Raw genomic sequence first — 57,671 nt, 5'->3', positions numbered from 1 at the left:
TCGAGCATCTGGTCACGGTTCGTTTCCGCAGACTCATCTTCCTGGAAAGCAAAAGCAGCAGCCATCCCCTGTGGAATGGTCTTGCTTGGAATAACCGTAATCCGGCGCTCATCTTCAAGCAATTCACGAGCCTGCTCGGCAGCCAGTACAATGTTAGAATTGTTCGGGAGTATAAATACCTGCTCCGCAGCAATTGAACGAATGGCTTTCACAAAATCCTCCGTACTTGGATTCATCGTCTGTCCACCAGACAGAACAACATCGACGCCAAGACTTTGGAAGATCTCTGCAATACCGTCACCGGAGGATACCGCAATAAAACCGTAGGGTGCCATCTCATCTGCAGGAAGGACAGCCTTTTCCATACTGCGTGCTGCCTCAGGTGGAATCTCTGCAAACAATTCGGGTGATGGAGCACTGTCCATGCCTGCTGACAGCAGATCCCGGTGCTGTTCACGCATATTGAGAATATGAATCTGGGTAATCTCACCATAGTGTAGCGCCAGGTTTAATACATCGCCCGGTGTCTTGGAATGGACATGAACTTTGATGACTTCATCATCGGCAATGATGATAATCGAATCCCCATTAACTGACAACGCTTTACGGAATGCTTCGTCATCGAATGCCACTCCTGCGTTCTCTCCAAGCTCACGGTTAATGAAAAATTCCATATCATACAGGAATTCAATGTCTTCCGTTTCCAGTCTCGCCTGAGCAGACAATGGCATCTCCGGCGCAATCACCTGCTGTTGTGCAGGCTTCTTGACATCCACTTCTACCGGTGCAGCCGGTTTCAAAGCAGATGCTGCCACGGATGGGGTTACTTCTTTGTTCAGCGAAGTACGATTCACTCCGTCACTTTGCAGCAATACTTCCATAAAGCCCTCGTAGATATATACAAGCCCCTGACCACCTGAATCCACAACACCAACCTGTTTCAGTACAGGCAGTAATTCCGGAGTCATTGCCAGTGCTTCTTTTGCTTTTAACAAAACTTCATTCATTAATTCAGTAATATCATTCGTCCGTCTTGCGTAGTAGTTGGCATGTTTGGCCGCTTCCTTGGCTACGGTAAGAATGGTCCCTTCAACGGGCTTTACGACTGCTTTGTAAGCTGCGTCAACACCGTTCTGCAGGGCTGCTGCAAATTGGAGCGTATTCAGTTCCTCATAGGGAGCAGCTGAACGACTAAATCCACGGAACAATTGCGACAGAATAACTCCTGAATTCCCCCGTGCGCCCATAAGCAGGCCTTTCGATAGAATACCGGCAGCTTCTCCGATGGAGGCAGAACTTTTTCTTTTAATCTCTGCAACTCCTGCACTCATTGTCAAATTCATGTTCGTTCCCGTATCACCATCCGGCACAGGGAAAACATTCAGGGAATTGACGTGCTCTGCATGCTGTCCAAGTTGTTCCGCTCCGGCAAGTACCATTGCGGTGAAATCTGTTCCATTTAAAGAACGTATACTCAAGTGAGAATTCCCCTTCCTAGCTTGATACACGAACACCTTGCACCAAGATGTGTCTGGTCTGTTCATGCGCTAACGCGGACTGCGTTATTCTTCGTCCATACCTTGTCCGGCACAGGCATACAATACAACATGTCAGCCGGATTAACGGTCTGGGCGGCCGGGCTACCAATATCCTGCACTCTCTGCACCCCTAACTTCGGGGCATACGGATATGCACCGGTATCAAGAGCCGGCATGAATGCCGCATGGAGACTGGTGCCAATGATGGAATGCCGCAGCTCACAGCGTTGCCAAAAAGCAGACCACCGACCTCTAGGTACGGTTTATTCTCCGACTTCCTCGCGGCAACAGCCTGTTCACCACTGTATTATGGACTACTCAACATTGTACTATATTAGACAGGAGAAATAAATAAAGTTTTTGGATCAGTTGACGAAGCTTTTTTAATTATGATATTATATTCAAGTATTGTTTTATGCAGGTTAAGTAATGGAAATGATCCGGTTCATGCCGGCTTAAACAACGCCATTAGCTACTGAAAACTGATCTTTATGATCAGGAAGAACAATTTAGTCCTTATGGAATGACTTTTCGTTTCTGAAGGCAACTGGTTATTTTAGGATAGGAGGTGTAATCTATGTCTCGCAAATGTTATGTGACAGGTAAGAAACCGGGCACCGGTAACCACGTATCCCACGCTAACAACCGTAACCGTCGTACTTGGGGCGTAAACGTTCAGAAGGTCCGCATTCTCGTTGACGGCAAACCAAAACGTGTATACGTAAGCACCCGTGCACTGAAAGCCGGTAAAGTGACTCGCGTATAATCACGCAAAGCTACTATAAATCGGGTAAGCAAAAAGCACCTTGTTCCTTGCAGGTGCTTTTTTGGTATTCAAAAAAGGATTCTTGAATACGCTCATTAACATGTGAATGGCCGCCGCATGGCGCTTCGCAGGTACGAATTCCAGATAAGCCTGAGCCAAAGCGGCGGTATTCCCTGTTACCTTATCAATCGGATCAGTGCTTTTGAAACGTATTAAGAATCGCCTTTACAAACCCTCCCAAAAACTTCGGCAGTTTGAATGTGTAAAATTTCATAATTCACCCTCCCCATCATGCTCATGCGTCCGCCGTATCCTATGCTTCAGGCCTTCTTTACCTCAAACACGACAAAAAAGGCTACATGAGAAACCTGCTCATGTAACCATATTTATGCGGAACCTTCGATCCCTATTCCACAATGACAAGCCCGAAGATCAGGTCATTTACGTTTGGGCAGGAATATATTGATAGACAGCGATCATGAAAACACTCAATACATAATACAGTATGCTGAATATGACAAAAGTAACCCGATGTCCCGTACGATCAAATTTGCGGAAATACATAATAACAACGCCCACCCCGATTAATGACGTAATGGCATTAAACGGGGATTGAATAACCGCAAACAAAGCAAGCACAAGTCCCGTCACGAGACTCGCAGCCATCGTCCACAGTGTCTCCTTGAGGGTCATAGATCAGCCTCCGTAGCTACTGCGAATTTCAGTAATCGCGGCAGCACGATCCTCACGGCCAAATACGGCACTCCCAGCAACGAGTACATCCGCTCCAGCTTCCACCACAAGCGGGGCTGTATCGGCTGCAATTCCGCCATCTACTTCGATATGTACATCATGACGTCCTTTTTCATTCAGCCAAGTGCGAATTTGCTTAATTTTGTTCATGGTGCCCGAGATGAAAGCTTGTCCGCCAAAACCTGGATTTACAGTCATGACCAGTACCATATCTACATCGTCCAGCACTTCCTGAATAGCACTCGCCGGCGTTCCCGGATTAAGGGCAACACCCGCCTTCACTCCCTGTTCCTTGATCAAGTGAATAACCCGGTGCAGATGCACGCAAGCTTCAGCATGGACGGTAATAACCGCTGCACCCGCTTTGGCAAATTCCTCAACATAACGCTCCGGATTCTCAATCATCAAATGCACATCGAGCGGCAAGCTTGTATGTGGAGCGATTGCCTTCACAATCGCAGGTCCAAGCGTAATATTAGGGACGAAATGGCCGTCCATAACGTCAACATGAATCCAGTCTCCTCCTGCAGCTTGAGCTTCTGCAACTTCCGCACCAAGGCGGGCAAAATCAGCTGATAATATCGATGGGGCAATTTTAATCATGTTAATACCTCCGCTTCTTATCTTTCATTTCGGTCAGGAATAGCACATAGTGCTGATATCGGCTTTCGGAGATCAGACCTTCCTCCTTGGCCGCAAGCACACGACAGCTTGGTTCATGTGTATGGGTACAACCTCGGAATTTGCACTGATCTGCAAACTGGGCGAATTCCCGGAAACAAGTGGAGAGTTCCTCCACACCGATCTCCAGAAAGTCCAGTTGGCTGAATCCTGGCGTATCCGCAACAAATCCGCCATTATCCAACGGAATAAGCTCCACGTGCCTGGTGGTGTGTTTCCCTCGTCCTAGCCGCATGCTGATCGCATTTGTCTCCAGCGTCAGGCCCGGCATCAATGCATTTAACATCGAAGACTTGCCTACACCGGATTGTCCGGAGAATACGCTGATCTTACCAGCCAGACGATCTCTGAGCAATTCACTGCCTTCACCGGTACGTGAACTTGTGGAGATCACTTCATAACCAACCTGTTCATACAATGCTTTTACTTCAGCAACAGTGTCTTTGGCTGGATCAGCCAAATCCAGTTTGGTCAACACAATGAGTGCATCCAGCCCCGCCTGCTCGATGTGAACAAGGAACTTGTCCAACAGGTTCAGGTTCATATCCGGTTCCTTCACAGAGAACACGAGAACAGCCAAACTTACATTGGCTACAGGAGGACGGATAAGTTCCGTCTCACGCTTCCGAATTTCATCAACCGTTCCTTCTCCGTTCTCAGTCAACATGTAGCTAACGCGATCACCTACAAGTGGTGATGTTCCCCGTTTTCTGAAGATACCTCTGGCTCGACATTGAACGGCGGAACCTTCAACCGAAGGAACCCCGTTGTCTTCCACTGGCATGACATAATAGTAACCGCTTAGCGCTTTAACGATGATACCTTCTGGCATAGCTCCGACGCCCTCCTTTAGATGGTGGTACATTTACTCCAGACGCCAGCATAAGCCGCCCTTATGGACGGCTTGATGCGTTAATGACTTCCTTTTTCTTCTCTTTTTCCTTGCCGTGCCCCTTACCATTATTCATGGCAGAAGTGTCCTCATCTACGCTGTCACCCTCACCGTCTGCCGGTGTGGACTCAGGTTCACCTTCCTGATTGGGATCAACGCTGCCTTCATCAACGCTACCTTCACCTGGATCAGGCTCATTTTCTGGCGACGTCTCAGTGCTTTGTTCCGGGTCAATGGAAGGTACATTCACTGTTCCGTTTTTGGCTTCAATGTAGGAGACAAGATACGTATCCAGGAACTGTCCATCACGATATACGGACACAGCCCCATTTTCATTTGGAGCGAGCACAAGTGGAATGGTCAAGGTCTGGGTTGAGTTCACGGTGCGTGTTCCCCATTCCTGATTCTTGCCGCGTGCGTCTTCATATGTGATACGGATTTTACTTTTTTTGCCCTCTTCTTTGGGTGATACATTGATATTAAAAGGATATTCCAGCGCTTCGGGCGGATACCCTGTACTAATAAAGATTGTAATCTTATCGCCAGGACGTACGTCTGCGCCCGCTTCCACAGGCCATTGCTGCGTCACTTTGCCCTTTTCCACCGTATAACTTGATTCTTCCTGCACCTGAGCAAGCACAAGTCCAGCAGATTTTAGTTTTTCTTCGGCTTCACTGCGGGTATGATTTTTCAGATCAGGCATTTTGACCGTTTCAGTGCCTTTACTTACAGTCAACTCAATCTGGACTGTCACAGGATCGAATTCCTCATTCACACCCGGCGTCTGGGAAATAACAGAACCTGAAGCCACATCATTGGAGAAGTCATCTTTCCGCTGAATCTGATCTTCCTTAATGCCAAGCGCAGTCAACTTCTTGACAGCCTCATCATAGGTTTCTTGTTTGACATCAATCATCTTCAAAAGTTCTTTTTTTGCACCAACACTGATCTGGACCTCAGAACCTTCTTTGACAACATCGCCTTCTTTTTTGCTCTGTTCATAGACGATACCGGGTTCGACACCTTCCTGGTACAGACGGATGACCTCATCACTGACGACGAGTCCTTTCTCCTCAAGCATTTCCCGAGCTTTCTCTTCCGTCTGAGTGATCACGTTAGGCACAGTTACTTCAGGTACAACCAGCATACCCTTGACATACCATACAACGCCCACCATGGCGATTAGAATAAGAACGGTTAATGAAATGAGTAGTGCTGGTTTCTTCCAGCTCTTGGATTTCGCCTTACCCTTGCCAGTTTCTTCGTCAGACTCCATCACTGGCACCGCACCCGTGGATGTAACTCCGCGCGGTTCAGGCTTGATCGCTGGCATTACGCGAGTCTGGTCTATATCATCCTCATCCGGAAAATCAATCTTCGTTTCATTACGTCTCTCCGGCATCAGGCAAGTTTCCAGATCGGTCTGCATTTCTTTGGCCGACTGATAACGTTCCTGCGGATTTTTACGCATGGATTTTAAGATGACATTTTCCACACTTTGCGGAATCAATGGATTGAATTTGCGTGGTTCATCGAACTCTTCTTGCAAATGCTTCAATGCCACACTGATTGGACTTTCACCCAGAAACGGAAGTTGCCCAGTCAACATTTGGTAGAGTACGATCCCAAGAGAATATAAGTCCGATTTTTCACCAGTAACGATGCCTTTGGCATGCTCCGGTGAGAAGTAATGTACAGAACCAACTACAGAACCCGTCTGTGTAATCGTTGTTGATGTCACGGCACGGGCAATCCCGAAATCCGTTACTTTCACACGGCCATTCCGGCCAATTAATATATTGTGGGGTTTGATATCCCGATGAATGATTTGATTATGATGTGCATGATCAAGAGCATCTGCAATCTGGGAAGCGATTCGCACCGATTCGTCCACCTGCAGAGGGGCACGTTCTTTGATAATTTCATTCAGGTTTTTGCCTTCCACGTACTCCATGACAATATAATGAACGTCATCTTCCTGCCCCACGTCATAAATGCTAACTACATTCGGATGAGACAGCGATGCTGCGGATTGTGCTTCCCTGCGGAAACGGCGAATAAACTCTTCGTCATGCACAAACTGTTGTCTAAGGACTTTGATCGCTACATTCCGGTTCAACAGAAGATCCTGGGCTTTGTACACAAGAGCCATGCCGCCGCCACCGACACGCTCAATCACTTCATAGCGTCCGCCTAGCTGGTGCCCAATCATGACTCACACCCCGTTTCCGTATCCACGGAACCTTCCCTCTGCAACTCAAACAAAGCAAGCGTGATGTTGTCGTCTCCCCCAGCAAGTAAAGCCAACTGAAGCAGTCGGTCTGCCCGATCTTCCAATGCCAGTTCCAGATTGCCAGCAACCTGAATAATCTGCTCATTGCTGACCAGGTTACTGAGACCATCACTGCACAGGAGAAGAACTTCGCCTTCCTCCAGCTTGACGGTATCCAGGTCTACCTTCACCTCGGCATCTGTTCCAAGCGCACGAGTCAGCACGTTGCGACGTGGATGATGGGACACATCCTCTTTGCTGATCTGACCATTTTTGAACAATTCATTCACCAGTGTATGGTCCTCAGTTAGCTGGATCACAGCTTTATTCGCAATTTTGTAGGCTCTGCTATCACCAATGTGTCCAATAACACCTTCCGTATCGTTCAATAATGCCGCAACCACCGTTGTTCCCATGTTGTGATACTTGTCATCTGTGGAAGCCGTGCGGAAGATAACTTCGTTGGCATGCAAAATAGCATCGCTGAGAGCCGCAGACAGAGACGCATGTGACAGACCTGGTTCCAGTGTTCCCAGATCTTGTACCAGCGTCTCTACTGCCAAGCGGCTTGCCGTATCCCCTGCAAGATGTCCACCCATGCCATCGGCAACAATACCCAGAATATATCCTGTATCGAGATTACGAATCCAGGCTGAATCTTCATTCACCGAACGCACTCGTCCGATATGGCTCACATGAACTGTTTTGATCAAAACGTTCTCACCTCAACTCCATATGCTTTGCACGAAGCTGACCGCAAGCGGCAGCAATATCATGTCCCTGTTCACGACGAATGGTTACATTAACACCCTGTTCCGAGAGAATCTTCTGAAAATTGAAAATGTCGCTTCTCGATGTTCTTACGTATTTGCGTTCAGGTACATGGTTAACCGGAATCAGATTCACGTGGCACAACATGTTCTTAAGCACACTTGCCAGTTCTGCTGCATGCTCCGGCTGATCGTTTACTCCACCAATAAGTGCATACTCAAACGTAATTCTCCGACCTGTTTTGGCCAGATAATAACGAAGGGACTCCATCACGTCTTCAAAAGGAAAACGGCGGTTAACCGGCATCAATTTCGAACGCAGTGCATCATTTGGTGCATGGATCGAAATGGCGAGGTTAATCTGTGTATCTTCATCCGCAAACTTGTAGATGTTTGGAACGATTCCACTCGTGGATACCGTGATGTGACGCTGACCGATGTTCAGCCCTTTCTCATGAATCATAATGCGCAAGAAAGTCATCGTAGCTTCATAGTTTTCGAAAGGTTCGCCAGAACCCATGATCACAATGCTGCTGACACGCTCGCCGCGTTCATCCAAAATTTTCTGAGCCTGCACAACCTGAGCAACAATCTCCCCAGCTGTAAGGTTACGCTTGAGTCCACCTAGTGTGGATGCACAGAACGTACAACCAATACGACAACCAACCTGTGTGGTTACACAAATGCTGTTCCCGTAGTTATGCTTCATAATTACTGTCTCAATGGCATGATCATCATGAAGACCAAAGAGGAATTTAACCGTTCCATCCTTGGATTCAAACTTGGTAATTTCCTTAAGCGTTACGAATTCAAATTGCTCTGTCAGTTTTTCACGCAATGGCTTGGACAGATTCGTCATTTCACTGAAATCATTCACGCGTTTTACATAAATCCAGTCAAAGATTTGGCCACCGCGAAACGCCGGCTCCCCATTCTCAACAGCCCATTGCTGCAGTTGCTCCAGAGAATAATCATATATAAAAGGTTTCATTTTGTTGTCAACACCTATTCCTTCTTTTCTTTTCGTTTGGCTTCCTTCTTTTCGTTCCATTCGTCCTATTCTATCACAAAGACCACGTTACATCCATGTATACCCTTGATAGCTGTACTTCATGCATTATAACACCTCAATGCCGCCATCGCACCCTGTCATCACATTCTCTGACAATTATATCGAAGTCCCATCACAAAGAAATCCGCCGAAGTTCCCCTCGGCGGTCATGCTTCCGTGCTCTATTAAACTGTTATTCCGCTGTTTTTGTCAACCGTGCGATGAAAAATCCGTCGCTGTGAGCGTATTGCGGCAAAATCTGAACGCCTCCGTTCACAACCTTCAAGTTCATTGTCTCCGATTCGGACCAAACGGACGTTTCCACAGGACGATATTCCGGATGTCGATTCAAGAAATCTGCAACCATATCCTCATTCTCAGCAGGCTCAATCGTACACGTGCTATACACCAGAATACCACCTGGTTTTAACAACGGCGCAACCTGATCAAGCAGTTCACGCTGCAAGCCTGCGATATCTTCGATATCTTCTACGGTTTTGGTCCATTTCACATCAGGCTTGCGGCGAATAACACCCAGACCTGAACATGGTGCATCCAGCAAAATGCGGTCAAACGACGCTTCCGGGTACCGTTCATTGAGATCAAGAGCATCTCCAGTTACAGCATCGATACAGCTCAGACCGAGACGCTCCGCCTGATCCAGAATCAGCTGGCGCTTGTGAGCATGTACATCATTCGCGACAATACGACCGCGATCCTGCATTTTCTCAGCCATGTGAGCTGTTTTACCACCTGGAGCTGCGCAGCAATCCAATACAAGTTGGTCTACTTCTGGCGCAACGGCTTCAGCGACAAGCATGGAACTTTCGTCCTGTACAGAGAACAACCCGTCCCGATACCAGGACGTTAGAGCCATGTTTCCGCCACTACGTACAAGAATTCCATCGGAACTCAGCTGAGAAGCTTCAACGACTGCACCTGTACTGGTCATCTCATGCATCAGTTTCTCCCGTGTGGTCATTGTTGTGTTGACCCGGACACTCACCGCTGGCGGCTCATTATTCGCACGACAGATCGCTTCCGCCGTCTCCTCGCCGTACTGGGCAATCCAGCGTTCAACCATCCATATCGGGTGGGAATGCTCCAGTGAAATACGTTCGGCAGCGGGCAGATGTTCTGGAATACGAAGTTCATCCCGATTACGGATCATATTGCGCAGCACACCATTCACCATACCCGAGATTCCCTGATGGCCCAGTTTCTTCGCCAAATTAACCGCTTCGCTCACCACGGCATGCTCCGGAATACGATCCAGGTATATCATCTGGTATACGCTAATTCGCAGCAGGCTACGAACCCATGGTTGCAGTTTGGATACTCCTTTGGCGACGTAACGTTCCAGAAAATAATCAAGTGTATTTAATCTGGCGATTGTTCCATACACCAATTCGGTAGCTAGTCCAGCATCTGCGGGGCTTAAATCTGCCTCTTTCAGACGACGGTTCAACTCCAGATTACTGTATGCTCCATCTTGCTCAACAGCACTCAGTACTTTGACTGCCAATGCACGAGCAGATGTTTTGGGTTTCTGGGAGCGAGATGCACCACCCGATTTACCCGAGTTCGGACGACGGTTTCCTTCACGCCCGGATGAATTCCCAGTAGCTTTCTGGCCTTTTCCTGACAAACGACTTGGTGTGTTACCACTCATCGCAGCACCGTTCCAGGTTTCAGTGTACCACCACGGGCAAAGTCAGCGGCCTGCATCACCTTTTTGCCTGCAGGCTGCACTTCAGTCAACCACAGAGACCCATTGCCTGTGCAGACTTCAATCCCTGCCTTGTTCAATTGCAGCACCGTTCCCGGCTCTGCTTGTCCAGCATCCGAAGAAGTTTCTAGGTCCACCTGATCTGGGTTAGCCGCAGCCCAGACTTTAAAGACCTGATCATCCCACATCGTAAATGCACCGGAGAACGGCACAAGACCACGAATCTGATTGAACAGTTCACGTGAAGTACGACTCCAGTCCATTTTCTCGTCATCCCGAGTCAGATTGCGAGCATACGAAGCCTCGGCATCATCCTGAGGGACAGCCGTTGTCTCGCCTGCAATCAATCGTGGCATTTCAGCCTGAAGCAGTTTGGAACCAGCCTCACTTAATTTATCAAACATCGATCCGGATGTGTCTTCATCCGTAATTGGCAGTTCCACACGCGAGATCATATCTCCGGTATCCAGGCCTTCAGCCATATACATCAATGTGACTCCTGTCACAGATTCACCGTTTATAATGGAACGTTGGATCGGGGCTCCTCCGCGATATTTTGGTAAAAGAGAGCCGTGCACGTTCACACAACCGCGAACAGGCATATCCAGCACAGCTTTGGGCAGAATCTGTCCAAATGCCGCGGTCACGATCAGATCAGGCTTCCATTCAGCCAAGCGGGCTACCGCTTCCGGATCACGCAATTTAACAGGTTGAAACACCGGCAGACCGTGGCGTTCTGCCGCAGCCTTAACCGGTGTTGGCGTAAGTACTTTTTTGCGTCCCTGTGGTTTATCAGGCTGAGTCACCACACCCACCACATTGTATCCCTCTGCCATCAGCATATCGAGAGAAGGAACTGCAAATTCAGGTGTTCCCATAAAAACAATATTCAAATCGATCACTCCTTAATTACGACGCGGTCCCGTTTGATCGGCTGCAATTTCGTACACTTTCTCGGCGACATCCGTAAAGAGTACGCCATCCAGATGATCAATCTCATGCTGGAATGCACGGGACAGCAAGCCACTACCCGTAATAATCAACTCTTTGCCTTCACGATCCAGACCTTTAACCGTAACGGTCTCGAAACGGCGAACATCACCATTAATTCCAGGGATACTCAGACAACCTTCCGGTCCGAATTGTTCTCCCTCACTTGCAATGATCTCCGGGTTAATCATCTTGATTAGCCCTTGCTCATCACCTGCGTCGATAACAATCAGACGTTTTAAAATACCAACCTGCGGCGCAGCAAGACCTACACCTTCCGCATCGTACATGGTATCAGCCATATCATCCAGCAATTTTTGTACGTTTGGTGTAATTTTAGTTACTTCTTTGGCTCTCTTGTGGAGCACCTCATCTGGTTCTTGCACGATAATGCGAATCGACATGTTGTAAGCACCTTCCTAATCCTCATCATAATTTCAGGACGATATCTGTATTTTTGGGGTATTCATTTTAATCTATGTTTATACCGCTTGTTTACATCCGCATGGCTGCAAAATGCTTACATTAACATTTGCGGGTCTACATCCAGACTAATAAGTAATTTTTGCGCCTGAACATCATCGTCCATGCGCCGGGCCGTCGCCAGAGCTAGTCCTATGGCGTCTACATCCCCCCGCCATTTTATCATACATTGGAATCTGTATCTATTCTTGATCCGAGGAATCGGGGACGCTACCGGCCCCAGTACATCAAAGGCATCATTGCTGAATCGATCCAGACTGCCGAGCCATCCGGCTGCATTGGCCTTCTCTTTCAGTATTCGCGTATAGTTCTCGGCAAGACGAATCAATACCGGAAGCTGCTCATGCGAAAAGGTCACCAGAATCAGGCGACAGTATGGCGGATATTGCAAATTGCGACGGTGCAGCAGTTCCTCACGTACAAACGACACGTAGTCATGCTGACTCGCATGGCCAATGGAGTAGTGTTCCGGCGTATAGGACTGAACAAACACCTCACCAGGTAATTGGTGCCGACCAGCTCGGCCAGCTACCTGTGTTAATAACTGAAACGTTTTTTCCGCAGCACGGAAATCAGGCAAATTCAATGCTGAATCCGCTGTTATCACGCCAACCAGGGTTACATCCGGGAAATCAAGTCCCTTCGCAACCATCTGGGTACCCAGCAATACATCCGCCTTTTTCTCACGAAACTGTTTCAGAAGCTTCTCGTGAGCCCCTTTTTCCGTTGTTGTATCCACGTCCATCCGAATGACCCGAATACCAGGAAAGAGCTTGGCAAGCTCTTCCTCGACCCGCTGTGTACCTGTACCAAAATATCGAATATGCTCACTCCCGCAATCAGGACATACTTCCGGTGCCGCTTCCGCATATCCACAATAGTGACAACGAAGATTGTTCGAGCGCTGATGGTACGTCAATGAAATATCACATTCGGGACAACCTGCCACATATCCACAACTTCGGCACATGACAAAGGTCGAATATCCACGGCGATTCAGCAGAAGCACCGTCTGTTCACCACGCTCCAAGCGCTCTTCCAACCCTTTATGCAAAGCCCTGCTGAACATGGAACGGTTGCCATCCTTCAGCTCTTCACGCATATCAACGATCCGCACTTCAGGCAGCTTGTTACCCAGTGCCCGTGTTGGCATCTCCAGCAAGAGTGGTGCAAAATCGTCGTTACTTTGCGAGCGCGCCGCATAATAACTTTCCAGCGAAGGTGTCGCTGAACCCAGAACAACCACGGCCTGGTGCTGCTGTGCTCTTTTTACCGCTACATCACGGGCATGATATTTTGGCGTTTCCTCCTGTTTGTAGGAAGTCTCGTGTTCCTCATCCATAATGATCAGCCCAAGCCGACTGAATGGAGCAAATACCGCTGAGCGCGCCCCAATCGCAACCTTCACCTGACCCTCACGAATCTTGCGCCATTCATCATAACGCTCACCGCCAGACAGACGACTGTGCATGACCGCAACCTGATCGCCAAACCGCCCTTTAAAACGTTCAACCATCTGTGGTGTGAGTGCAATCTCGGGCACCAGTACGATAGCCTGCCGATCCTGTTCAATGCATTGTTGAATGGTTTGAAGATAGACTTCCGTCTTGCCACTTCCCGTAACACCATGTAGCAAAAATACCCCGTGGCGTTGTTCCTGCAATCGGCCATTGATATTGTCGTAGACAAGTTTCTGCTCATCGGTCAGAACCAGCGGTTCAGTTGCTTTGAACTTCCTGCCCTGATAAGGGTCACGAAAGACCTCAACGTCCTCGGTAACGATCAATCCTTTTTCCTCAAGCCCCTTAATCGTTGCGGCCGATACCTGCAGTGTAGATAACACTTCTTTCATCGGCATGGGCAGCAGTTCTTTCATTTCCAGCAAAAAAGCCAGAATCTCCTTCTGTCGCTGTGCTTTCGCCGGGAATGAAGCAAGTGCTTCCTGAGCAGCAGCCATATCTACAGCCAGATCAACGGACTTCATCGTTTTTTTATTTAACTTGTCCTTGATGGCCTGACTCTCCAGCAGTACACCACCAAGCAATAATTTTTTAATTAGTGCAGCATGATTGGGATATTTTCGACTTAGTTGTTGCAGTGGTACCTGACCCCGACTTTTGACAAAACGGATGATATCCTGCTGCACCTTCTCGGTCGTAGACTCTTCTCCCCAAACAAATAACACCTCATCATCCGGTTGTGCATCCGCCATCTGTCCATCAAGTGCATCTCCCAGCGAGATGTATCGCTCTGCTTTACCTTTCAATGCCGTCGGCACCATGACCTGCAATGACAAAATCCGGTTACTGGCATAACGCCCACTCATCCATTCGGCCAGTTCAACCAAATCCTTTGATAATGGGGGAACAATGTCCAGCAACTCCTGAATCTGCTTGAGCCTGAATGTTTCCTCTCCGGTACGCGGCACAAGATCAATCACGAATCCCTGCACCGTCCGATGACCAAAAGGTACACCCACCCGGCTGCCAATCTCGATCCATTCCCTCATCGATTCAGGCACCAGGTAATCAAACGGCCGGTCTGTTTCCTTCACGGGAACATCGACTATGACCTTGGCAATCTCCATATCCTAATTCCTCCCGGCAATGCGCTCCGCCGCAATCCGGAGCAACCGATGAGCCACATCGTCCTTGGCCATCACTTGAAGCTCCTCCACCAAACCTTCCCGGTCATAGATATGTACCGCGTTGGTGTCTGTTCCAAATCCTGCACCCGTGCGGGTTACGTCATTGGCTACGATCAGATCACAGTTTTTCCGTTCCAATTTCTCACGTGCATACATCTCAACGGACTGAGTCTCCGCAGCAAAACCAATCAAAAACTGATGGGTTTTCTGTTTACCCAGCGTTTCAAGAATATCTATATTTTTAACAAGTTCGAGCGACAACGTGTCGCCTTTCTTCTTGATCTTCTCGGTGTAAACTTCCTTTAGGCGATAATCGGCAACTGCCGCCGCCTTAACCACGATATCTGCATCATCCCACTCGCGTGTTACAGCTTCATACATATCCTGTGCAGACTGTACAGGGATCAACTCAACGTTCTCCGGTGGCTTGGCTTGGGTATTGCCCATAACCAATTTCACATCGGCACCCAGATCACGTGCAGCTGCGGCTATTGCAAATCCCATTTTGCCAGACGAATCGTTCGTAATGTATCGTACTGGGTCAATACGCTCAATCGTACCTCCAGCCGTAACAACAACCTTCTTGCCTTGTAACAATGAAGCTTGTCCCTGCCGACTACGGTCTGCAGAATCACGCTGTTCAAAGAAACGTTCCACCACATCCACAATGCTCTCCGGTTCTTCCAGACGTCCCTTGCCTACATATCCACAAGCAAGCAGACCCTCACCCGGTTCAATCATCATGGCGCCCCGTTCAACAAGCAGGTTCATATTATGCTTTACAGCTGGATGATCATACATATGTACATTCATCGCTGGAGCAATCATAACAGGGGCTGTCGTGGCAAGAAGAGTCGTTGAGAGCATATCATCTGCCATGCCATGCGCCATCTTGGCAATTACATTGGCTGTAGCCGGAGCAACCAGAACAAGATCAGCCAGATCGGCCAGATGAATATGAGATACGACAGCTGGTTCACGCTCATCAAATGTATCGGTATATACGGTGTTTCGGGTCAACGTTTGCAGCGTTAATTCGGTAATAAACTGTGTAGCGGAAGCTGTCATGATCACATGAACATCGGCACCCTTTTGCACCAGTCTGCTGCATAATGTTGCTGCTTTGTATGCGGCTATGCCGCCTGTCACACCAAGCACGATTTTTTTACCGTTCAACATGTTTATTTCCCCCGATATTTATACGACGTCTAAACAATGAGTTCATTGAAATATGCTTATTCGTAAAAAAATAACAACCTCGCGGTTGTCAATTAATCCGGCTTGCGCCGTATGCAGTTGAAGAGCAGCCACAGGGGCTTACTCTTCTTCTTCGTCCTGTCCTTTGATGACAACGAGCAGGTCTCCATAGATTTCTTCCAGTGCAACGCCCACTTGTTTATGGGATCTGGCACCTCTTAAATCCGATTTTTCACCTTCACGTAGCTGTCTAGCCCGGCGGGAAGCAGCAACAACAAGGGAATACTTGCTGTCGACTTTGTTCATCATTTCATCAATAGAAGGATACAGCATATTAACAAACACCTCTTCGCATTAGTATAATCGCAAGTTGCCGCCTGACAGAACTGATGTGGCATGTCTTCACATCCGGGCATTCCGAGAAGGAGTGCTTCAGTACATGATATGACAACTGCCCCACTTATATCGCATTCTGCAGCGGCAAAAGGGATTATTTATTGATCTTACAATGTTCGGCGATTATGATGCTTTCTATTCTCTTGCACGCCAAATCAATTTCATCATTAACAACAGCGTAATCATACTGCTCCAGCAGACTGATCTCATCAACCGCCACGGACATCCGGTGATCAATGGTAGCCTGGCTTTCGGTACCACGGCCCTGAATGCGATCTTTCAGCTCGTCCAATGAAGGAGGAAGCAGGAAAACAAAGATCCCTTCCGGGAATTTCTCTTTCACTTTTAACGCGCCTTGAACCTCAATCTCCAGAATGATGTCGCGGCCTTCGTTAATCGTTTTCTCCACAAAATCACGCGGTGTTCCGTAATAATTACCAACATACTCCGCATGTTCCAACAATTGATCTTCAGCAATCATGTTCTGGAACTCTTCATGACTTCTGAAGAAATAGTTCACACCATGTTCTTCACCGAGACGAGGCTGACGGGTCGTCGCCGATACGGAATAGATCAATTCCGGCACCCGTTTGCGCAAAGCGCTGCATACAGTACCCTTTCCGACCCCAGATGGGCCGGACAACACTACCAGTAATCCCTTAGACATATTACACTCCATTTTATTCGTCGTTATCATCATCTTTCGAAGAAAGACGATGGGCGACCGTCTCAGGCTGAACTGCAGACAGAATGACATGATCGCTATCCGTAATAATTACGGCACGAGTACGTCTTCCGTACGTTGCATCAATCAGCATGTGACGATCTCTTGCCTCTTGTATAATTCTCTTGATCGGCGCCGATTCCGGACTCACGATGGATATAATCCGGTTCGCCGATACGATGTTACCGAATCCAATGTTAATGAGTTTGATTGCCATAATCAGGTTCTTCCCCCTATACATGCGACTCTTTTGCCGAAATTTGGCCGCTCATTCGATATTCGCAGCTTGCTCACGAATCTTCTCCAGCTCCGCCTTCATCTCGACAACACGATTCACCAGAGCCAAATGGTTGGCTTTAGATCCAATCGTATTGACTTCCCGATTCATCTCTTGAATTAGAAAGTCCAACTTACGACCTACGGGCTCATCACTCTTCAGCAGTTCCCTGCTCTGTCCAAAATGACTCTGTAGACGCGTAAGCTCCTCTTCTATGTTAGAACGATCGGCAAACATTGCAATTTCCATACCCAATTTATGCTCATCAAAAGGGAAAGAGCCTTCTTCCTGCATTTCCGTAAGCCTTTGTCTTAGCTTGTTGCGATAATCACTTACCACAGTCGGTGCAAGATCAAGCATCTCGGTATGCAGTGACTCCAGACGGGTAATACGCCGTTCCAGATCACTGGCCAGATGAAGACCCTCGCGAGCGCGCATCTGTTCAAGGCTGGACAGAGCCTCTTTCAATCCTTCCTGCAGCACTCGCTCCCATTCGTCCTTCTGCTCTTCGGGAATGGAACTTGTCCCATCCGAATGAACCATAACGTCCGGCAGCCCAAGCATATCCACAATACTTGGTTTGCCCTGCATTCCATATTGGGTCTCCAGTTGCTCTGCAGCCTGCAGATAGGCCCTGACCGTCTGTTCATTCAGAACAGCGGGAAGAGCCTGGTCTTCCTCTTTTTCTTTCACTACATAAACATCAATCCGCCCACGTTTCAAACGATTCTGTACGATTTTCCTCAAACCGTCTTCATAATACGTCCACTCTCTTGGCAGACGCATCATCACTTCGCAATAACGATGATTAACAGATTTGATCTCTAATTGTACCTTATAGCCGCCAAAATGAAAGGCGGATTGACCGTATCCGGTCATACTGAATGACATCGGCATCACATCCGTTTTACTATTGTAATTGATTATTAGGGTTGAAACAAGTAGGACATTGATGCTCGGACTTCTCCCATACGTATTGAGTCAGTTCGGCCGTCATGCCGTAGAACATAAACGGTGTCATAAGATAGATCCCTTTGAAATGTGCTGTTGCTACGTCCAGCAGTTCTTTGGCAATTTTCACTCCCATCGCACGGCCTTCTTCGCCTTCCAGACCTGCCATACGGGAACGAACTTCATCCGAGAGCTGAATTCCGGGAACCTCGTTGTGCAGATACTCTGCATTCCGTCCACTCGCCAGCGGCATTACACCTACAAAAATGGGCACATCCAGATGTTTGGTCGCTTCGTGCATTGCTACAATCAACTCTGGATCATAGATCGGTTGTGTCATGATGTAATCAGCGCCAGAGGCAATTTTCTTCTCCAGACGTTGTACAGCTTTCTCCAGATATTTCACATTAGGATTAAATGCTGCTCCAATTACAAAACCAGCTCTTTGCTTCAGCGGTTTACCTGAGAAAGCCACTCCATCGTTCAACTGTTTGATCATGCGTATGATTTCAAAAGAAGTCAGATCGTATACCGAGCTTGAACCCGGCAGATCACCAAATCTTGCAGGATCTCCTGTCACAGCGAGTACATGATTAATGCCCAGAGCATCAAAACCCATCATGTGGGACTGTGTTCCAATTAGGTTCCGGTCACGGCAGGCAATGTGCACAAGTGGACGAAGGCCCGTGCGATCCTGAACGAGGTGACCCAGTGCCATGTTGCTCATGCGTGTAACCGCGAGTGAATTATCGGCCAGTGTCAGGGCATCGGCTCCGGCTGCTTTCAGTGTCTCGGCACCCTTCATGAACTTGGCAATGTCCAAGTCACGCGGCGGGTCAAGTTCAACAATAACCGTGTGACGCTGCTTGACCAGATCAACAATCGTAGGCTGACCTCCACGTCCGGAACGCTCATCCACATGTTCATGCAGCACAATACGCGGTTTGGATTCTGACGGATCAGGCTCCAAAATAGGCGAAGGTATATAGTCAGCAAGCGCCTCTTTCATTGCGGTAATATGATCAGGTGTCGTACCACAGCAACCGCCGATAATACGAGCGCCCAGTTCGGCAAATTGCACTGCCGTCTGACCAAAGTACTCCGGAGTTGCACCATAACGGAACTCACCATCGACATAATCTGCTGCACCCGCATTCGGATAAACAGACATTGGAATACCAATACGTCCGGAGACGGTTTCCATGGCACGCATAATCCCGTTTGGACCGGAGCGACAGTTAAAACCGATCACGTCCGCACCCTGCTCCCGCATGATCCGGAAGGCTTCAGGCATTGTATATCCGTCCAGTGTGTGTCCTACATCCTCTACCGCAAATTGTCCAATCACGGGCAGATCACTTAGCTTGCGCGTTTGCAAAAGGGCAATATCCATTTCCTCGATATCATAGAAGGTCTCAAGCAGAATGCCATCCACGCCTTCATCAAGCAATGCAAAGATCTGTTGTTGATAAAAGCGTTTCAGTTCACTCGTTGACACGTTCGTCCGCTTGCCACCTCGAATGGAACCAACTGCACCAAGCACATAACCGGTATCTCCAGCTACCTCTTTGGCAATGCGTACGCCGGAACGGTTCACGTCCTCCACCTTGGACTCCAGACCGAACTTGGACAACTTGTCGTAATTGGCAGAATAAGTATTGGTTTCAAATATTTCTGTACCCGCGTCCCGATAACGGCGATGTACTTCTGCCACCACTTCAGGTGAAATCAAGTTTAACTCTTCATATGAAATCCCTACCGGGAATCCCATTTGGTACAGAAACGTTCCCATGGCCCCATCTCCAATGAGAACTCGTTCCTGCATAGCTTTCCGCAAATCCGCCTTCATCCCTTTTCCCCCCGCCTAGCTGTGATCATTTTCATACTAATGTAACACAAAAAACGCTAAAAAACGAAGAAAAACACAGGTTTTTGATGCAAGATAAAAAAGAGGCCCGCAGGCCCCTTTGGTTAAACCTTCCACTTTTTTATGAAGTGATTCCCTTAAAAACAACTTCAGCAGGGCCAGTCATGTACACATGATTGTCAGCTTCATTCCACTCAATGTGGAGATCTCCACCTTTGAGGCTGATGACTGCTGTACGATCTGTATGTCCATTCAGGACAGAGGATACCAGTGTTGCACAAGCTCCGGTCCCACAAGCAAGTGTTGGACCAGCTCCGCGTTCCCATACACGCATGTCCACATATCCACGGTCACGAACTGTTGCGAATTCAACATTGATTTTTTTCGGAAACATGGGATGTACTTCAAGAAGTGGGCCCCAGGTCGTGAGGTCAAAATTCACAGCATCATCAACATAGATAACCGCATGTGGGTTACCCATGGATACAGCAGTGAATTTGAACGCATGTCCATTCGCTTCAATGTAGTGATCAACCACTGGATTCGCATCCACCGTTGTAGGTACTTGAAGGCCATTCAAGATCGGCTCACCCATATCCACACGAACCGTCTCCACTTTACCATCACGAATGTTGAGACTCACAGGTTGTACCCCTGCACCAATCGTTTCAATGGTAATCTGCTCTTGGCTAACATGACCGTGATCGTATACATATTTGGATACACAGCGAATGGCATTACCGCACTGTTCTGCTTCCGAACCGTCCGAATTCATGATACGCATCTGAAAGTCCGCCTTTTCCGAGGGCAGTATATAAACCAGGCCGTCCGCACCGATGCCGAAGAAACGGTTGCACCATTTCACAGCCAGTTCTGCTGCATCTGCCGGAAGCTCCTTTTCACCAAATACAATGATAAAATCGTTACCAAGTCCATGCATTTTCGTAAATTCCATAATCTTGCCCACTCCTTTTGGCAGTCTGCTGCCAAAGCTATATTCTTGCTCTTCTACAGGATTACCATAGAAATTCATATTCAACATCTACACAAAAAAGCTATCCTGCAAAATGCCAAAGCTTCCGCTTCGAATCATTTTGAGGATAGCATAACGAAATGGGTAAGGAAAAGGTATTGATTTTATGCCGAAAACTTTGTACTTTTCGGTACGAAGCGGCCAGAACCACCCATACGGCGGCGGTTACGACGCCCACCCCAGACGCTGCCTGCGCCCATAAGGAACGTTGGAATGCCCGCAGCAACGATACAGATCGCCCATTCACGCAAACCAAGCGGTACGGTTTTGAATATCGGCTGCAACGGTTCAACGTACATGACAACCAGCATCAGTACAACCGATGAAATAACAGCAAGAACCAGATATTTGTTCTGTAAAGGATTCCGGTGGAAGATGGACCGCGAACTACGGCAATCAAAGACATGAATAAGCTGTGCCAAAACGAGTGTAGCAAAAGCCACAGACTGTGCCTTGATCAGTTGACCCGGATTATCCGGTGCAGCCTGAAGGGTAAGCCAGAAGGCTCCGAGTGTACATAATCCAATTAATACACCCCGGCTGACGATTTTCCAACCCAGTCTGCGGGCAAAAATGTTTTCCTTGGCTCCACGGGGTTTATGTTCCATCAAATCTTTTTCCGGCTGATCTACCCCGAGCGCCATTGCAGGCAAACCATCCGTCACCAGGTTAACCCACAGAATCTGAATAGGCACGAGTGGTAGCGGCAAGCCCATCATCATTGCAAAGAACATTGTCAATATTTCGCCCACGTTTGATGCCAGCAAATAACGGATAAACTTGCGAATGTTCTCATAAATATTACGGCCTTCTTCAATGGCAGCCACAATAGTCGAGAAGTTATCATCACTCAGAATGAGCGCCGAAGCTTCCTTCGTCACATCTGTGCCTGTGATGCCCATCGCGATCCCGATGTCTGCTGCTTTAATGGCTGGAGCATCATTTACCCCATCTCCCGTCATCGCGACGACATGCCCTTTGCGCTGCAACGATTTTACGATGCGAAGCTTATGTTCAGGAGACACTCTTGAGAACACATAGATGCCCTCTACCTGTTTATCCAGTTGGTCATCTGTCATGCCTGCCAGCTGCTGACCACTTAACGAGGCACCTCCACGGGGAAGAATTCCGAGTTGATGAGCAATGGCTTCTGCCGTTGTTCCATGGTCACCTGTGATCATGACGGTACGAATGCCCGCCTTGCGGCATGTGGCAATCGCATCTCGTACTTCACGACGCGGTGGATCAATCATACCTGCGAGTCCTACGAAGACAAGTTGACTTTCGGCGGCGTGTTCGTCAGCCACTTTTTCTTCCGGCCGCACTTCACGGTAGGCCATTCCGAGGACACGTAGTGCCGCTCCGGCCATGCTCTCGTTGGCTGCCATCACTTTCTGCCGCAGCGTTCCAGTGAAAGGCACGACCTTTCCTTCCCACAAAATATAACTGCAGTGTCCGATCAATACATCCGGTGCACCTTTGGTGTAGATCATTCGGCCCCCCTGGTGATGAACCAGGACCGACATGCGTTTTCGCTCCGAATCAAACGGGAATTCCTGCTGGCGGGCGTACAACTCTTTGAGTCCGGCAGGAGTAAGCCCCATTTTGGAGGCCAGTGTGACAAGTGCCCCTTCCGTTGGATCGCCCTTCAGCTCCCAGAATACATTGTCTCGTTGAACTGTTTCTTCTTGGAGATCACCTTTTTTTGTGTTTTTCTTGCCGTCCTTTTTATTATCCTTGCCCTTTTTCTTGCTCCCCATCTGGCTTGCAACGGTCTCCACAATACTCGCATTGTTGCAAAGCGCGCTGATCTGAAGCATTCTGCGTAACGACTGGTCACTCTTCAGTTCCACCGTTCGACCGTTCTCCAGCATCTGTCCTTCAGGTGCATAACCATCCCCGGTAACCTTGAGGTTACGCCCCTCCAGCCACACATCCGTTACCGTCATCTTGTTCTGGGTAAGCGTGCCTGTCTTATCCGAACAGATTACGGATGCACAGCCCAGAGTTTCGACGGAAGGCAGTTTGCGTACAATGGCTTTACGTTTGATCATACGCTGCACGCCTAGTGCGAGTGCAATGGTTACAATGGCCGGCAGACCCTCCGGTATGGCCGCCACTGCAAGGCTGACCCCTGCCAGGAACATGCCAACGGCTGGTTGTCCGTGCAATATCCCGGCGACGACAACCATAATGGTTAATCCCAATGCGACAAAAATCAGAATTTTGCCCAGTTGCTCCAGTCTGTGCTGTAAGGGTGTTTCCTGCTCCTCCGTATTCTGGATCAGATCGGCGATTTTGCCCATCTCCGTCTCCATTCCCGTACGGATCACCACACCTTTGGCTGTACCACGAGTGACCATGGTACCCATAAAACCAATATTCTTCTGATCACCAAGCGGAACGTCTTCGTTGGCAATCGGAAGGCAATGTTTACTTACAGGAACTGATTCCCCGGTAAGTGCCGACTCCTCGACATCCAGACTGTTCGTTTGCAGCCAGCGCACATCAGCGGGTATGCGGTCCCCACTCTCCACCATGACAATATCCCCTGGTACAAGTTGTTTGGCGGCAAGATGTACTTCCTGACCCGATCGAAGCACTTTGGCGAGAGGTGCGGACAACTGTTTCAATGCACGAAGAGATCGTTCAGCCCGGAATTCCTGTACAAACCCCAGAATGGCATTCAGTACGATAATAGCCACAATCGTTACCGCATCCAGATATTCACCCAACAATCCGGATACCAACGTTGCTCCCATCAACACCAGCACCATAAAATCCTTGAACTGATTCAAGAGCAATGTAATCGGAGATATGCGTTTCCCCTCGCTCAGCTCATTCGAACCGACCACTTTCCTCTTCTCTGCTACAGCTTCATCCGTCAATCCTTCCTGCGGGCTGACGCCAAGAGTGTTACGAAGCTCTTCATCACTAAGTTGATGCCACTTGGTATGTTCCATGCTTCAAGTTTCCCTCCCAGTCTGTTTTTCATCTGCTAAATAAGCTCACATGTTTCACCGGCGTGCTGGTCGACAGGCTGTACACTATGCCGGACAAACTACCTGCTCTATATGTATTCGGACAGGTCTGTGATTAGCACCCGGAAGGTGAATCCTTTCCCTGATGGACAGAATAGGCTAAAATAAAAGTCTGCGATGTTCTGCGCAGTACCGATTCCAGCGTTCAACAGGCAAGCAACAATAAATTTGCAGCCAGTCCTGTTTTTTTTACATACCTGGTTGCACGTTTCAGTTATATAGATGAAGCATTTGGCATGATAAATGCAGATGCTTGATAGAGAGAGGAAGTGGAAAAAATGGCATTGGACGGCATCGTAACACGGGCCATTGTTCATGAACTGCAAGGCTGTATAGGTGGACGTATCAGCAAAATCCATCAGCCGAATGGCCATGACGTAGTTCTCACCCTGCGTGCTCAGCGCGGAAATAGTAAATTGCTTGTTTCGGCAAGCCCAACATACCCCCGGGTGCATTTTACGGAAAAGACATTCCTTAACCCTACGGAAGCACCCATGTTCTGCATGTTGCTCCGCAAGCACTGTGAAGGTGCCATCATTGAGGAGATCCGTCAGATTGGCATGGAGCGTATTATCCACATCAATGTGCGCCAGCGCGACGAACTGGGGGATGTATCGCTTAAACGGATCATCATTGAATTGATGGGGCGTCACAGTAACATTATTTTGCTTGATCCTGTAACTGGAACGATTCTGGATGGCATTCATCATGTGACTCCTTCCATCAGCAGCTACCGGGTCATCATGCCTGGATTCGCGTATACTGCCCCACCCGAGCAACATAAAAGTAATCCACTCGAAGTGAGTCGTACAGCATTCGAGGACAGCTATCATGCCGCTGAGGAAGAGGCATCACGCTGGCTTGTGAACTCCTTTAGCGGTCTTAGCCCGTTAATTGCGGGAGAGATTGCTGCTCGTGGGATTGCTGCTGAAGGCACAGTGAGCACTCAGGCTGTGGTGGAGGGTGAGAGCCGAGTTGAGGCTGGTGCACTCTGGAACGCTTTTGAAGCCGTGATGGGACCTGTCAGAGATCATATCTACACGCCTGTAACCGGAATGAACGCCAAAGGCAAAATGATTTTCTCCGCCGTTCATCTTGAGAGCATTCAGGAGTTGGAGAAAACCTATGACACGATGAGCAAATGCATGGAAGATTATTACGGAGACAAGGCTGAACGGGACACGGTTAAACAGAGAGTAAGTGATCTGCTCCGTTTCCTGCAGAATGAGCGAAGCAAAAACATCAAAAAGCTGGACAACCTGAACAAGGATCTGCTGGAAGCGGACGATGCGGACAAGTTCAGACTATGGGGTGAGTTGCTGTTTGCCTCCCTGCATCAGGTCCACAAAGGGGACAAAAGCGTGGAGCTTGTGAACTTCTACGATGAAGAGCAAGCCAACATTACCATTCAGCTTGATCCACTGCTCACACCGTCTGACAACGCACAACGTTATTTCAAGCGATATAACAAATACAAGAACAGTCTGGCTGTCATTCATGAGCAGCTTGGCAAAACCAAAGACGAAATTAACTATCTCGATAACCTGTTGCAGCAGCTGTCCATTGCATCCATGAACGATATTGAGGAAATACGGGACGAGCTTGTGCAGCAAGGATACCTTCGTGACCGCAATAAAAAGGGTAAAAAGAAGAAAAAAAGTGACCGTCCGACCGTACATCAGTTCACCTCCTCCGAGGGAATTGATATTCTTGTGGGCAAAAACAACCTGCAAAATGAGTATGTGACCAACCGTCTCGCTTCTTCCAACGACACTTGGCTGCATACCAAAGACATTCCAGGTTCACATGTCGTTATTCGCAGTACGGACTTTGGTGAAGCTACATTGGAAGAAGCAGCACAGCTTGCTGCCTATTTCAGCCAAGCCAAGGAGTCCAGCAGTGTGCCTGTGGATTACACGTTTATCCGTCATGTACGCAAACCAAGTGGTGCGAAGCCAGGTTTTGTCATCTATGATCATCAGAAGACCTTGTTTGTCACGCCAAATGATGAATTGATCAAGAGTTTGCCATCCACGATTAAAAATGGATAAGGCTATATAAGTTGAACTAAGGATTATTTACACTTATATAGAGATGTAACGGTAACAAAAACAGACAGAATCCCCTGACCATAACGGTTCAGGGGATTTTTGTGGATTCATCAAATTGTTTCAATACTAATGTAAAGTTCATCTTATTTATCGTTTTTTGAATATTAATGCGTATTAATGTATAATAATTCAATTATCACAAATAAAACTACTGTTAAGGAAGTGTACCATGACCATACATATCAGAGAAACTCAACCTGATGATCTGAAACCCCTGATGGCATTAATGCATGACTATGTGGTGGGATTCTACAACAACCCCTGGCCTGGTGATCAATCCATCCAGCTTTTAATCAACAACCTGCTTAATCAGCAGATCGGTGCGCAATTCGTGGCAGAAGAGGATGGGAAGCTTATCGGATTTTCCACCCTGTTCTTTACATACAGCACGATGAAAGCAGAGCGTATCGCCATCATGAATGACCTATTTGTTACGGAAACATTCAGAGAGGGCGAAGCAGAAGCTAAATTATTTGCACACTGTCAGCAATATACGCGTGACCATGGATGTGCATATATGTCTTGGATCACAGCAGTGACCAATGAGCGGGCACAGCAATTATTCGAACATCTCGGGGCTACACGTGGCACTTGGGTAAACTATTCCATTACGTAGACTCTTTTGAGTACAAAAAAAAGGACAGCAAACATGAAGGTTCAGCCCTATCATGCTTGCATGTCCTTTACTCCTTCGATCTAACATGTATCCAGTAATACAGAATCTATTATAGTCAGATACAGCGTTGCAACGTCTCGCTTACTCTCCTTTTTGCTGTGAAGCAGCTGCCTTCAGCCTTTCCAACACATCAACCGTTACGGTTGTGCTACCCAGATCTCCGTGGAAAACAACACCTTGCCGTTTGCCATGATAATCAGATCCACCTGTTTCAATGAGGTGGTATTCCTTGGCCAGCTCACCATACCTGCGTTCCTCTTCCGGGCCATGGTCCGAATGAAACACCTCAATGCCATCTGGATGAGAGTCTTCGATGATACGTCGTACCAATTCATCATCATTATAGAGACCCGGATGGGCAATCACAGCGGCTCCACCTGCGGCCCTGATCCACTCGCACGCATCCTCGGGTGCAACTCGTGGTACAGATACGAAGCCAGGCTTGCCTTCAGCAAGATACTGATCAAATGCATCACGCATGTCAACAGCGTAACCTTTTTTCACCAGCACATCAGCCATATGAGGTCTGCCAATACTCTCATCCGGCTCTAACGGTCGTCCCAGCTCATCCAGTACCTCCTGCCAGCTTATATCAAGTCCGAGTTCTTGGAGCTTGGCGATAATCAGATGATTCCGCTCATCTCGTGCTTCCCGTAATCCGCGCAACCGTTGCAGGAATTGCTCATCCTCTGTATTCACATAATACCCGAGCACATGAATATCTTTCCCACCAGCCCGTGTGCTGATCTCCACTCCGGCAACAACATCAATACCGTACTCTTGTCCCGCTTGCTGTGCTTCCGCTACACCAGCTACTGTATCATGGTCCGTTAGAGCAACCGCAGATAGCCCTTTTTGTTTGGCAAGCTTCACATTATCAGCAGGTGGCTGCATTCCATCGGAAGCCTGACTATGCGTATGAAGATCACAGCGTCCTTGGCGCTGATTCATGAACAACAGCTCCTTTGTGTGAAATTTTATGATTAAATCTTATCTATCATTGATGTTGCCAGCTATTATGCCTTCCCCGTCTTGTGTTCCGGCTCAAGTTGCTCCTGTTGACGCAGATAGTTGAGGAAAGCGACTGCTGACAGGGGCAACAAGGACGATTTTAGATGGATGGCATAGAACTGCCGTTTGAATTCGAGTCCGCGGATATCCACAATATGAACAAGTCCCAGAGCCAGTTCATGCTGCACCGAAGAAGGAGATAACATCGTAATGCCTACCCCTGCCTCTACGGCCGATTTTACCGCTCCTGTACTGCCAAGTTCCATCACAACATTCATATTCTGTGGATCAATCTTTTTCTTTTGCAATTGGTCTTCCATCACCTGACGAGTACCCGAGCCCTTCTCACGCAGCACAAAGGGATAATTCATTACATCTTCAATATTCACTTTGCTACGCTTAGCCAGATCATGCCCGGCAGGTACAATCAGTTTCAACTCGTCCTGCATGACAGGCTCTACAATCATGTCCGGGTGGTGCACTGGCGCTTCAATCAGACCAAAATTAAGCTGGTGCTTCAATATATCATCCATAATTTGCGTTGTATTCATCACTTTCATGACGATGGAAATATCCGGATATTGAAGTGCAAATGGTCCGAGCATGCGTGGAAGCACATATTCTCCGATCGTTAAGCTGGCTCCCAGCTGGAGTCTGCCTTGTAACATCTGGGTAAACGCCGACATCGCTTCATCCGTCTGTCTGACCAACTCTACACTCCGTTTCGCATGAGGTAATAAAGTTCGGCCAGCCTCGGATAATTCTATTTTTTTGGTGGAACGATGCAGTAACTTGGTACCAAAATAGTCCTCCAATGATTGAATCTGCATCGTTACTGCCGGTTGAGTCATATGTAATGCTTGTGCAGCAGCCGAGAAACTCCCCTTCTCTGCTACCGTATAAAAAATATGCAATTGGTGAAAATTCATATCTTCGCCCCTCTTCGATTACACTCTCTACATTGTAGCCGATTTCCCGTTTGGCAACAAAAAAAGCATGCAGCTTGTCTGCATGCGATAATACTTGAATCTATGATTTCAACATATTGAATCTACCAGGCTTACTTATGCTTGCGGCTATTTTTGACCAACGTCATTCTTCTTGAATGTCTTAACCATGAATAGTATGACTTCAGGTCCCTTAATTCAATGGTCTCCGACATACGTCCCAGAAACGTAACTACAATCATTTTGTGCAACGGGTTGCCCGCAATATCATATTCTCCTTCAAGTTCGGAAAATTCGGCGACCACCACCAGATCCTCATCAATCAGGTAGACGTCCTGTTCATTACGGTAGTATGGTGTTATACGGTCCTGCTTCAGACACTCCCATAACCACGCCGCAATATGGTCATCATCACTACGTGCAGGCTCAATACGGTCTGCATACCGCATCTTGGCATGATGGGTAATGACGATGTCGGCCACTTTCTTGTCTCCAAGAGCCACGAAAAACGGCTCGTAGGTGCTCCAACGTTGCATCACCTTATCACGCATGGGAATCACTCTCCACCAGATAGGACTTTCTATCTATTTATTACCAAATATATTACAACATTAGTCCCGCAACCTCAAGGCGTAAGTTTAACTTTTTTTCACAATAGCCAATTTGTGCATAATTCAAGAAAAGAGCGACCCCACAGGGTCCCTCCAGTTTCTCGTCTATATTCCGTAAAAGCTCGTTTTGTCCATCGTTTTGCTGGCATACTCGGTTTTGATCTCATTACGATACGAGCGTTCGATCTTGCGCACATAGGAAAGTCGCTTCACATTTTTCATCGTATCTTCTGCCCGTTCTGCATTAACATACATGACTACATAATGCATACGGCGGGAGATATAATGCACGGTGCCATATTTTTCGAGATTACGGGCAGCCTTCAAATCACTAACCCAAATAATGAATCCTGTCCTTTCCGCAAACATCATCGTTCCCCGCCCTTCTATAATGATTACTTAACTGCAACCACACTTGCCGCCACTACCACAGCCGCCCTTCGGATTCGGGTCATTGCTTGGTACCTTAATGGTCGTTGACACTGCAAATGCAATGGTCTCTGACATCTGGAATAACATATCATCCAGGGACTTCTCTGCCTGTTTGAAGCGGATTACCGCCTCGAAATTTTCCAACTCCTGTTCCAGCGCCTTCACCTGGTCTTTTGCTGCATGATAATCCGGGTGAAAATGACCGAAACGCTGTGTTTCTTCAAACAATTCCTTCTTGGCATTCAGCTTACGAATCCCCATCTGAATCTCAGGTGTAGTCTCGACTTGCTGCTTCCAATATAAATAATCCGATACTTCGGCAGATTGGTTAATCATGTCGCCCAGTTCATATGCGCCCGTTAACACTTGGGCCATATCGACCGTGTTCATTTCCGCTACGCTCATGAAATATTCATCCTATCTATATATAAAGTTCTACTTAACGTAGACTATCTCATCATAGCATATCCATGAATAGTTAAGAAGAGTTTTTCCTGCAATTAGAAATAGGGAGAACTCGAAAATTCGCCTTTCAACCTAATATTCACGTGAAATAGTCAGGTTATGACATCATCTGGCAGGATAAGACGCATTGTATCCCACTCTGACGGGGAGAATGTACGCCATTCCGTCTCTGCTGCATGTTCACTTGAATCCAGCATGCACCAACCGCTTAAAGTCCATTGTTCATGACCTTCTACCTGATGTGGAATGAGGTATTGCGTACGATTTTCCTGTTGAATCCCCAGCTTGGTCTGCCACTCAATGGCTTTGGCAGCAATCTGTCGTGCGGTTGAACTATGATATCGACGCCACTCCTTGTACCAGGTCTCCGGTATCTCCTCAAACCCCAACAGAGAGAACTTCTTCTCAATGACAGAATGATCACGCTCCAACCCATGCAGAAATGCAGGGACATCAACCAGACCTTTATTATCGGGTGTGTAGAAAGAAGGAGGATATACACCGGTCAACACATCTTTTTCTAATAACTTCGGATCATCTTCGGAACCTCTACTTGCCTCCGTTGCCTCCATCTTCTGTTCTACAGTCAACGGTGCAGCATCCGTCTCCCTTCCCCAATCTTCCAACGCAATACGTACATTCTCCGGGATGCCTGTCAGAGCATATTGATCCAGAAACTCCATCATTTCATGTAATCCATACCCTCTGGCTAAGGCCGAAACGAATCGTTCTCTTGTCATTCGATAGATGGACATCCGATCACGCGTCACCCGTACTGCACATTGCTCCACCATCCAGATCACATCAGGCCCTGCTTCCGGTGGCACCAACATCTCAAAATCAGGCTGCATGTAAAATCCACACGGCTCCGTTTCACTTACCATCTCTTGTTCTCGATATAAAAGGCTCTGCGGTTCGATCAGCCAGCGGAATACCAGCTCTCCCGACTGATCCTCTCCAACTTCACCATACCCCCATCCAGCCAGTGCGCAGAGCCAGCTCATGACCCGTGGTTTCAACTCCGCATTCTCTATATGGCACCATATGTTCTTTCCTGGAGCGAGCACCGCCAATTGATAACGGAAATGCTGCAGTGCGGGTTCGGCTTCTCCGTATCTTTCCATACACGCTTGATATATTTCCTGATGCATCTGTCTCCACGAGAGCTTCAACCATCTCTGTAGTTGATGATCTACAATCTGAATTCGGCCATCTGACTTCTGAACCAGATTCAGACTGAGCAATAGATCGAGAAGGATTGCTACGTGGGTCTGATACAAATCCGAATGTTCATATTGGATGCTCAAACCATCAAAGTCTGTCGAAGATAACACCGTGAGCACACTTAATTTTTGAACACTTTTTTTATGTATAGTGCCCTTACCTGTTAAAGGAAGTCCTTCTCTTTTGATCCACGCGATCAGATGAAGTAGCTCTGCAGCAATATCCGGCTTCCCTTCCTGTAGTACATGAGCATGCTGTCCCATCTGTTCAATGGTTATGCCCACTCTTTGTGCGTAAGCAATCGTTAATGTCTCCATCAGCGAAGCAGGAATATAGAATAATCGCTCCCCCCAACTCTTATATACAGATTCAATCCATCTTTGCTGCCTAAGGTTCGCGAATGAAGATTTGGCTTCTGCGACACTTAGTCCTTCGATGGCCCACTGTTCTCGCGGCAGGAGGGAGGAAAAAGGCTGACCGGCATGTTTGTGAAAAATTGCACCAAGCACTTTTTGCTCCACCAAAGTAAGCTTTGACCATGAATCAAGGTTCAGTACAACAGGCTCATCTATTGGTTCAATTGAAGACATATCCCAATCCCTCCTCTTTTCGCGAGTATAAAATGAACTATTCGTTCTCATGAACGATGGCATATTCATATCCCTGCTCCACCAAGAACATCTGACGGTTTAATGCAAACTCCTGTTCCTTACTATCCTCTGATACCAACGCATAGAAATATGCCTTGTTTTCACCAGCTTTTGGTCTCAGAATTCGTCCCAACCGCTGTGCTTCTTCCTGTCTTGACCCGAAACTCCCGGATATTTCAAGCGCAACCGCAGCATCAGGCAGATCCACAGCAAAATTGGCAACCTTGGATACAACAATCGTTTTAATCTCTCCACGCCGAAATGCGGAAAACCATTTGATTCGCTCTTGCTGTGACATGGTCCCCGAGATCAGAGGTGCTTCAATTTCCCGGGCAATCAACTCTAGTTGATCCAGATATTGTCCAATCACTAGCGCAGGCAAATCCCGATGACGTTCCAGCAAACGCTTGACTACACGTACTTTCGCCGGATTCTCGGCAGCCAATCGAAACTGGTGCTTAACCTCGGCTTGCAGATATTTCGATCTTAGTTCCGGGGAAAAAGGGATACGTATCTCCTGACATTGTACATCAGCAATCCACCCTTGCTGCTCCAGTTGTTTCCACGGCATATCATAAAGCTTCGGACCAATCAGCGAGAATACATCCTGTTCACAGCCATCCTCTCGAACCAATGTAGCCGTTAATCCCAGTCTTCGTGTAGCTTGAATATCCGCAGTTGCGCGAAACACCGGCGCTGGCAGCAAATGCACTTCATCATAAATGATCAGCCCCCATTGTCGCTCACTAAGCAATTTGATGTGGGTAAAATCAGCATCCTTTGATTTCCGATGTGTAAGAATCTGATATGTAGCTACAGTCACAGGTTTCACCTGTTTTTTCTGACCTGAATACTCGCCAATCTGTTCGCTGGTAATCGTTGTTTTGTCCTGAATTTCCTGAATCCACTGTCTCACAGACGTTGTATTGGACGTCAAAATAAGGCATTCACATTGAAGCCGCTCCAGAACGCCCATGCCAATGACCGTTTTGCCTGCCCCGCAAGGAAGTACGAGTAAGCCGCTTCCTCCCATGCCCTCACTGCCTTCAAATGCATCTACAGCCTCTCTCTGGTAAGAACGCAGCGCAAATCGCTCTGAACGGCCCCCTGGATCATTGGTTCGCCATTGGAATGAAAGTTTGGTCCCCTCCCGATACCCCACGTAATCAAGTACGGGGTAACCCAGCCGTGTTAATTCCCTTTTCAATAACCCTCGCTGTTCTCCTGGGAGCAGAAGTTCATGAGCGTCCTTGCGTTCCATGCGAAAGGCAGCTATCGTTTTCAATCCACTTAGTTCATCCAGCAACCGCTCATCCTCACTGTAAAGGCGCATTCTGGTGTGATCTGCTTCGGAATGCAGCTTTAATTTGCCATACTGATCCATGATTCTCCGAACATCCTGTATGAGTGCAGCAGGCACGTTCCAGCGCGAGACCAGCTCCAGACTTGCGATGACCTGATCTGCATTCCATCCCAGCGCAGCTGCATTCCAGAGCGATAACGGAGTGATTCGGTAGGTATGGAACGCTGCCGGTGTCTTAACCAGTTCTGAATACATCCCAAGCTGTTCTCTTGCTCTTTCGAATCCGGGGTGTCCAACTTCCAGCAAAACTGTAAAATCTCGCTGAACGATACAAGCATCTGTCCTTACCATATGTTCTGTTCCTTCCATTCGAGCCTTCCTCCTATCACAAAAAAGTCCAGTTCCGGCAGCTTCCGAAAATGAACCTGTATAATTGCGAGTTCAAAAAGTTGGTTTTCAGTACCCAAAAAGTGGACTTTTTGAACAACATCTATAAAAATCCACAAAAAAACATCCTGCCCATACCTAGGTATGAACAGGATGCCCAACTGCATCTAAAGTCATTCGGCTGTGTAACCCTTGGCCATGGCGATAAATAATTTTACCGCCGTCTGCATCGCGTCTTCATCAAAATCAAACATCGGATGATGATGCGGATAGATCGCATTTTTTTCCGGATTGCCTGCTCCAACAAACATAAAGCACCCCGGAACCTTCTGCAGATAATACGCAAAGTCTTCCGCTGGCATCAGCATCGGGGATGCTTGCACTCGTTCTGCCCCAAATAATTCTGTAGCTTCCCTGAAGAAACGTGCTGTCTCCTGTTCATCATTCACCACAGGCGGGTATCCCATAATATATTTCACTTGCGTCTCTGCCCCATACGCTGCCCCTGTCTGGGCTACCATGGTAAGCACACGCTCTTTCATCCCGTTTCGAGTCTCTTCATCAAACGTTCTTACCGTACCGCTCATTTTGCATTGCTCTGCAATTACATTCTGAGCCGCTCCCGCCTGCATTGTACCAATGGTCAGCACTGCTGGTTGCAATGGATCAACCGAACGACTGACAACGGTCTGAAGCTGCATCACAAGCGCAGAACCCGCGATAAGACTGTCTATGGTGGATTGCGGCATCCCGCCATGTCCACCTTTGCCTTTGATCTCAATGTAAAAGTCGTCCGCAGCCGCCATCATCGGCCCTGCCTTGCTGGCAACAACACCTACAGGCAGCGGGGTCCAGAGATGAATGCCGTATATGACATCCACACCTTCAAGCGCGCCGTCCGCAATGACCTGAACTGCACCGCCCGGAAGCAGTTCTTCTGCCGGCTGGAATAAAAACCGAATTTCGCCTTGGATCTCCTGCTTGTGACGGCTGAAATACAATGCCGTACCCAGCAAAATCGAGATATGACCATCGTGGCCGCATGCATGCATCGCTCCTGCTTGTTGTGACGCATATTCGATATCCTTCTCATCCTGAATCGGCAGTGCATCCATATCGGCCCGCAGCATGACGACAGGCCCCGGCTTGTCCCCACGAATTGTACCGATGACCCCGTGACCGCCAACATGACGCCTCACTTCAACGCCAAAGCTCTCCAACATATCCGCTACAAAAGAGGATGTCTTCTCCTCATGAAAGGAAACCTCAGGATTGCGATGAAGGTGACGCCGCCATTCCACCATGTGGATCTGCAGATCTTCCCACCATATATTATTAGTCATATCTCTCCACCCTTTCAATCTTGAACGGGACTTGGATCAAGCCCGAACCTTCCTCTTCAAACCTATTGCTGTATATTGTAGCAGAATTGGAAGAAAACCGATACGAAACGCCTTTGGAAAGCTTGCACGGGAAGGGGAAACATACTATCATGAACTAGAGAAATAATCGAGAAATTATACTCGGAAGCTTATGAGGAGGATCAAACGCTTATGATTTTTGAGAATACAGGCTTGGATGGCTTGAAGAGCGACTTGGCATACCTGGATGAGAGCGCCGAGAAAGTCGGATTTGTCCGGTGGCAATGGGAATATTACCGTGCTACATATGACTACAAAATTGAAGATGAACAAACCAACTCAGAATACTTTGTACGCATTAATACCCGCGCTGTGGAAGGCAAATTGGAAAAACCGGATACCGTTCTTGCTGTTGAAGCAGTATACCTTGGCAAAGCCACTTTCCCTCACGGCCTGGATTATGACTCTTCCGTTCCGCAACCAGTCGTGAAGCTGGCAGCCGAAAAATTACAGCAGCTTAAAGAACTGCTGGAAGCATAGGCTGGGCCAAACGATGAAACAACAAACGGCCCAAACGAAAACGAAGAGAGGCACGCCGGATTTTCAACTGCTAATCCTCACTTTATTGTTGGTGGGCTTTGGACTGGTGATGGTATTCAGCTCCAGTTCCAGCATTGCAATCGCAAGCGAAAGATTTAACAATGATGCCCTTTACTTCACGAAAAAACAACTTGTGTGGGCGATTATCGGTCTATTTGGCATGTTTTTTGCCATGAATATCCGCTTCAACAAGTACAAAAAGCTCTATGCACCCTTTTTTCTGCTCACTACGGTCATGCTGGTGATTGTTTTGATCTCAGGTGCAGTATTGAACGGTGCACGAAGCTGGATTCACATTTTTGGTTTCAGTCTTCAGCCTGCAGAGTTCGCGAAAATTGCTATCATTCTATATCTCTCTGCTCTTATTACCAAAAAAGGTGAGAAATTCAGGGTTTTCAAAACAGGGTATTTTCCCGTTTTGTTCATCGTTGGATTCATTGCAGGACTGATCATGCTGCAACCAGACTTTGGTACCACCTTCATTCTGGTGTCTACCTGTGGTCTGTTGATCTATGCCGGTGGCGCCAGTATGAAACATATCCTGGGTTCAATTCTCTTGGTTGTACTCGGTGGAGCACTGGCGTTCGGAGCGAACTCCCTGTTCTCTTCCATGTCTCCTTCAGACACAACGACTGCTGCAACAGCGGTTACTGCCGAGCAGAACTACAAGATCGGACGTATTCAGGCTTTTCTTGATCCATTATCTGATATTAATGGCGGAAGTCTTAACCTCTACCGTTCCCTTGTTGCCATTGGTGATGGCGGCATCACAGGCTCCGGGATCGGACAAGGTACGATGAAGCTGCACTATTTGCCAAATGCATATAACGACTTCATATTTTCCGTCATCGGGGAAGAGCTCGGGTTCATCGGAAGTGCATTATTTCTTCTTGTGTATCTATACTTCATCTGGCGCGGAATTATTGTCTCTCTCCGCTGTCCCGATCCATTCGGAACATTGGTCGGTATTGGAATTATGGGACTGATTGCGATTCAGGCATTTATCAACATCGGTGGTGTAACTCAGACCATTCCGGTGACGGGGGTCACGCTTCCGTTTATCAGTTATGGGGGTACCTCACTCTTTGTGATGATGGTTGCCATGGGCATTCTGCTCAGTATCTCACGCACCAACAATCTGGACGTGATTAAGGAAGAGAAAACCAAGTCCGTGACTGTACAGACACAGACTCGTACCTCTCCTGCTCTTCGTTCACGGGAGTCCATCCGTCGGATTCGATAAAAAACAACACAAAAAAGGCTGTGCACCTAATGGATGCGCAGCCTTTTTCTGTGTACTCGTTACAATGCTGTCTATCAAAATGAAGAACAGGTCAATACGGCTCTGTCCTCCATTGCGGATTGCGATTTCTACAGATCGTCGCCTTTGAAAGATACGCCTTCTACCTTTACATTGACTTCAACCACGCGTAATCCGGTCATGGTCTCTACCGCTTCTCTTACATTCTGCTGAAGCATACGGGAAACTTCATGAATCGGGGTTTCGTACAGGACGATGATGCGCAGGTCAATGGCTGCTTCCAGCTGGCCGACCTCAACGCTCACGCCTTTCTGTACGTTTTTACCGCTGAGTCGCTTCGCCCAGCCCTCTGACAATCCTCCAGACATTGCGGCAATTCCGGGCGTTTCCATTGCAGCCATTCCGGCAATTTTTGCAACCACGTCATCGGCAATCCGGATGTTTCCGCTCTCCAGTTGAAGTTGTTCTGCCATGCCACATCCTCCTTCACTTCGTTACTCGTATTTTAAATCCTTTCCACCCCAAAAAGCAAATTAAACTCAAAAAGATGCGTTTACAACCTACCACCATTTGGTTATATTGAAATATGAAAATAATCTCATAAGCGATTTACAATGTAATTCAAAACAAAATAATTTATAACCGAGGTGTTTGTTGTGAGAAACCGGATTTCATCCATTTTGCTGATTGCGTTCTTTGCACTCAGTGCCATCGCCCACTACATGAAATGGGATTCGATTCTACAGTTCGTGATATCAGCCATTTCGGTTATTTTTGTGGCCGGTTTTTTAGGCAAAGCCACCGAAAATGTGGCCCACTACGCCGGACAGCGGCTGGGTGGATTCTTGAATGCAACCTTCGGCAATGCCGCCGAATTGATCATCGCCATTTTCCTCGTCAAAGAGGGACTGTTCGACATGGTCAAAGCAAGTCTGACAGGCTCCATCATCGGAAATCTGCTGTTAGTGCTCGGGTTAAGTATTTTTGCCGGAGGACTCAAGTTCAAAATTCAGAATTATAATGTCTCACTTGCAGGTCTGAATGGTTCCCTGATGATTGTTGCCATCATTGCCCTGTTTATTCCGGCAGTCTTTCTCAATACACATTCCATTACACAGAAAGACACCAATACACTTAGTCTCATCGTGGCCGGATTGCTCATCCTCGCGTATATTGCGTGGTTACTATTCTCCATGGTGACACATAAGAACTACCTTGCAGACGTCACTGAGGATCGCGATGAGGAGCTACCGCATGAGCATGCTCCGGCATGGTCCAAGAAAAAATCTATTCTCTACCTGGTGCTCGCAACAGTCATGGTTGCCTTCGTCAGTGAATGGCTGGTGGGCACGCTCGAAGTCTTCACTTCTGAATTTGGACTTAGCGAGCTGTTTGTCGGTGCATTCCTTGTGGCCATCATCGGTAATGCGGCCGAACACAGTGCAGCGATCATGCTTGCCATGAAAAATAAAATTGGTGCCGCCGTTGAGATTGCAGTCGGCAGCAGCTTGCAGATCGCACTCTTCGTTGCACCTGTACTTATTTTTGTCAGCTACTTCACGGGCAGAACCATGGATATCGTATTTACAACGATTGAACTGCTCGCCATCGGCGTATCCGTATTTATTGCGAAGTCCATTACCCAAGATGGTTCAACGAATTGGTACGAAGGTCTGCTCCTGCTCGTGGTGTACATCATACTCGGTGTATCCTTCTTTCTGGTGTAACCAGGCCCTCACCAAGCTATATAAGTTGAACTAAAGAATATATACACTGGACACTCCGCTGACAGAACAATCTTCTGATCGCTGTTATCCCCAGATTTTTTCGATTCCTTTTATAAAGGGGCAAATCCGGGGATAGCGTATGCTTCCGATGAAGCTTTCTTTCAGAAAGCTTTTAGGCGAACGCTCCGCTTCTTCAGGTTATTTCTGTCCTCTCCGTTTTGTGTAAATGTTTAGTTTAATTTATATAACAAAAGAGGCAGCCCGAATTCACATTTGGTGCTGTCTCTTTGCTTGTATACGCCTTCCGGCTGGCTTGTCAGACGTACAAAAAAAGCATGCATAGACGCCTGCATGCCTTCTATTCTGACCCGCGCGATTGCAGGCTATTGCTCATTCTTTTTGTTCAAGGCTTCATATAAAATTGCCAAATTCCGCTCAAGCGCGCTAACCAGCTGCTTACCTGCACCTTCTGGAAGGAGCCCTGCACGAACAGCAAAATCAACTTCCTTGGAGAACCCATACATCTGTGTATCCAATACTTCCTCATAGAGAGGGCAGTAGCGGGTAGCCAGATTCTCCATCTGTACTTCAATAAGCTTCTGTATTTTATCTGCATCTTCTTGAAGAAGACTGATCGCTTTCAAACTCAGCTGGTCCTGCAGATCAGATGAAGTCATGCATTTTTCCCCCCTATGTCCCAAAAATCGCGTAAAGACGTTCTACCTCTAATATTAGACGAAATGAAGAGCTAATACAAGAACCTGACCAAAATAAGCCCGCAAAGTTAAGCCTTTTGTTGAAGCTTAATCCTCCTATTCCAGTCACCTCAAGATGTGCATTCAGCGCATTCCATGCCAAAAAACACCCCTGCCAAAAAAGGCAAAGGTGCTTCTTGAGAGCTATTACTCAGATGCGATGCTTACATTCAGTCCATGCTTGGCAAATACTTCTGACATGGCTGCTTTCGCTTCAACTGCATCTGGACCATGAACATGCAGTTCATAGCTGTGCGTGCTGATCAGCGTTGTAAACAATCCGAGAATACTTTTTACATCGATATACTTGTTCTCCGAATGAAGCACGATTGAAGAAGTAAACTTGCCTGCTGTTTGAGCAATTTCTACTACAGCCGCGTTATTACTCGACATAGGAATCCCTCCGTCTTTTTACTATTGGTATCATCTATTAATTACCACTACATGATACCGTGAATCCGCTTTCCTAGCAACAGCAAAATCCTGTTCCTACTTCAAACGGTCCGGATTCAGGCATTCCAGCTCAGGAATAACAAAAATACCGTCTTTACGAATCAGCACATCGTCAAAATATATCTCCCCGCCGCCATAATCCGGACGCTGGATCAACACCAGATCCCAGTGGATGGACGAGCGGTTGCCATTGTCCGTTTCTTCGTATGCCTGACCCGGTGTAAAGTGCAAGCTGCCTGCGATTTTCTCATCGAAAAGGATATCTTTCATCGGATGCAGAATATGCGGGTTAAATCCAATCGCGAATTCACCGATATGACGAGCACCCTCATCCGAATTCAGAATTTCATTCAAACGCTCTGTATCGTTACTTGTCGCTTCAATGATTTTTCCATTCTCGAACGTGAACTTGATATTTTCAAATGTCACTCCGTTATACAGCGTTGGCGTGTTATAACTAATCGTTCCGTTCACGGAATTACGCACAGGGGCACTGTACACTTCACCATCCGGGATATTTTTTTGGCCAGAACATTTCTCTGCACCGATATCTTTAATGGAGAAGCTCAGTTCTGTTCCTGGTCCGGTGATGCGAACTTTGTCCGTCCGCTTCATCAGGTTAGCGAGTGAGTCCTGCGCTTTGTCCATTTTGGCGTAATCCAGGTTACATACATCGAAGTAGAAATCTTCGAACGCTTCTGTACTCGTATTGGCGAGTTGCGCCATACTTGCGTTAGGGTAACGAAGTACAACCCATTTCGTATGTTTGACACGTTGTTCACTATGTACCGGGTGGGAGTACAATGAATTGTACATTTTCATTTTTTCTTCCGGCACGTCGGACAGATCATTCACATTTTCTCCCGCACGAATACCGATATAACAATCCATCTGTTTCATACGGTTCAGATCAATCTCTGCCCATGTTTTCATCATTTCTTCTGTGGCATTTTTCAGCATCGCACGCTGTACGGTTTTATCAGTCAACTGTACAAAGACGTTACCACCTTTTTTGCCAACCTCTTCAATAATGGCGTTAATCAGATCACGTTCCGATCCAATCATCTCAACCAATACATTTTCACCAGGCTGTACATCTACTGAATAGCCCACCAGGTTTGCTGCAAGCTTTTGAATTCTCGGGTCTTTCATCTTGGTAAAATCCTCCTGTCATCTGCCATGCTTGAATTGAACAACGGTAAATTACGATACTATTGTAGCACGCGAACAGTCATTCCGTCAGCAGGCAGTCCCTCACTTCGTTTATTGATATGACTTGAAGTTTACATCGGTGACAAGGGCTTCTCTGTTACTTTTACGGTTGTTGTCCGTGTAACTCATCTGACTTTCAGAGGATAAGCGAAGAGGCAGACTGCTCTTCCGATCCACCGTGAGATGATATACCGTCTGAACGCTCGCTTGTTTCATCATTTGTTGCATCGTTGTATCACCCTGTTTCCAAACTTTCTCCAGATCCTTCTCAAGCTTCTCCTTACGCGCCCCTTTCACTGTGGCTACCTTATGCATATATTCTGCTCGAATAGCGTTCATCTCGTCGTTTAGCTGGGCTACAGCCCATGATTTGGCGTCTTCCGGTGCAAGTTCAATCCGTAATGTTCTGGTTCGACGACCAGCCCCATACTCGGATTGAATGGTTTTGTGCATCCCATTGATCTTCTCCATTTGGGCAATTGGATTAAAACGAGAAAGAGACCCCCGCAGCGGCTCATGATGCGCTGACAATGCCATCCATTGCCCTTGTTTCCGCTCGAAAGAGGCGCTAAACCCACTGGGCTGTCCGTTATTTTTTACGGCAGTTGTATGGATGCCTGTTCCCGTAGCGGTTACTGCTCCAGGTAATCGGGTCTGAAGGGTCAGACGATCATGATTCTCCAGCTTGCCTTCAAATTTGAACTGATTCTCGAACAGCCCGCTGTTTTCCCGTCGAAGTCCTGCCTCTCCTTCAAAACTCAACGTTTCTTTTCCCGCTATCCCTGATAAAGCCAGAGAAAAAACCTCTTCAGGCGTTTGATCTCGCTGGATTAATCCACAACCCGGAACTCCAATAATCACGATGCTCACAAATATCCATAATGTACGTACCGAATGACGGTTAAACATGTCTATCTTCACCCTTCCGTGAACTTTCTCCATAGATTGCCCCGCCCGTATACGCTTATACTTCCTTCTACATAACTTGATCTAATATGTACAAAAAAAAGAGAACGACTCCGTAATTGGAATTGTTCTCTCTTAACGCGTTACATCCTGTTCTTCTACAACGATTCTGTTCCGACCACCATTCTTGGCGCTGTACAAAGCCATATCAGCCCGATAAAACAAAGACTCTACACTGACCTTTTCATCCATCCAATTCCACTCTGCGATGCCACTGGATACCGTAACGGGCGGTCTGGTCTCTTCTGCGACTCTCTTTCGAATCACTTCCGCATAATCTAGCGCCTGCCTTACACTCACCTGTGGCATATAGATCGCCAGTTCTTCTCCACCCCATCTGGCGCAGACATCCTCCGAGCGAACAGAGCTGGTGACGATATCACTCACTTGTTTCAATACTTGATCCCCCGTCTGGTGTCCGAATGTATCATTCACCTGTTTGAACTGATCAATATCCACAACAATGAGGGAGCCACAGAATTCATGAGCCTGTCGCTCGTGAATCACACTATCCAGATAATGCCTCACGTACAGACCTGTCAACATATCCAGATTAGCCAAGCGCCGAACCTCGGCATGCAGCGTAGCATTTGACAGGGCAAGCCCGATATGAATGGATAACATCTGCAAGAGTCTATAGTTATCATATGAAAAGTAGTGCTCTCTACTGTGTCCCAGCAAAATAGCACCCTTCACTTCACCATTGACTCTGATTGGTGATGCAATCAGTGACATAGATCCCGTATCTTCCATGAAAAAGGAAGACACTTTATCAAATTGCGCATAATTGGCTATAATAAGTGGTTCCTCTGTTCGATACACCAAGCCTGCGATACCGTAGTCTACAGAAAAGGATTGGTGAAAAACATCTTTCACGTTAGATGACATAACTTCGAAGTCATTGGTACTATCATTGAGTTGAAGAATGCAACACGTTTCAGCCTGGAATATTTCCTTTAACTCTTGCTCGGACAATTGATAAATCTCTGAAAGATGCAGGCTCTTGTTCAAACGCTGTGTAAGATCATTAATTAAACGAAGTTCCTGAATTAACATATTGGATTGTTCATGCAACTTGGCGTTCTCAAAGGCCGTTCCTGCAGTGTCTACCATCATCGTAATCAATTGTAAGTCCGATTCTTCCATGATCTCTTCATTCATTTCGATATGGAACACACCGTATATGCCTTGTTTTCCTTTCAGCGGAATCCCTACATCTACAATGCGGTTCTCTGCATCATCTGAGCGAGCAACGATCAGTTTACCTTCCATAAATGAACGCACACAAATATCTTCTCCTCGCTCGTGGACAAGCAACGGTTTAATCCGTGGATCAGAGTTGCTCTGATCCTGAGACATATACAATTTGATATAAGTGGCCGGGTACAAGTAGTCCATACTGTCAAATACCTCATCCAATATGGCCTCGACATCCATTTTGTCATGCATTCGCTGAACAATCTGAAAGAGGATGGACCTCCGGTGTTCCTCACGGGCTGTTTGTTCATGAGCATATAACAGGTCCGTCATAAATATGTATTCAAATCTTCGGTAAAAGCAGGTGCGATAGTGCAATGCCTCAGATTGAACCACAGCTTCAGACGTTTCATATCCATTGGATTCATAGATCACAGCAGTGAATACGGCAAACATATCCTTGTTAGTTCTGGAGAATAAGGGATGTGTTATTATAAGATATTCTCCGTGTTCGCTTGTCCCTTTAAGGGACAGGACCTGTCTTTTATCCAAACATTCCAATACCAGCCTGCGTACATCCACGCCCGGATCAGCTTCAAGATCGCTATCGTATCCTATGCAATCACCTTCCGTGTTCCACACGCTGTAAAAGGTTGATGTTCTGGCCAGCCTTGAACCCACTCTGGAGTTCCAGTCACTGTATGCCTGCTCTAGCAAGCTGCCCAAATATGAAAAATCAAAAGGTGTGATATCCATTTTTTGCATCCACAACACATGCTCTTCATGAGAACGAGGAGCGGCAAAAGATGCGGAATCGCCCGAACTTCGTGAATTCAAGCTGGCAGGTAAACTTCTTAGATGTTCTAACATGTCAGGCGCTCCTTTGCACCGTTTTTGCATCCACCAGGATGCATTAATCTGCAGACGTTATCGCAAACCTGCAAATTCGTTGCGATAACCTTGTTACATAAAGATGATTTAAAGTTAAGATACAATCTATTTTACTCTGTTTAAAGCTTTTTTGCATCCATATTTCAGAAAATTGTCCCATTATTTTAGGCCCAATGACCTATCGACAAATTTAGACGTTTTTTTGCTTTTAATCTGCGCTTGACTTTGTTTCTCTTAAACTGTAATATAAATTGTTGATGAAGACTACTAATGGGTCTTTAAATTTGGGCATTACCGGTTGTGTCACCCTCATTCTTTTTGTTGCTTTCAGGACAGCGGCTGAACTTTCCTGATCGTTCTATGCGAGGCCAAGCCCGCATCAACAAATTGGAGCGCAAACAGAGCCCTAATATGAACTTTAACTAAAAAGGAGCTACTTTAAACATGGCACGTTACACTGGTCCTAAATTTAAATTGAGCCGTCGCCTCGGCATTTCCCTTAGCGGAACAGGCAAAGAATTGAAACGTCCTTTCCCTCCAGGTCAGCACGGAGCTAACCAACGCAGAAAAATCAGCAACTACGGTATGCAATTGCAAGAAAAACAAAAATTGCGCCACATGTACGGTTTGGGCGAGAAACAATTCCGCACACTGTTCTCTAAAGCTCAAAAAATGCAAGGTATTGCCGGTGAGAACTTCATGTTCTTGCTTGAGTGCCGCCTTGACAACCTCGTTTACCGCCTTGGGTTTGCTAACTCCCGCGCTGGAGCGCGTCAGTTGGTAGCACACGGTCACGTAACTGTAAACGGTAAAAAAGTCGATATCGCTTCTTACCAAGTAAGCACTGGCGATGTAATCGGCTTGCGTGAGAAGAGCCGCGCTCTTTCTTCCATTAAAGAAGCTTTGGAAGGCCGTTCGCATCTTCCAGCATACGTTGAATACAACGAAGCAGCTGTAGAAGGTAAATTCATCCGCTTGCCTGAGCGTGCTGAATTGTCCCAAGACATCGATGAAAAACAAATCGTCGAGTTCTACAACCGTTAATCGTTGCAATCACATTAAAGATTCAATCCAAACAGCTGTCGAGATTTTCTCGGCAGCTGTTTTTCTATGCATTTTTTTTAATTATCTTCATTACTGGAACGTAAATAACGATATAAAATATAGACTCCCTTCAGGAGAAGCACACATCCATATATACATCACAAGAATGACATCGAGGGGGATTAAAACATGCATTTTTTTCGCAATCGCAAGCTCGCTGTTAAGCTTGGACTTTTACTAGGGATCGTATTACTCTGTTGTATTGGAGCCCTAATTGCATTTAACACCAAGTCCATTTACGACAAAAGCCTGCAGTACGGCGAAAGTGTTGCTGGACAGGCTGCAAACCGGGCTACGAACGAGTTTATGACTGACATTAATCAGGTTAAAAACACGTTGGACACCATGAGTACCACGTTATTGGATGCCGCTCAGAACGGTTCACTCAACCGTGAAGAAATCGTCAGACTTCTTGAACAGTATCTGAAGAAGGACGAGAAAGTTTTTGGCTTTTATACGGGCTGGGAACCAAATGCCTTTGATGGAAACGATGCAGAGCACATCAATAAAAAAGAATATGATGATGCTACGGGTCGATTCGTTCCATACGTTATACGCGATGGGAACTCTCTGCATTTTGAGCCGCTCACTACCTATGAGGGAAACAGTGAAACCAGTACGTATTATCAGCTGCCCAAGAAAACCAAATCCATCTATTGGTCCGAGCCTGTTACTTATACGGTTGGCGGAAAAGAAACACTGCTCGTTTCGATTGTCCTGCCTCTATTAGATGAAGACAAAACTTTTCTGGGCATTGTTGGGGCCGACTTTACCATTGATCGTTTTCAGCAAAATATAGCATCACTTAATCCGGATCAAGGTTATGCCATGCTTATTACTAGCGAAGGACAGATTGCTGCACACGGCTCCAAACCGGAACTGGCTAATGAAGGAGCCGTAATTCCATCTGAAATGAAGACAGTCATTCAGCGTATACAGTCTGGCGAGTCGCAGTTTTACGCTACGGACCCTGAAGTAGGTGAAGAACTATTTATTGCCGAGCCCGCCAGGTTACAAGGAACGGATTCAAACTGGTACCTTGTATCGGCACTGCCAAAGAGCCACATCCTTCAACCTTTCTATGACAGCTTGAACTGGTCCATACTTATTGCCGCACTGGCTGTACTTTTGCTTGCAAGTGTGGTTACCTATACTATCGTCTCCATTGTAAGACAGTTGAATCAAGTCAATATTGTTGCCGGACAGCTGGCTGGCGGGGATCTGACACAAAAGTTACCTGTACGATCCAAAGATGAATTTGGCGTCATGGCGGGTCATATGAATCAGATGATGGATACACTACGACATACCATATCGGTTATATCCGAACATGCTTTATCTGTCGGCTCCACCTCTCAACAGTTGACCGCAGGTGCCGAAGAAACAGGTAAAGCTGCCGAACTGATTGCATTAACAGGAGTCGAAGTTGCAGATAAAGCAGGTAAACAGGTGCAGGAGCTGCAAGAGTCCTCCCGTTCCATGAATGAAATATCTGCAGGGATCGGAAGAATCGCAAAGGCCGCCTCCGATGTATCGGATTCATCGCGAGCTGTGGCTGAGCGAACAACTGTCGGAACCGATAAGATCCAGTCTGCCATGCGTATGGTCGATAGTGCCACCTCTTCTGTGCAGACGTCCATGACCGCACTGGAGAATTTCCGTCAACGTTCGGAAGAGATTGGCCATATTACAGGCATGATCACGGAAGTTAGCCGTCAAACCAATCTTCTTGCTCTTAACGCTTCCATTGAAGCATCACGAGCAGGTGAATATGGGCGCGGGTTTGGTGTTGTTGCTTCCGAGATTCGTAATCTGGCTGAACAATCCAGAATATCAGCAGCGCAGATTGCAGCGTTGATTCATAGCGTTCAGCAAGAGGTCCTTTCTCTCGTTGAAAATATGGAACAGGGGAATGCCGAGGTGAGCCATATAGCGGAAGTGATTAATGAAAGTGGTGAACTATTCCTCTCCATTTCATCACAGATTACAGATGTTAATGAGCAGATTGAACATGTCTCAGCCATTGCGCAGCAGATGTCAGCTGGATCACAGCAGGTTGATGCCACGTTAGTGCAACTCAAAACCATTGGTTATGAAACAGCAGATCATGCAACTCGTGTTGCCTCTGCCTCTGAGGAACAACTCGCATCCATGGAAGAGATTACGGCGGCATCTGCCTCACTGGCTAATCTTACCCAGGAACTTTTAGAGCTCATTCAACGCTTCAAAACCTAATGTAGAAGACCTCCAATACGAGACATCATTCAGGCCACCTTATGCACCTCAGCATGGAGGTGGCCTGCTTATTTTGGCTTACAACTCATGAAATGTGCTTCAATATCGCATGATATATAACATAATGCATGGCAGAATGGCAAATTTCGACCATTACTTGTATTTCTCAGGCATGCAAACCCGCCTTTTTATGCTATAATAAGTGCTGTTAAAAGGAGGAAGACACTGAATGGTTGATGTTAATAAGAAAAAGCCCGATGAACAGCCTGTACGCAAACGTAGCTTTGCCCGCAGACTGGGAAGTTTCGTCAAATGGATGGTTGTCCTTGGATTTATGGGGGCACTATTTGTAGGCGGTGCTTTGATGGGATACGTCAGTTCCATTGTGAAAGACGAGCCTGTACGTTCAAAGGCCCTGATTGAACAAAAAGTCAGCGAAAACTCCATCACAGGCTTTGCTTACTTTGCCGACGGCAGTCCGATCGGTCAATTACGTACAGAAGAAGACAGGCGTCCGGTCACTACGGACCAGATCCCACAAAAGGTTATTGATGCTGTCATTTCGATTGAAGACAATCATTTTTACGAACATAAAGGTGTAGACATGAGCGGAACACTACGTGCCGTGAAACAGAAAGTGCTGAAAGAATCTGTCCAAACCGGCGGTAGTACACTGACTCAGCAATTGGCGCGTCGTGTGTTTTTGAATCTGGATCGCACGGAAGATCGGAAAGTGAAAGAAATTTTGCTCTCACTCCGACTCGAACGTTTCCTGACCAAAGACGAGATTATGACAGCCTATCTGAACAAAGTTCCTTTTGGTAATGGTTCCAGCGGATACAACGTTTACGGAATCAAAGCGGCCGCCAAAGGTTTGTTCAATATTAACGATCTGGAAAAAATTAACATCGCTCAAGCTGCTTATCTTGCTGGATTGCCACAACTCCCCTCCTCTTACTCCGCTTTTAACGGTAAAGGTGATTTTGTAGAGGAGAATTTTGACCGCGCAATCAACCGTCAGCATCTGGTACTGCGTCGTATGCTTGAACTCGGCAAAATTAATAAGTCCGAGTATGACGAAGCTCTTGCTTTTGATATCAAAAGCTCGCTCGCTCCTAAGACCATCAAGGCTTACAACACTTATCCATATCTTATGATGGAAACGGAACGACAAGCTGCACAGATTTTGATGAAACAGTTGAATTCCGACACAGCTGAATCTACAGACAAAGCTACGGATGCAGACACACCTCAGAAGGAAAGCAGTGCATTATTAGAGGAAGCTCAGACGCAACTGCGGACAGGTGGATATCGTATATACACGACCATCAACAAAAGTATCTACAAAACGATGCGTACCATTGCGGAAGATGACAGCAATTTCTCAGCAGATGATCCTGTCAAAGGAAAAGAACAAACTGCTGCTATGCTGATTAATCACAAAACCGGTGCTATTCTAGGTATGATTGAGGGTCGGGATTTCCAGGACGAACAGATGAACTATGCAACACAGATGGTGCGTCAGCCAGGTTCAACGATGAAACCTATTGCAGCTTATCTGCCAGCTCTGGATGAGGGTCTGGTCCAACCTGCTTCTATTATTGATGACTCACCGATCATTCTCAAAAATGGTCCGAGCGGCTACCATATTGCCAAGAATGCCAATAACCGGTATCAGGGACTGGTCACTGCTCGCAGAGCACTGAATTATTCTCTTAATATACCGGCTCTGAAGTTGTTTAATGAAGAAGTAGGGATCGAGAAGGCTTGGACCTTCGCCAAGAAACTCGGGATTACCACCATTCAGAAGGAAGACTATCAGGCTCAGACCGGTGTTCTCGGAGGTCTCCAATACGGTGTAACCGTTGAAGAATTAACCAGTGCCTATGGTGCTATCGCCAATAATGGTGTATATAACGATTCTTACATGATTAGCAAAATTGTAGATTCCAAAGGCAACATCGTTTATAAACACGATACCGAACCTGTCCAAGCCTTCTCGGAGCAGACAGCATACCTGATGACCGATATGCTGCGGACCGTTATTACAGAAGGAACGGCAGATAAAGTACGTGAAAATTACAAATATGCCAAGAGTGTGCCAATCGTAGGTAAAACGGGTTCCACTCAAAACTACGCAGATGTGTGGTTTGAAGGTTATACACCAGATATTACACTTGGCGTGTGGGTTGGATACAAACAGCCCGTGAATACGCTGGAAAGTAAATCACAGAGAAAACGTGCGCAGCAACTGTGGTCGAAAATCCTGAATGAAGTGATCGATACGCAAAAAGATCTGTTTGTCACGAATTCGTTCAAAAAACCATCTGGCATCGAAACGCGCACGGTGTCAGCATACAGTGGCAAGTTGCCAACATCCATGACTGACAAATTTGTTACGGATATTTTCAACAGCAAGTTTGTTCCGAAGGATAGCGATGACGGTGTAGCCAAAGCCAGGTACATTACTTACAATGGTGTCAATTATATTCCGCGTGACGGAACACCTTCGGACATGTTGAAGGAAAAAACAGTAATCAAGCGTAAAAAACCAATCTCGGATCTCATCAAAGAATTGCAAAATGCATTCTCACGTATGAGTCGACATGAGTCACTTGCTTATTATCTTCCTGAAGATGCTGATGCAGACATGCCGACACAGATTGATCCAAGAACAGATAACGGTAAAACTCCTGATGCACCAGGTAACGTACGAATCTCAACCTCGGGTGACAGAGCTGTCATTACATTTAATGCCACACCTGAAAATGATGTCGTGGGTTATCGTTTATATCGTTCTGTGAACGGTGGAGGATTCCAGAACCAGGGTCAAGTTGTTCTGACTGGAGAATCCAGATCATTCTCTGCATATGCAGCGCAAGGCGGCAACTTCGCCTTCTATGTAACCGCAGTGGATGTTGCAGGCAGAGAGTCTGCTCCTAGCGCTACAGTAAATAGTGCTGGTGTAGCTCCTCCTGTGGAAGAAGAGATTAATGAACCGATTGAAGTTCCAGGTACAGTCATTCCCCCGGGAGAAACGCAGATCGATAATACAACAACGACGGCCCCAGGCACACCTGGTCAAGTCAGCGTATCTGCCCTCTCTCAAGGACTGCGTATTCAATGGGCTTCTACTCCAAACGCAGATAGTTATGCTGTATATTACAGTGAAACAGGCTCGACTTCTTACACCAAAATTGGAACAACGTCGAGAACTACCATGGATTATGGAGTGCCTGCTTCTACCAGCGGATGGTTCAAAGTATCTGCCAGCAACAGCGCTGGTGAATCCGAGCCTTCTGCAGCCGTACATTTTCAACCCTGATTCAGGCATAGCGATCCCAAACAAGCCGCATCCTCAGACCGTATCTGAGGGTGCGGCTTTTTATTTGGTTGTGCAGCAGCTAATAAAAGCCTGCTTCATGCCATGGGCATAAAACAGGCTTTTACAACCGATTTTAATGGGTAGAGTCACTGTATTTGGAACCGTAGAATATTAATTTCTTCCCCACTACTCAATGTATCGGCATCGATACCAACACATTGATGATCCTAACACTGTCGCGTTAGTCTTCAATGGTAGATAGATCTCCTGCTGGCAGATCAAGCTCCCAGGCCTTCAGCACACGGCGCATGATCTTGCCGGAACGTGTCTTGGGCAGTTTATCCTTGAATTCAATCTCACGCGGAGCAGCGTGGGCAGACAGGCCTTCTTTGACAAAACGATAAATCTCTTCTTTCAGTTCCGGCGTCGCCTCATATCCTTCACGAAGCGCCACAAAGGCCTTGATGATCTCCCCACGTGTCACATCCGGCTTACCGATTACACCCGCCTCTGCTACTGCAGGATGCTCCACAAGCTTGCTCTCCACCTCAAAGGGGCCGATACGCTCGCCTGACGAATTAATCACATCATCAATACGTCCCTGGAACCAGAAATATCCTTCTTCATCCATATAAGCCGAGTCACCGGATACATACCAGCCCGTAAGCCTGAAATACTCCTCGTATTTCACAGGGTTATTCCAGATCTTCGCCATCATGGATGGCCAAGGTGCCCGTATGGCCAGATTACCCATACTGTATGGCGGCAATTCCTGCCCGCGATCATCAATAATGGCTGCCTCAATGCCAGGCAATGGACGTCCCATGGAGCCTGGCTTGATCGGCATTCCGGGATAGTTACAGATCAACTGTGCGCCTGTTTCGGTCATCCACCATGTATCATGAATTCGCTGACCATAGGCTTTCCATCCCCAACGAACAACCTCCGGATTGAGCGGTTCACCGACCGACATGACGTGACGCAGACTGCTCAGATCATGCTGGGCAATGGTCTCTTCTCCCGCTCCCATCAGCATACGAAAGGCCGTTGGTGCACTGTACCAGATCGTGACTTTGTTCTTCTGGATGGTGCTGTACCAATCTTGAGGACTGAAACGCCCACCCCGTATCACATTGGTCACTCCGTTGAGCCATGGAGCAAAGATCCCATAAGAGGTACCTGTCACCCAACCAGGGTCAGCAGTGCACCAGTACACATCATCCTCACGTAAATCCAGCACAACCTTACCTGTATAATAGTGCTGAATCATGGCATTCTGAACATGGTACACCCCTTTGGGTTTACCTGTAGAGCCTGAGGTATAATGAATAAGCAAACCATCCTCACGGTTCAGCCACTCCACTTCCATCTCATCCGAAGCGGCAGACATCTCTGCATCAAAATCGATGAGTCCTTCTTCCGTCTGCGCGCCCCCACCCACAATAAATATATGTTTGAGTTCGGGCAATTCGGAACGTTTGATGCGCTTCAGTAATTCCGGAGTGGTAACCAGTGCTACTGCTCCGCTATCCTCCAGCCGATCCTTCACAGCCGTTTCCATAAACGCTTCGAACAACGGGCCCGCGATGGCTCCAGCCTTCAATATACCCAAAAGACTAAAATACAGCTCCGGACTTCGAGGCATAAAAATAAACACTCGTTCCCCTTTGGCTATGCCATATTTGCGGAGAACGTTCCCAAACCGACTCGACTGCTCACTTAGATCAGCAAAAGTATAGGCCTCTTCGCGCGAAGCATCGCTATACAATAAAGCGGTTTTCCCGCCCCTTCCTTCCAGTACATGACGATCAATCGCTTCATGCGCCATGTTAACTTTTCCGCTGGCGTGCCACGTAAAGTGCCTTTCCACCGATTCCCAATCGAACCGGCTTCTCGCCTCCGTGTAATCGCCCAGATTAGATTCAGACACAACCGTTTGCAGCATCTCACCATGTGCTTGACTCATGCTTGCCAGCCTCCTTCAACTCGACATTTCGATTCCCGTTAGGGGTTAAATTCGCATTGCCTTTGTGTTGACTGAACTTCCAGTTAGCGCTTACATTAGTAGAGAGAACTTCTCATCATGTACTTGCTCGGCCAAACAGATGTTAACTATACTGTATTGAATTGTGAACATTTTTTGTCTACGCAATTATAGCAAATCTTTTCAATTGTCGTCTATGGCTTTTCAATTTTTTGGATTTTTGCTATAGCGGACTTTATGAACAACCTCAATAAGCAGGGGGAGAGAGGAGCATGAACCATGAAACATATCAAGGAACATCACATGCGTTCCAGCTTCAAGTCCGGCCATCGAATTACGATTGAAGGCCCCGTGCAGGCCGAGAAGATAACCAATCTTGCCTTCCATCCGGATCTGGATGCCTTTCGACGCCCAACCGAGCAGCAGGAAGCATTGGCCGAAATTGCAGCATTGCCAGAAGGACGAATCATCATCGCACACGAAAATGAAACAATTATCGGCTATGTAACTTTTCACTATGCGGATGAATGCGAGCGCTGGTCTGAGGGCAACATGACTGATTTGATTGAGCTTGGAGCAATCGAGGTTGCGGACGACTACCGCTCGCTTGGCGTTGGACGTGAAATGTTGCTTACAGCTTTGGATGATAAATATATGGAGAACTACATTATTTTCACCACAGAATATTATTGGCATTGGGATCTGAAGGGCAGCGGACTAAACGTATGGGATTATCGCAAAATGATGGAGAGGCTGATGGAAACGATCGACATGACCTGGTATGCAACAGACGACCCCGAAATCTGTTCACATCCTGCGAACTGTTTGATGGTACGTATCGGAAGTCAGGTGCCCATCACATCGGAAGAACAGTTTGATCGTGTACGCTTCCGCCATCGGTTTATGTATTGATGATTCAAGGAACCATTTTAATAACCGATATACATAAAAAACCGCTTCTCGCAGCGTTGCTCCATAACTTCCTGGAACAGCTGATCGATAGGCGGTTTTTCATTCATAACGTATTACATCACAGTCCAAGCCAATGCCGTTACATATTCTCGAGCATATGCTCCACAATGCGGTGTGAACGTTGCGAAGATTCCACGGTGAATTCAGCAAAGTTAACATGTGCCGAACCATCCGCTTTATCTGACATACCACGCAGGACAACAAAAGGTACTCGATTCATGTAACAGACCTGAGCAACTGCTGCCCCTTCCATCTCGGCACATGCACCGTCCATTTCAGTATATAACATGTTAACCGTATCTTTATTCGCGATAAATTGGTCTCCCGATAACACTTTACCAATCAGGTAATTGGCTCCCTGAGCTTTACATGCTTCTTCAGCCAGTTTAATAAGCGAAGCCTCGGCAGGGAATGCAGATGTCTCCTGGTAAGGAATAACCCCGCGTGCGAACCCCAGTGGCGTTACATCCATGTCGTGCTGAACACATACAGACGATATAACCATATCCCCAATGTTCAGATCGGGGTTAAGTGCACCCGCGACACCTGTGAAGATAATCCGATTAACCTGAAAACGATCAATCAAGATCTGCGTTGTAACCGCTGCATTTACTTTACCTACGCCGGATTTGCACACGACAATTTGCTTGCCCAGCCACTCGCCTGCAACGTATGTAATGCCGGTTTGTTTGACCGTTTCAAGCTGCTTCATGCCTGCCAGCAAAAGCTCAACTTCCTCATCCATCGCTCCGATAATCCCAATCGTTTCACGCATCTTCCGACACCTCCTGTTTTCACTTTTAACCTCATTCAGCACAAAAGCCCCGTCTCCGGAGCTTTCGCATATCCACTATGTAGAGAGAATGGCTTCTCCCTTATTGTATATAATCCCGATTAAACCACATCTGCGTGACTTACAGACAGACGAAGAATCGTTTCATGCGGCAAAATAACCCGTGGGTTCTCCACATTTTCTTTCTTCATCAACTTGGTCAGCAAACGCATCGCTACCGCGCCAAGGTCGTACATTGGCTGAGCCACTGTTGTCAACTGAGGACGCACCATGGAAGCCATACGGATGTTATCCACACTAATAATGGAGAAATCATCCGGTACTTTCAGGCCTTCATCCTGAATGCTGTGAATGGCACCAATCGCCATTTCATCTGTTGCAGCAAAGATCGCTGACGGCTTCTTCCTCAGTCCGAGGAAATATTTCATCGCTTCCACACCGGATTCATAACGATAGTTACCGATACGTACCAGATCCTCTTGGTATTCCATGCCTGCTGCTTCGAGTGCTTTCTTGTAACCTTGGAAACGGGCATATCCATTCGCCGGATCTTGCAGTGTACCACTGATCATCGCAATTTCCTTGTGTCCATGACGAATCAGGGTGTTTACCGCGTCAAACGCAGCCGCCTCATGGTCAATATCCACCGAAGGGAATGTGCCCTTCTCATCACTCGTTGCACAAAGTACGATCGGCACAGCCGCAGACTGGAACGCCTGAATGTGTTCATCCGTTACTGTTCCGCCCATGAAGAGCAGTCCGTCTACTTGTTTTTCGAGCAACGTGTTAATAACACGAATTTCTTTTTCTTTTTTCTTGTCTGCATTACACAAAATAATATTGTAGTGATACATATTCGCAATATCTTCAATTCCGCGGGCAATCTCCGCGAAGGTTGAGTTCGAAATATCTGGAATAACGACCCCGACCGTGGTTGTCTTCTTGCTTGCCAGACCTCTGGCTACAGCATTCGGACGATATCCCAACCGTTCGATGGCTTCATATACTTTTTTCCGCGTTTGCGGTTTGACATTAGGGTTATTATTAACTACCCGTGATACCGTTGCCATAGACACTCCAGCTTCACGTGCCACATCATAAATGGTTACCGTCACAGTACTTCTCTCCATTACCAGTAAATTTTCATACCATTTTCATTAAGATTTATATTACGACAAATTTTTGCATTAATCAATTAAAATAGGCTTTAGGACTCACTCAAAACATTCGCAAGTGTGGTTCTAGTAATATCTGAATGGGAAGTATGCCATACAGGAATTCCCTTTTTGATCAGGATTGCCTGTGGAGATTCGTGCTTAACACCCAGCTTGTCTGCTGCTTCATTCGATACCGGGCGATCTTCCACAACATAGATGATGCCATATTTCACTTGTTCATTGGCATTGTTAAGCAAATAATCGTTCATCTCCTGATAAGCGTTCGAGCTGATCGGACAGCGCGTGCTATGCTTAAACAGAAGCAAGGGTTGATCCTTGGTAGCCTCCACTGCGGAGTTTAGCTGTTCAATACTTGTCATTTTAGTCATGTCAGCCATTAGATATACATCCCCCTTTACCAGGAATACCGCTATGTTGAGCGTTTTCACTCTTCGATATCTTAACAAAAAGTGCGCGAAAAAGCCAATTTTCATGAAAACAAGCATTTTACACGTCAAAATTAGACAGCATTTGAGAAGTACTCCTGCCACACAAATCCGGATAATTGACTTAATCTGCGCTCCGTGGTCTCAATCCACGCTGCATCACCAGACTTCGTTGCGTAACCCATGATGTCCAGCAGCAGATTGATACGCTCTTCCACTGCTTGCTGCATTCGATATTCCATCTCCCGATCGGTCGCATCCGGCCAGGCCAGCAGTAGCTCATGAAACAGGTCTGCCAGTTCATTACGTTCACCAAAAGATACGTCCTGCTTCACGGGCTGTTCACCCAATGTGCTTATGCATTCTGTTAAGTCCGGCTTGACCGGCGGAAGCACTTCGTATGATACACAGTCTGTACACGCAAATACGGGTACGTTTCGAATCTCCACTTTTTTGGCGTATACCACTGTTCTTAATTCCAACTCCATTACATGTCCACATCTGCAGGACTTGCGCACCACCATCACCTCATTCGTTCTATAACTCTATATAATTACCATTCGACCTATTTCGGCTCAAATCCTGCTATAAACGAAAGGTTGCACAAATTACCACTCCCTCCAGATGAAGGTTGTCGAATGCAGGCGGTCACTGACTTGTAATCGCTTCCTCCAAACCGAATATGCACTTCCATGAAGTCCCTTGGAGAATCTGTTACAATTAAGACGCAACAGACCTAATCACCGTAAAAAGTCCAGCAAAGAATACTGTATGAGGAGAGATGAAAATGAGATTAACGGGTAAAAAAGTCATCGCTCTGGTCGATGAAGAATTCGAAGATTTAGAATTGTGGTACCCTGTACATCGGGTTCGTGAAGAAGGTGCAGAAGTGCATCTTGCTGGAGAGAAAAAAGGAAAAACCTATATTGGCAAATATGGTGTGCCTGCTGAAGCCGAATACAGTTTCGATGAACTGGACAGTTCAGATTACGATGGTATTCTCGTGCCAGGCGGCTGGGCGCCAGACAAGCTGCGTCGTTATCCCAAAGTACTGGAGCTTGTAAAGGAAATGAATGCAGACCGGAAACCGATTGGACAGATCTGTCATGCGGGCTGGGTGCTGATTTCTGCCAAAATTCTGGACGGGGTTACAGTAACTTCTACACCAGGTATTCGGGATGACATGGAAAATGCAGGTGCCATCTGGAAAGATGAAGCCGTTGTTGTTGATGGACATATCATCTCAGCACGTCGTCCGCCTGACCTTCCCCCTTATGGCAAGGCATTCTGTGATGCACTCGCTGACAAGTAAAAATAACCCCATTGTGCTCTCATGTAAAATGTACCCTATAAGATA

General features: G+C 47.0%; 50 protein-coding genes (1 of these 50 running past the window's edge). 11 read left to right on the top strand and 39 right to left on the bottom strand.

All coding sequences use genetic code 11. The features are described from left to right. Positions 1-1,478, bottom strand: the 5' portion of a protein-coding gene (locus J7E78_RS22220; RefSeq protein ID WP_215078233.1) for a DAK2 domain-containing protein. 334 nt of this gene lie to the left of the window's left edge; the window shows 1,478 of its 1,812 coding nt (coding positions 1-1,478); its start codon is at positions 1,476-1,478; its stop codon lies off the left edge, out of view. A gap of 637 nt (positions 1,479-2,115) precedes the next feature. Between J7E78_RS22220 and rpmB the strand changes: the two genes are divergently transcribed. After that, on the top strand, positions 2,116-2,304 hold the full coding sequence (gene rpmB / locus J7E78_RS22215; protein WP_017687459.1) for a 50S ribosomal protein L28: 189 nt from the start codon (positions 2,116-2,118) through the stop codon (positions 2,302-2,304). A gap of 193 nt (positions 2,305-2,497) precedes the next feature. Here rpmB and spoVM read toward each other — a convergent pair whose 3' ends face one another. The 19 genes from spoVM to J7E78_RS22120 all read right to left on the bottom strand — a co-directional run bounded on the left by spoVM (position 2,498) and on the right by J7E78_RS22120 (position 23,980). Beyond that, positions 2,498-2,578, bottom strand: coding sequence for a stage V sporulation protein SpoVM (gene spoVM / locus J7E78_RS22210; RefSeq protein ID WP_017687458.1), 81 nt, complete (start codon positions 2,576-2,578; stop codon positions 2,498-2,500). Positions 2,579-2,745: 167 nt separating this feature from the next. Continuing rightward, positions 2,746-2,997, bottom strand: coding sequence for a hypothetical protein (locus tag J7E78_RS22205; protein WP_091014322.1), 252 nt, complete (start codon positions 2,995-2,997; stop codon positions 2,746-2,748). Positions 2,998-3,000: 3 nt separating this feature from the next. Beyond that, positions 3,001-3,660 (bottom strand): ribulose-phosphate 3-epimerase, encoded by a 660-nt coding sequence (rpe, locus tag J7E78_RS22200; RefSeq protein WP_215078232.1) that lies wholly within the window; start codon positions 3,658-3,660, stop codon positions 3,001-3,003. Between the two features lies 1 nt (position 3,661). Next, on the bottom strand, positions 3,662-4,570 hold the full coding sequence (gene rsgA / locus J7E78_RS22195) for a ribosome small subunit-dependent GTPase A (RefSeq protein WP_215078231.1): 909 nt from the start codon (positions 4,568-4,570) through the stop codon (positions 3,662-3,664). 61 nt (positions 4,571-4,631) lie between these two features. Then, complete coding sequence (gene pknB / locus J7E78_RS22190) at positions 4,632-6,842, bottom strand: Stk1 family PASTA domain-containing Ser/Thr kinase (protein WP_215078230.1); 2,211 nt, start codon at positions 6,840-6,842, stop codon at positions 4,632-4,634. Then, positions 6,839-7,615 carry a Stp1/IreP family PP2C-type Ser/Thr phosphatase gene (locus J7E78_RS22185; protein ID WP_215078229.1) on the bottom strand — a complete coding sequence of 259 codons (777 nt, stop codon included), beginning with the start codon at positions 7,613-7,615 and terminating at the stop codon, positions 6,839-6,841. Before J7E78_RS22185 ends, pknB begins: the two co-directional genes overlap by 4 nt. Before the next feature lie 7 nt (positions 7,616-7,622). Further along, positions 7,623-8,663, bottom strand: a complete 1,041-nt coding sequence (rlmN, locus tag J7E78_RS22180) for a dual-specificity RNA methyltransferase RlmN (RefSeq protein WP_036614609.1) — start codon at positions 8,661-8,663, stop codon at positions 7,623-7,625. A gap of 253 nt (positions 8,664-8,916) precedes the next feature. Beyond that, a complete protein-coding gene (gene rsmB / locus J7E78_RS22175; protein ID WP_215078228.1) occupies positions 8,917-10,395 on the bottom strand; it encodes a 16S rRNA (cytosine(967)-C(5))-methyltransferase RsmB in 1,479 nt (492 codons plus the stop codon). Beyond that, positions 10,392-11,345 carry a methionyl-tRNA formyltransferase gene (gene fmt / locus J7E78_RS22170; protein ID WP_215078227.1) on the bottom strand — a complete coding sequence of 318 codons (954 nt, stop codon included), beginning with the start codon at positions 11,343-11,345 and terminating at the stop codon, positions 10,392-10,394. The genes rsmB and fmt overlap by 4 nt, the downstream gene beginning before the upstream one ends. A 12-nt stretch (positions 11,346-11,357) precedes the next feature. Continuing rightward, positions 11,358-11,846, bottom strand: a complete 489-nt coding sequence (gene def, locus J7E78_RS22165; RefSeq protein WP_017687449.1) for a peptide deformylase — start codon at positions 11,844-11,846, stop codon at positions 11,358-11,360. A gap of 116 nt (positions 11,847-11,962) precedes the next feature. Then, positions 11,963-14,512: a primosomal protein N' gene (gene priA / locus J7E78_RS22160; protein WP_215078226.1), complete on the bottom strand. Its 2,550-nt coding sequence runs from the start codon at positions 14,510-14,512 to the stop codon at positions 11,963-11,965. 3 nt (positions 14,513-14,515) lie between these two features. After that, positions 14,516-15,751 carry a bifunctional phosphopantothenoylcysteine decarboxylase/phosphopantothenate--cysteine ligase CoaBC gene (gene coaBC / locus J7E78_RS22155; RefSeq protein ID WP_215078225.1) on the bottom strand — a complete coding sequence of 412 codons (1,236 nt, stop codon included), beginning with the start codon at positions 15,749-15,751 and terminating at the stop codon, positions 14,516-14,518. A gap of 138 nt (positions 15,752-15,889) precedes the next feature. Continuing rightward, a complete protein-coding gene (rpoZ, locus tag J7E78_RS22150) occupies positions 15,890-16,102 on the bottom strand; it encodes a DNA-directed RNA polymerase subunit omega (RefSeq protein WP_091028645.1) in 213 nt (70 codons plus the stop codon). 157 nt (positions 16,103-16,259) lie between these two features. Continuing rightward, positions 16,260-16,832 (bottom strand): guanylate kinase, encoded by a 573-nt coding sequence (gene gmk, locus J7E78_RS22145; protein WP_017687445.1) that lies wholly within the window; start codon positions 16,830-16,832, stop codon positions 16,260-16,262. 13 nt (positions 16,833-16,845) lie between these two features. After that, positions 16,846-17,106, bottom strand: a complete 261-nt coding sequence (gene remA, locus J7E78_RS22140) for an extracellular matrix/biofilm regulator RemA (RefSeq protein WP_006209218.1) — start codon at positions 17,104-17,106, stop codon at positions 16,846-16,848. 51 nt (positions 17,107-17,157) lie between these two features. Beyond that, complete coding sequence (locus tag J7E78_RS22135; protein ID WP_215078224.1) at positions 17,158-18,057, bottom strand: YicC/YloC family endoribonuclease; 900 nt, start codon at positions 18,055-18,057, stop codon at positions 17,158-17,160. A gap of 19 nt (positions 18,058-18,076) precedes the next feature. Beyond that, positions 18,077-19,966, bottom strand: coding sequence for a bifunctional homocysteine S-methyltransferase/methylenetetrahydrofolate reductase (locus tag J7E78_RS22130; RefSeq protein WP_215078223.1), 1,890 nt, complete (start codon positions 19,964-19,966; stop codon positions 18,077-18,079). Between the two features lie 139 nt (positions 19,967-20,105). Then, entirely contained in the window at positions 20,106-20,939 is an 834-nt protein-coding gene (gene dapF, locus J7E78_RS22125) for a diaminopimelate epimerase (protein WP_215078222.1), read from the bottom strand. Between the two features lie 182 nt (positions 20,940-21,121). After that, positions 21,122-23,980: a cation-translocating P-type ATPase gene (locus tag J7E78_RS22120; RefSeq protein WP_215078221.1), complete on the bottom strand. Its 2,859-nt coding sequence runs from the start codon at positions 23,978-23,980 to the stop codon at positions 21,122-21,124. 356 nt (positions 23,981-24,336) lie between these two features. Here J7E78_RS22120 and J7E78_RS22115 point away from each other — a divergent pair, with 356 nt between their 5' ends. Beyond that, complete coding sequence (locus tag J7E78_RS22115) at positions 24,337-26,109, top strand: Rqc2 family fibronectin-binding protein (RefSeq protein ID WP_215078220.1); 1,773 nt, start codon at positions 24,337-24,339, stop codon at positions 26,107-26,109. A gap of 229 nt (positions 26,110-26,338) precedes the next feature. After that, positions 26,339-26,785, top strand: coding sequence for a GNAT family N-acetyltransferase (locus J7E78_RS22110; RefSeq protein WP_215078219.1), 447 nt, complete (start codon positions 26,339-26,341; stop codon positions 26,783-26,785). A gap of 141 nt (positions 26,786-26,926) precedes the next feature. Here the strand turns inward: J7E78_RS22110 and J7E78_RS22105 are convergent, their stop codons facing one another. The 8 genes from J7E78_RS22105 to J7E78_RS22070 form a co-directional block, all read right to left on the bottom strand. Continuing rightward, a complete protein-coding gene (locus tag J7E78_RS22105; protein ID WP_215078218.1) occupies positions 26,927-27,796 on the bottom strand; it encodes a PHP domain-containing protein in 870 nt (289 codons plus the stop codon). A gap of 65 nt (positions 27,797-27,861) precedes the next feature. Continuing rightward, complete coding sequence (locus J7E78_RS22100; protein WP_215078217.1) at positions 27,862-28,785, bottom strand: selenium metabolism-associated LysR family transcriptional regulator; 924 nt, start codon at positions 28,783-28,785, stop codon at positions 27,862-27,864. 131 nt (positions 28,786-28,916) lie between these two features. Beyond that, positions 28,917-29,354 carry a hypothetical protein gene (locus J7E78_RS22095; protein WP_017687436.1) on the bottom strand — a complete coding sequence of 146 codons (438 nt, stop codon included), beginning with the start codon at positions 29,352-29,354 and terminating at the stop codon, positions 28,917-28,919. A gap of 165 nt (positions 29,355-29,519) precedes the next feature. After that, entirely contained in the window at positions 29,520-29,783 is a 264-nt protein-coding gene (locus J7E78_RS22090; protein ID WP_095290540.1) for a YlbG family protein, read from the bottom strand. Positions 29,784-29,813: 30 nt separating this feature from the next. Next, positions 29,814-30,251: a YlbF/YmcA family competence regulator gene (locus tag J7E78_RS22085; protein WP_036614642.1), complete on the bottom strand. Its 438-nt coding sequence runs from the start codon at positions 30,249-30,251 to the stop codon at positions 29,814-29,816. A gap of 152 nt (positions 30,252-30,403) precedes the next feature. Then, entirely contained in the window at positions 30,404-32,125 is a 1,722-nt protein-coding gene (locus J7E78_RS22080) for a helicase-associated domain-containing protein (protein ID WP_215078216.1), read from the bottom strand. Positions 32,126-32,162: 37 nt separating this feature from the next. Beyond that, positions 32,163-33,857, bottom strand: a complete 1,695-nt coding sequence (locus tag J7E78_RS22075) for a DNA repair helicase XPB (RefSeq protein WP_215078215.1) — start codon at positions 33,855-33,857, stop codon at positions 32,163-32,165. 191 nt (positions 33,858-34,048) lie between these two features. Beyond that, the gene (locus J7E78_RS22070) at positions 34,049-35,218 is read right to left on the bottom strand and encodes a M20 family metallopeptidase (protein ID WP_215078214.1); all 1,170 of its coding nucleotides are present in this window, start codon (positions 35,216-35,218) and stop codon (positions 34,049-34,051) included. 210 nt (positions 35,219-35,428) lie between these two features. On the opposite strand from J7E78_RS22070, the gene J7E78_RS22065 reads away from it, so the two are divergent. Both J7E78_RS22065 and ftsW read left to right on the top strand, forming a co-directional pair. Next, complete coding sequence (locus J7E78_RS22065; protein ID WP_074095774.1) at positions 35,429-35,776, top strand: YugN family protein; 348 nt, start codon at positions 35,429-35,431, stop codon at positions 35,774-35,776. Positions 35,777-35,789: 13 nt separating this feature from the next. Next, a complete protein-coding gene (gene ftsW, locus J7E78_RS22060; RefSeq protein ID WP_215078213.1) occupies positions 35,790-37,079 on the top strand; it encodes a putative lipid II flippase FtsW in 1,290 nt (429 codons plus the stop codon). 128 nt (positions 37,080-37,207) lie between these two features. On the opposite strand, the gene J7E78_RS22055 is transcribed toward ftsW, so the two are convergent. Then, entirely contained in the window at positions 37,208-37,570 is a 363-nt protein-coding gene (locus J7E78_RS22055) for an Asp23/Gls24 family envelope stress response protein (RefSeq protein WP_017687428.1), read from the bottom strand. A 183-nt stretch (positions 37,571-37,753) separates the two neighbouring features. Between J7E78_RS22055 and cax the strand changes: the two genes are divergently transcribed. Then, positions 37,754-38,824: a calcium/proton exchanger gene (cax, locus tag J7E78_RS22050; protein WP_215078212.1), complete on the top strand. Its 1,071-nt coding sequence runs from the start codon at positions 37,754-37,756 to the stop codon at positions 38,822-38,824. Positions 38,825-39,207: 383 nt separating this feature from the next. Here the strand turns inward: cax and J7E78_RS22045 are convergent, their stop codons facing one another. The 5 genes from J7E78_RS22045 to J7E78_RS22025 all read right to left on the bottom strand — a co-directional run bounded on the left by J7E78_RS22045 (position 39,208) and on the right by J7E78_RS22025 (position 44,277). After that, a complete protein-coding gene (locus J7E78_RS22045; protein ID WP_036614657.1) occupies positions 39,208-39,501 on the bottom strand; it encodes an Fpa/YlaN family protein in 294 nt (97 codons plus the stop codon). 225 nt (positions 39,502-39,726) lie between these two features. Beyond that, positions 39,727-39,972: an HPr family phosphocarrier protein gene (locus tag J7E78_RS22040; RefSeq protein ID WP_036614658.1), complete on the bottom strand. Its 246-nt coding sequence runs from the start codon at positions 39,970-39,972 to the stop codon at positions 39,727-39,729. Between the two features lie 96 nt (positions 39,973-40,068). Beyond that, on the bottom strand, positions 40,069-41,184 hold the full coding sequence (locus J7E78_RS22035) for an aminopeptidase (protein WP_076211404.1): 1,116 nt from the start codon (positions 41,182-41,184) through the stop codon (positions 40,069-40,071). Positions 41,185-41,295: 111 nt separating this feature from the next. Next, complete coding sequence (locus J7E78_RS22030) at positions 41,296-42,186, bottom strand: hypothetical protein (protein ID WP_215078211.1); 891 nt, start codon at positions 42,184-42,186, stop codon at positions 41,296-41,298. A gap of 99 nt (positions 42,187-42,285) precedes the next feature. After that, the gene (locus J7E78_RS22025) at positions 42,286-44,277 is read right to left on the bottom strand and encodes a sensor domain-containing diguanylate cyclase (RefSeq protein WP_215078210.1); all 1,992 of its coding nucleotides are present in this window, start codon (positions 44,275-44,277) and stop codon (positions 42,286-42,288) included. 465 nt (positions 44,278-44,742) lie between these two features. On the opposite strand from J7E78_RS22025, the gene rpsD reads away from it, so the two are divergent. The 3 genes from rpsD to J7E78_RS22010 all read left to right on the top strand — a co-directional run bounded on the left by rpsD (position 44,743) and on the right by J7E78_RS22010 (position 50,962). Next, entirely contained in the window at positions 44,743-45,342 is a 600-nt protein-coding gene (gene rpsD / locus J7E78_RS22020) for a 30S ribosomal protein S4 (protein WP_017687421.1), read from the top strand. 189 nt (positions 45,343-45,531) lie between these two features. Continuing rightward, positions 45,532-47,637 (top strand): methyl-accepting chemotaxis protein, encoded by a 2,106-nt coding sequence (locus tag J7E78_RS22015; protein ID WP_215078209.1) that lies wholly within the window; start codon positions 45,532-45,534, stop codon positions 47,635-47,637. Between the two features lie 229 nt (positions 47,638-47,866). Beyond that, entirely contained in the window at positions 47,867-50,962 is a 3,096-nt protein-coding gene (locus J7E78_RS22010) for a transglycosylase domain-containing protein (protein ID WP_215078208.1), read from the top strand. 241 nt (positions 50,963-51,203) lie between these two features. Here J7E78_RS22010 and acsA read toward each other — a convergent pair whose 3' ends face one another. Then, positions 51,204-52,928, bottom strand: a complete 1,725-nt coding sequence (gene acsA / locus J7E78_RS22005; RefSeq protein WP_215078207.1) for an acetate--CoA ligase — start codon at positions 52,926-52,928, stop codon at positions 51,204-51,206. Positions 52,929-53,225: 297 nt separating this feature from the next. Here acsA and J7E78_RS22000 point away from each other — a divergent pair, with 297 nt between their 5' ends. After that, a complete protein-coding gene (locus J7E78_RS22000; RefSeq protein WP_215078206.1) occupies positions 53,226-53,858 on the top strand; it encodes a GNAT family N-acetyltransferase in 633 nt (210 codons plus the stop codon). Positions 53,859-53,997: 139 nt separating this feature from the next. On the opposite strand, the gene J7E78_RS21995 is transcribed toward J7E78_RS22000, so the two are convergent. From J7E78_RS21995 to J7E78_RS21980, 4 genes are all read right to left on the bottom strand, one after another. After that, positions 53,998-54,693 carry a 5'-methylthioadenosine/adenosylhomocysteine nucleosidase gene (locus J7E78_RS21995; protein ID WP_215078205.1) on the bottom strand — a complete coding sequence of 232 codons (696 nt, stop codon included), beginning with the start codon at positions 54,691-54,693 and terminating at the stop codon, positions 53,998-54,000. 119 nt (positions 54,694-54,812) lie between these two features. Beyond that, on the bottom strand, positions 54,813-55,826 hold the full coding sequence (gene ccpA / locus J7E78_RS21990) for a catabolite control protein A (RefSeq protein ID WP_215078204.1): 1,014 nt from the start codon (positions 55,824-55,826) through the stop codon (positions 54,813-54,815). Between the two features lie 92 nt (positions 55,827-55,918). Further along, a complete protein-coding gene (ytxJ, locus tag J7E78_RS21985; RefSeq protein ID WP_215078203.1) occupies positions 55,919-56,266 on the bottom strand; it encodes a bacillithiol system redox-active protein YtxJ in 348 nt (115 codons plus the stop codon). Positions 56,267-56,388: 122 nt separating this feature from the next. Next, positions 56,389-56,802: a hypothetical protein gene (locus tag J7E78_RS21980; RefSeq protein ID WP_084174710.1), complete on the bottom strand. Its 414-nt coding sequence runs from the start codon at positions 56,800-56,802 to the stop codon at positions 56,389-56,391. A 299-nt stretch (positions 56,803-57,101) separates the two neighbouring features. On the opposite strand from J7E78_RS21980, the gene J7E78_RS21975 reads away from it, so the two are divergent. Next, positions 57,102-57,626, top strand: a complete 525-nt coding sequence (locus tag J7E78_RS21975) for a type 1 glutamine amidotransferase domain-containing protein (RefSeq protein ID WP_036674874.1) — start codon at positions 57,102-57,104, stop codon at positions 57,624-57,626. Positions 57,627-57,671: the final 45 nt, after the last annotated feature.

The sequence above is a fragment of the Paenibacillus polymyxa genome (assembly GCF_018614975.1).
Taxonomy (GTDB): domain Bacteria; phylum Bacillota; class Bacilli; order Paenibacillales; family Paenibacillaceae; genus Paenibacillus; species Paenibacillus polymyxa_E.
Note: the sequence above shows the minus strand (reverse complement) of the source record. Positions and strands in the feature narration are given on the sequence as shown.

Coding starts and splice junctions, on each gene's coding strand:
- rpmB (WP_017687459.1), top strand. CDS start 2,116: ATGTCTCGCAAATGTTATGTGACAGGTAAGAAACCGGGCACCGGTAAC.
- spoVM (WP_017687458.1), bottom strand. CDS start 2,578: ATGAAATTTTACACATTCAAACTGCCGAAGTTTTTGGGAGGGTTTGTA.
- J7E78_RS22205 (WP_091014322.1), bottom strand. CDS start 2,997: ATGACCCTCAAGGAGACACTGTGGACGATGGCTGCGAGTCTCGTGACG.
- rpe (WP_215078232.1), bottom strand. CDS start 3,660: ATGATTAAAATTGCCCCATCGATATTATCAGCTGATTTTGCCCGCCTT.
- rsgA (WP_215078231.1), bottom strand. CDS start 4,570: ATGCCAGAAGGTATCATCGTTAAAGCGCTAAGCGGTTACTATTATGTC.
- pknB (WP_215078230.1), bottom strand. CDS start 6,842: ATGATTGGGCACCAGCTAGGCGGACGCTATGAAGTGATTGAGCGTGTC.
- rlmN (WP_036614609.1), bottom strand. CDS start 8,663: ATGAAACCTTTTATATATGATTATTCTCTGGAGCAACTGCAGCAATGG.
- rsmB (WP_215078228.1), bottom strand. CDS start 10,395: ATGAGTGGTAACACACCAAGTCGTTTGTCAGGAAAAGGCCAGAAAGCT.
- def (WP_017687449.1), bottom strand. CDS start 11,846: ATGTCGATTCGCATTATCGTGCAAGAACCAGATGAGGTGCTCCACAAG.
- priA (WP_215078226.1), bottom strand. CDS start 14,512: ATGGAGATTGCCAAGGTCATAGTCGATGTTCCCGTGAAGGAAACAGAC.
- coaBC (WP_215078225.1), bottom strand. CDS start 15,751: ATGTTGAACGGTAAAAAAATCGTGCTTGGTGTGACAGGCGGCATAGCC.
- rpoZ (WP_091028645.1), bottom strand. CDS start 16,102: ATGCTGTATCCTTCTATTGATGAAATGATGAACAAAGTCGACAGCAAG.
- gmk (WP_017687445.1), bottom strand. CDS start 16,832: ATGTCTAAGGGATTACTGGTAGTGTTGTCCGGCCCATCTGGGGTCGGA.
- remA (WP_006209218.1), bottom strand. CDS start 17,106: ATGGCAATCAAACTCATTAACATTGGATTCGGTAACATCGTATCGGCG.
- J7E78_RS22135 (WP_215078224.1), bottom strand. CDS start 18,057: ATGTCATTCAGTATGACCGGATACGGTCAATCCGCCTTTCATTTTGGC.
- J7E78_RS22130 (WP_215078223.1), bottom strand. CDS start 19,966: ATGAAGGCGGATTTGCGGAAAGCTATGCAGGAACGAGTTCTCATTGGA.
- dapF (WP_215078222.1), bottom strand. CDS start 20,939: ATGGAATTTACGAAAATGCATGGACTTGGTAACGATTTTATCATTGTA.
- J7E78_RS22120 (WP_215078221.1), bottom strand. CDS start 23,980: ATGGAACATACCAAGTGGCATCAACTTAGTGATGAAGAGCTTCGTAAC.
- J7E78_RS22115 (WP_215078220.1), top strand. CDS start 24,337: ATGGCATTGGACGGCATCGTAACACGGGCCATTGTTCATGAACTGCAA.
- J7E78_RS22110 (WP_215078219.1), top strand. CDS start 26,339: ATGACCATACATATCAGAGAAACTCAACCTGATGATCTGAAACCCCTG.
- J7E78_RS22105 (WP_215078218.1), bottom strand. CDS start 27,796: ATGAATCAGCGCCAAGGACGCTGTGATCTTCATACGCATAGTCAGGCT.
- J7E78_RS22100 (WP_215078217.1), bottom strand. CDS start 28,785: ATGAATTTTCACCAATTGCATATTTTTTATACGGTAGCAGAGAAGGGG.
- J7E78_RS22095 (WP_017687436.1), bottom strand. CDS start 29,354: ATGCGTGATAAGGTGATGCAACGTTGGAGCACCTACGAGCCGTTTTTC.
- J7E78_RS22090 (WP_095290540.1), bottom strand. CDS start 29,783: ATGTTTGCGGAAAGGACAGGATTCATTATTTGGGTTAGTGATTTGAAG.
- J7E78_RS22085 (WP_036614642.1), bottom strand. CDS start 30,251: ATGAGCGTAGCGGAAATGAACACGGTCGATATGGCCCAAGTGTTAACG.
- J7E78_RS22080 (WP_215078216.1), bottom strand. CDS start 32,125: ATGTCTTCAATTGAACCAATAGATGAGCCTGTTGTACTGAACCTTGAT.
- J7E78_RS22075 (WP_215078215.1), bottom strand. CDS start 33,857: ATGGAAGGAACAGAACATATGGTAAGGACAGATGCTTGTATCGTTCAG.
- J7E78_RS22070 (WP_215078214.1), bottom strand. CDS start 35,218: ATGACTAATAATATATGGTGGGAAGATCTGCAGATCCACATGGTGGAA.
- J7E78_RS22065 (WP_074095774.1), top strand. CDS start 35,429: ATGATTTTTGAGAATACAGGCTTGGATGGCTTGAAGAGCGACTTGGCA.
- ftsW (WP_215078213.1), top strand. CDS start 35,790: ATGAAACAACAAACGGCCCAAACGAAAACGAAGAGAGGCACGCCGGAT.
- J7E78_RS22055 (WP_017687428.1), bottom strand. CDS start 37,570: ATGGCAGAACAACTTCAACTGGAGAGCGGAAACATCCGGATTGCCGAT.
- J7E78_RS22045 (WP_036614657.1), bottom strand. CDS start 39,501: ATGACTTCATCTGATCTGCAGGACCAGCTGAGTTTGAAAGCGATCAGT.
- J7E78_RS22040 (WP_036614658.1), bottom strand. CDS start 39,972: ATGTCGAGTAATAACGCGGCTGTAGTAGAAATTGCTCAAACAGCAGGC.
- J7E78_RS22035 (WP_076211404.1), bottom strand. CDS start 41,184: ATGAAAGACCCGAGAATTCAAAAGCTTGCAGCAAACCTGGTGGGCTAT.
- J7E78_RS22030 (WP_215078211.1), bottom strand. CDS start 42,186: ATGGAGAAAGTTCACGGAAGGGTGAAGATAGACATGTTTAACCGTCAT.
- J7E78_RS22025 (WP_215078210.1), bottom strand. CDS start 44,277: ATGTTAGAACATCTAAGAAGTTTACCTGCCAGCTTGAATTCACGAAGT.
- rpsD (WP_017687421.1), top strand. CDS start 44,743: ATGGCACGTTACACTGGTCCTAAATTTAAATTGAGCCGTCGCCTCGGC.
- J7E78_RS22015 (WP_215078209.1), top strand. CDS start 45,532: ATGCATTTTTTTCGCAATCGCAAGCTCGCTGTTAAGCTTGGACTTTTA.
- J7E78_RS22010 (WP_215078208.1), top strand. CDS start 47,867: ATGGTTGATGTTAATAAGAAAAAGCCCGATGAACAGCCTGTACGCAAA.
- acsA (WP_215078207.1), bottom strand. CDS start 52,928: ATGAGTCAAGCACATGGTGAGATGCTGCAAACGGTTGTGTCTGAATCT.
- J7E78_RS22000 (WP_215078206.1), top strand. CDS start 53,226: ATGAAACATATCAAGGAACATCACATGCGTTCCAGCTTCAAGTCCGGC.
- J7E78_RS21995 (WP_215078205.1), bottom strand. CDS start 54,693: ATGCGTGAAACGATTGGGATTATCGGAGCGATGGATGAGGAAGTTGAG.
- ytxJ (WP_215078203.1), bottom strand. CDS start 56,266: ATGGCTGACATGACTAAAATGACAAGTATTGAACAGCTAAACTCCGCA.
- J7E78_RS21980 (WP_084174710.1), bottom strand. CDS start 56,802: ATGGAGTTGGAATTAAGAACAGTGGTATACGCCAAAAAAGTGGAGATT.
- J7E78_RS21975 (WP_036674874.1), top strand. CDS start 57,102: ATGAGATTAACGGGTAAAAAAGTCATCGCTCTGGTCGATGAAGAATTC.